Below are 48,609 nucleotides of genomic sequence, written 5' to 3' on the forward strand. Positions count from 1 at the left end.
CAAGCTTCTACGAGAACTGCCCGATCCTCGCTGCCGAGACGCCAGAGCAGCAGCAGAGCCGCCTGCGCCTGGCCGCCCTGACCGGCCGCACCCTCAAGCAAGGTCTGGAACTGCTCGGCCTGGAAACCCTGGAGCGCATGTAAGTTGGCTGCCAAGAAGAAACCCGCTCCCAAGCGCGGCGCCAGCCGCCAGACGGCGCCGGCCAAGCAGCCGATTCCCGGCTGGGTATGGCTGGCGGTCGGCCTGACGGTCGGTGCCTTCATCGTCTTCCTGATGAAGCTCGAACCCGGTGGCGGTGATATCAAGCGCACCAAGCCCGAGCAGCAGAAGCCGGAAAAGGTGGCCGAGGCCAGCAAGTCGACCACCACGGCGGCAACCCCGCAGCAGCCGGTGAAGCCGAAGTACGACTTCTACACCCTGCTGCCGGAGTCGGAAGTGATCGTGCCGCCCGAGGCCGTGCCAGAGAAGACCCCGCCGGTGCCGGCGCAACCGGTGACGCCGGTAACGCCCGCCGAAGCCGCGAAAATCGACACCGCCCGCGCCCAGGCTGCACTGCTGGGGCAAACGCCACCACCGGCGCCGCCTGTGATCAAGCCAGCGGCGACCACGCAGTTCTTCCTGCAGGCCGGTTCGTTCCGCAAGGAAGCCGATGCCGACAAGGTGCGCGCACAGATCATCCTGCTGGGGCAAGCGGTGAAGGTGGAGTCGGGCACGGTCAAGGAAGAGACTTGGTACCGTGTGCTGGTTGGGCCGTTCAGCAACCGTGAACAGCTCACCGTGGCGCAGAAGCAGCTCGCCGGGGCCGGCTTCAGCAACCTGTTGCTGCAACAGCGACAGACTCGCCAGTGATCCAGCGATACGCCGCTTGCGCGGCGTATCGCAAGCACCTACCCGTCAGGCCACCCCCGCCCCCCGTAGGAGCGAGCAAAGCTCGCGAAGCGCCGCACCGCGGCGCACCTTTGCGCCCCCTACCGCCTAAGGCTGTTCCCCTCAGACACCTGGCTATTCAACGTCCAGAAGTCATACAACACCCCCACCACGAACAGCCCCCCGGTAAAGAAGTAGATAATCGCCGTGCCCCACTTGCCCTGGTACAACCGGTGCAGGCCAAGAAGCCCAAAAAAGGTCAGCAAAATCCAGGCGATGTTGTAGTCGATGCGCCCGGACTGAAAACGCAAGTCCGCCTCACGGTCCATCGACGGAATCAGGAACAGGTCGATCAGCCAGCCAATGCCGAGCAGGCCAAAGGTGAAGAACCAGATGGTCCCGGTAACCGGCTTGCCGTAATAGAACCGGTGCGATCCGGTGAAGCCGAAAATCCACAGCAGGTAGCCAATCACCTTGCTGTGGGTGTCATGGTACGGCTCACCCTGTTGATAACTGTTCATTCATAGCCCTCGTGGGTTATCCGAAAATTTTCTAAAAAAAAATGTGACTTTTCAGCCCCAGGCCGACGTACGGCTGCATGACAATCGACCAACGGCCCTGAAAAGGAGCAAAAAGCTGTTATAAAGTTGCGCGCCCAACACACATAAACATTCATAAGAGCTTCATCTATGCCGCCTTTATTCAAGACATGGCTGACCCTCTGCCTATTATTGCCCCTGGCCGCCCACGCCACCAATCGTGAGCAACGTCTTCCCAATGGCTTTACCGGCTACACCAGCAACGCCTCGGTCAAGCACGCCCCCGTCAAGCAAACCGCCCTGCACGCCCGCCATGGCAGCTCGGCCAAGGCCCACAACCTGCCAGCCGTGGCCGCCATGTCGCCCAAGCAGAGCAGCGATGTGCTCAGCCGTGCGGTGAATGTGCTCGGTACCCCTTATGTTTGGGGCGGCAGCAACCCGAAGAAAGGCTTCGACTGCAGCGGGCTGGTGAAGTATGCGTTCAACGACGTGGCAGACGTCGACTTGCCGCGTACCTCCAATGCCATGGCCCAGGGCCACGGGGTGAAAGTCGCCAAGGGCGACCTCAAGCCGGGTGACCTGATCTTCTTCAACATCAAGAGCCGCCGGGTCAACCATGTGGCCATCTACCTGGGGAACGACCGCTTCATCCATGCGCCACGTACTGGCAAGCGGGTGAGCATCGACAACCTGAGCAAGCCTTATTGGCAGCAGCATTATGTAGTGGCCAAGCGGGTATTGCCCAAAGGCCAGCAGCAGCTGAGCCTGGCCAAGCGCTAGATCGGCGTTGGCTTCTTCGCGGGGCAAGCCCGCTCCTACACGGCCTGTAGGAGCGGGCTTGCCCCGCGAAAGGGCCGGAACAGGCGCTACAAATCGCCGATCACCCCCCTCTCCCTCAACCTGCGCATCGCCCCCTCCATCGTCCGCATCCCCTCCGCCGCCCCGGCCTGCATGACCGAACAGAGCTGCGCCATCCGCCCCTCACGCACCAGGTTGCGCACCGCCGGTGTCGCTACCAGCACCTCCCGTGCCGCCACCCGCCCACCGCCAACGCGCTTCACCAACACCTGCGCCACCACCAGCCGCAACGACTCTGCCAGCATGGCCCGCACCAAGGGTTTTTCTTCTGCCGCGAACACTTCAACCAGCCGGTCGATGCTGCTGGCCGCCGAGCGCGTATGCACCGTGGCCAGCACCAGGTGCCCGGTTTCCGCCGCACGCAGCGCCAGACGGATGGTTTCCAGGTCGCGCAGCTCGCCAATCAGGATCACGTCCGGGTCCTGGCGCAGGGCGCTGCGCAACCCCTGGGGAAAATCGCGGCAATGCCGGCCCACTTCCCGCTGGTTGACCAGGCTGCTCTGGCTTCTGTGGATAACTTCGACGGGATCTTCCAGGGTGATGATATGCAGCGCCCGCTCACGGTTTAGGCGGTCGACCAGAGCCGCAAGGGTACTGGTTTTACCACTACCGGTCGGGCCGCCCACCAGCACCAGGCCATCGGCATACTGCGCAACAGCTCGAAACACTTCTTCAAGGTCGAGGTCATCGATGCTGGGCACACGATGAGGGATCAGGCGGAAGGTTGCGCCCAGGCCACGCAACTGGCGAAACAGGTTCAGACGAAAGCGCCCAAGCGCAGGCAGGTCCAGCGCCAGGTCCAGTTCGTCGCCCTGCAGCCATTGGCGGCATTGGCCTTCGTCGAGTAACGGCGCCAGGCTGTCGTTCAATGCAGCCGAGGTGATACTCGGCTGCGCCATGCGCCGCAATTCGCCGTCCACACGCAGCATCGGTACTTCGCCCGCAGCCAGGTGCAGGTCGCTCGCCCCTGCCTCCCCAGCCCGGGCCAACAGGTCGGTCACGTCCATGAGACTCCCCAATAGCCATCAAGCAGGTAGAATGCCGAAGACCTCCAGAGCCTACGGCATCGATCCATGTCCACCATAGCAGACAACCTTTCCGCCCTCGCCGCCCGCATTGGCGCGGCCGCCCAGGCTGCCGGCCGCGCCCCGGCCAGCGTTCAGTTGCTGGCGGTGAGCAAGACCAAACCGGCCAGCGCCATCCGCGAAATCCATGCTGCCGGCGTGCGCGACGTGGGCGAGAACTACCTGCAGGAAGCCCTGGCCAAGCAAGATGAACTTCGCGACCTGCCCTTGATCTGGCACTTCATCGGCCCCATTCAGTCGAACAAGACCAAAGCCATTGCCGAACATTTCGACTGGGTACACTCCGTGGACCGCCTGAAAATCGCCCAACGCCTGTCCGAGCAGCGCCCTGCCGGCCTGGCACCGCTGAACATCTGCCTGCAGGTGAATGTCAGTGGCGAGGACAGCAAATCCGGCTGTGCGCCGGCCGACCTGCCAGCACTGGCCAAGGCCGTGGCCGCGCTGCCCAACCTGCGCCTGCGCGGGCTGATGGCGATTCCCGAACCCACCGACGAGCGCGCCGAGCAGGAAGCCGCCTTCGCCACCCTGCGCCAGCTTCAGGAAAGCCTGGGCCTTGGCCTGGACACCTTGTCCATGGGCATGAGCCACGACCTGGAAGCTGCCATTGCACAGGGTGCGACCTGGGTACGCATTGGCACCGCCCTGTTCGGTGCGCGCAACTACGGCCCCGTCTGATTCCATGCTTTACTCACTCTTTCCCTCAAGGACCTGACATGAGCAAGACACGTATTGCCTTTATCGGCGCCGGCAACATGGCCGCCAGCCTGATCGGCGGCCTGCGTGCCCAGGGCCTGGATGCGGCGCAGATCCGCGCCAGCGATCCCGGCGCCGAGACCCGCACCCGCGTCCAGGCCGAGCACGGCATCGAGGCGTTCGCAGACAACGCCCAGGCCATCGCCGGTGCCGACGTGATCGTGCTGGCGGTCAAGCCGCAAGTGATGAAAGCGGTGTGCGAAGCCCTCAAGCCCAACCTTGAACCGGGCCAGCTGATCGTCTCCATCGCCGCCGGCATCACCTGCGCCAGCCTGCAGGCCTGGCTCGGCGCCCGCCCAGTGGTGCGCTGCATGCCCAACACCCCGGCACTGCTGCGCCAGGGCGTCAGCGGCCTGTACGCCACGGCAGAGGTGTCCGGCGAACAACGCCAGCAGGCCGAGCAACTGCTGTCGGCCGTGGGCACCGCCCTGTGGCTGGAGCAGGAACAGCAACTGGACGCCGTTACCGCCGTTTCCGGCAGCGGCCCGGCCTACTTCTTCCTGTTGATCGAAGCCATGACCGCTGCCGGCGAAAAACTCGGCCTGCCACGCGAAACGGCAACCCAGCTGACCCTGCAAACCGCACTGGGCGCCGCGCACATGGCCGTGGCCAGCGACGTCGACGCCGCCGAGCTGCGCCGCCGCGTCACCTCGCCGGCCGGCACCACGGAAGCTGCGATCAAGTCGTTCCAGGGCAACGGCTTCGAGGCCATCGTCGCGCAGGCCCTGGAAGCTGCAGCGAAGCGTTCTGCAGAGCTTGCCGAACAATTGGGCAAATAAGGAGCTGTTGATGAATGCATTGTCCGGCGCCGCGATCTTCGTGGTGCAAACCCTGGTCAGCCTGTACCTGGTGATCGTCCTGCTGCGTTTCGTGCTGCAGCTGGTGAAGGCCAACTTCTACAACCCGCTGAGCCAGTTCGCGGTGCGCGCCACCCAGCCGCTGCTCAAGCCGATTCGCCGTGTCATTCCCAGCATCGGCGGCCTGGACACCTCGTCGCTGCTGCTGTCGATCGTCATCCAGGCACTGCTGATGGGCTTCGTGCTGATGGTCACCTATGGCACTTTCGGCGACGTCCTGCACCTGCTGATGTGGGCGATCATCGGCGTCACCTCGCTGTTCCTGAAGATTTTCTGGGTCGCGATGATCGTCATGGTGATCGTCTCGTGGGTTGCGCCGAACAGCCACAACCCAGCGGCTGAGCTGGCCTGGCAAATCAGCGAACCGGTGCTGGCGCCGTTTCGCCGCATCGTGCCCAACCTGGGCGGCATGGACATCTCGCCGATTTTCGCCTTCCTCGCGATCCAGGTGATCCAGTCGTTCGTCATGCCACCGCTGGCCGCCTACGCTGGCATGCCACAGGAACTGTGGCGGATGATCTGACCCCCGCACCCCCAGCGGCAAGCCTTTGCTTGCCGCTGGGGGGTAGTGCTCTTTAGACTTACGCCTCCGTCAAGCGTGAGCAGGGTCGATGTCCACTGTCCTTCCCGAAGATTCCGTCGGTCTGGTTACACCGCAAACCGCCCGGTTCGATGAACCGCTGGCCCTGGCCTGCGGCCGCTCGCTGAACAGCTATGAGCTGGTCTACGAGACCTATGGCACCCTCAATGCCAGCGCGAGCAATGCCGTGCTGATCTGCCATGCCCTGTCCGGCCACCACCATGCCGCTGGCTACCATGCCGCCACCGACCGCAAGCCGGGCTGGTGGGACAGCTGCATCGGCCCTGGCAAGCCGATCGACACCAACCGCTTCTTCGTGGTCAGCCTGAACAACCTCGGCGGCTGCAATGGCAGCACCGGCCCCAGCAGCATCAACCCGGCCACCGGCAAGCCCTATGGCGCCGATTTCCCAGTACTGACCGTGGAAGACTGGGTGCACAGCCAGGCGCGCCTGGCCGACCGCCTGGGCATCGCGCAATGGGCCGCCATCGTCGGCGGCAGCCTGGGTGGCATGCAGGCGCTGCAATGGACCATGACCTACCCCGAGCGCGTGCGCCACTGCGTGGACATCGCCTCGGCGCCGAAGCTGTCGGCGCAGAACATCGCCTTCAACGAAGTGGCGCGCCAGGCCATCCTCACCGACCCCGAATTCCACGGCGGCTCGTTCCAGGACCAGGGCGTGATCCCCAAGCGCGGCTTGATGCTGGCGCGCATGGTCGGCCACATCACCTACCTGTCCGACGACTCGATGGGTGAGAAATTCGGCCGCGAACTCAAGAGCGACAAGCTCAACTACGACTTCCACAGCGTCGAATTCCAGGTCGAGAGCTACCTGCGTTACCAAGGCGAGGAATTCTCTGGCCGTTTCGACGCCAACACCTACCTGCTGATGACCAAGGCCCTGGACTACTTCGACCCGGCCGCGGCCAATGGCGGCGACCTGGCCGCCACCCTGGCGCACGTCAAGGCGGATTACTGCATCATGTCGTTCACCACCGACTGGCGCTTCTCGCCGGCCCGCTCGCGGGAGATCGTCGATGCCCTGATGGCCGCGCGCAAGAACGTCTGCTACCTGGAAATCGACTCGCCCTATGGGCACGATGCCTTCCTGATCCCCACGCCTCGCTACATGCAGGGTTTCGCGAACTACATGAACCGCATCGCCATCTGAGGACAGCATGAGAGCCGATCTGGAAATAATCCACGAGTGGATTCCCGCCGGTAGCCGGGTCCTGGACCTTGGCTGCGGCAATGGCGAGCTGCTGGCTTCGCTGCGCGACCGCAAGCAAGTCACCGGCTATGGCCTGGAAATCGACGCCGACAACATCGCCGCCTGCGTGGCCAAGGGCGTCAACGTGATCGAGCAGGACCTGGACAAAGGCCTGGGCAACTTCGCCAGCAACAGTTTCGATGTGGTGATCATGACCCAGGCCTTGCAGGCCGTGGAGTACCCTGACCGCATCCTCGACGAGATGCTGCGCGTGGGCCGCCAGTGCATCATCACCTTCCCCAATTTCGGCCACTGGCGCTGCCGCTGGTACCTGGCCACCAAGGGCCGCATGCCGGTGTCGGACTTCATGCCCTACACCTGGTACAACACGCCGAACATTCACTTCTGCACCTTCGCCGACTTCGAAGAGCTGTGCCATGAGCGCCGCGCCAAGGTGCTCGACCGCCTGGCCGTGGACCACTTGCACCGCAACGGGTGGGGTGGGCGGCTTTGGCCTAATCTTCTAGGGGAAATCGGCATTTATCGTGTCAGCAGCCCCGGCCTGCAGGAGCACCAGCTGGCGGCCTGACGCCCACCGGAGGATCCGCCACATGCGTCGCCTAGCCCTGTTCCTGTTCAGCCTATGCCTGGCCCTGCCGGTGCTGGCGGCCGATGCCGCCCGCCCCGAGCGCAAGGAAGTGTTCGGCGACGTGACGGTGCACTACAGCGCCTTCACCTCCAGCCTGTTGCAGCCAGACATCGCCGCCGCCACCGGGCTCACCCGCAGCAAGAACCAGGGCGTGCTCAACATCGCCGTGATCAAGGCCAACAAGCCGGCCATGGCGGTGGTCAGCGGCACCGTGAAGGACCTGACCGGGCGCGCCAGCCCGCTGTCGTTCAAGCAGATAACCGACCAGGGCGCGGTGTACTACATCACCCAGTTCAAGATCGAGCAGGCCGATACCCTGACCTTCGACCTCAACATCGAAACCGGTGGCATCAGCCACTCACTCAGTTTCAACCAGGACGTTTTCCCAGGCGAATGATGAATTTCCAGCAACTCGTATTGGCCAGCCACAACGCTGGCAAACTCAAGGAACTGCAGGCCATGCTCGGCCAGTCGGTGCAACTGCGCTCGATCGGTGAGTTCAGCCAGGTGGAGCCTGAAGAAACCGGCCTGTCGTTCGTCGAAAACGCCATTCTCAAGGCGCGCAATGCCGCACGCATCTCCGGCCTGCCGGCACTGGCCGACGACTCGGGCCTTGCCGTGGACTTCCTCGGCGGTGCGCCGGGCATCTATTCGGCGCGCTACGCCGACGGCAAGGGCGATGCAGCGAACAACGCCAAGCTGCTCGACGCCCTGAAGGACGTGCCTGAAGACCAGCGCGGCGCCCAGTTCGTCTGCGTGCTGGCCCTGGTACGCCACGCCGACGACCCGCTGCCGATCCTGTGCGAAGGCCTGTGGCACGGGCGCATCCTGCGCGAGGCCAGCGGCGAACATGGCTTTGGCTACGACCCGCTGTTCTGGGTGCCGGAGCGCAACTGCTCCAGCGCCGACCTCGCCCCTGTGGATAAAAATCAGCTCAGCCACCGCGCCCGCGCCATGGCCCTGCTGCGTCAACGTCTGGGCCTGGCATGATCGCAACGCTGTCCCAAGCGGGTGCGGCGGCCTTGTCCAGCCTGCCGCCACTGGCGCTGTATATCCACATACCGTGGTGCGTGCGCAAATGCCCGTACTGCGACTTCAATTCCCATGCCGCCGGGCCTGAGCTGCCGGAAGAGGCCTATGTCGACGCCCTGTTGACCGACCTCGACCTGGAACAGGCCGCCGTGCAGGGCCGCCCGCTGTCGTCGATTTTCTTCGGTGGCGGCACACCAAGCCTGTTCAGTGCCAACGCCCTGGGCCGCCTGCTGCGCGGCGTGGAGCAACGCATTCCCTTCGCCCCGGACATCGAGATCACCCTTGAGGCCAACCCGGGCACGTTCGAGCAGGACAAGTTCAAGGCCTACCGGCAAACCGGCATCAACCGCCTGTCGATCGGCGTGCAAAGCTTCCAGCCAGCCAAGCTGGAGGCGCTGGGGCGCATCCACAACGGCGATGAAGCCATTCGTGCCGCTGGCATGGCGCGTGCGGCAGGCTTCGACAACTTCAACATGGACCTGATGCACGGCCTGCCCGAGCAATCGCTGGACGATGCCCTGGGCGACCTGCGCCAGGCCATCGACCTGGGGCCGACGCACCTGTCGTGGTACCAGCTGACGGTAGAGCCGAACACGGTGTTCTGGAACCAGCCGCCGGAGCTGCCGGAGGACGACATCCTCTGGGACATCCAGGAAGCCGGCCAGGCGCTGATGGCCGCCCACGGCTTCAGGCAATACGAAGTGTCGGCCTACGCCCAACCCGAGCGCGCGGCCCGGCACAACCTCAACTACTGGCGCTTTGGTGATTTCATCGGCATTGGCGCGGGTGCCCACGGCAAGCTGACCTTCGCCGATGGCCGCATCCTGCGTACCTGGAAAACCCGCCTGCCCAAGGACTACCTGAACCTGGCCAAGCCGTTCAAGGCCGGCGAGAAGCTGCTGCCGGCCGACGAGCTGCCTTTCGAGTTCTTGATGAATGCCCTGCGCCTGACCGATGGCGTCGAGGCCGAGCTGTTCGCCCAACGCACCGGGCTGCCCCTGGCGCAGCTGGCCGAGGCCCGCCGCGCCGCCGAACAAAAGGGCCTTTTGCAGGTCGAACCGGATCGACTGGTGGCCACGCCACGCGGCCAACTGTTCCTCAATGACCTGCTGCAGTATTTCTTGACCTAAGGATGACCCATGGATCTGGTACTTGATCTGCTCGCCACGGTTTCCCGCTGGAGCCGCAGCAACCTGTCGGAGATTTCCCTGGCCCTGGTAGGCTGCCTGCTGGTGTTGTTCGGCACCGATATCAAGGGCTGGGTCGACCAGCGCCTGGGCGCCCTGGCGGGCGCGCTGCGGGTGCCGGTGATGGCTGCGCTGGTGATGATCGGCAGTGGTGCGGCGCTGATCTATGCCACGCCCTGGGTGGTGAAAGGGTTGGGGCAGTTCAACAACTACGCGCTGGCGCCGGTGTTGTTGGTGGTGCTAGTGCTGATCGGCGTGGTGGCTGATCGCCGGGGGTGAAGCGGCTAAAAGCTGCCCCAGCGAACCGGGGCAGCCCTACCACCTAACTAGCCCTTATTGGGCATCGTCGAAGTGATCGCGCATGAAATCTCGCGCGGCCTTGAGCACAGTCAAGATCCGAATGAGCTTCCAGACACGGCTCAGCGCATCAAGCAAACGCTTCATATGCCTTGGCCTCCGTGTTGGCGGGCCAATCTTCCAGCATCTAACCGGCGCTTCGATGCCTTCGAAAACGGTATGGAGTTTTCCGTGAAGTGGCCAGGTCAATGGCCCTTCGAACGAAGTCACCGGCACGGTTCTCAGGCCGTGTCGAAGGGGCCGGAAAGCAGAAATCTTCTCCCACCCGGCCCATCACCGATCAATCCATACAGGAGCTGCACAATGATACTTGGGATGATCGGTCAAAGCTGTTAACGACTCAGACATACGTAATGCTGGATATTTCTGGTCGTTGACGCATTTTCTCGAGCTGCCTATGATCAACGCACGGTATGGGGTTTTCCCGTGAAGCTCTGGAGCGAAGGATACTCAGTCCTAGCGCTCACAAAAAAAACCGCTCTTTTCAGAGCGGTTTTTTTTCGCCTGCATTTCTACAGGCTCAGCACATCGAAAGGCTCAAATTGCCAATCAATCCACCTTCTCGAACTTCAGATCCCACACCCCATGACCCAGCCGTTCGCCGCGGCGTTCGAACTTGGTGATCGGGCGCTCTTCCGGGCGCGGTACATAGGTGCCGTCTTCAGCGCGGTTGCGATAGCCCGGGGCGGCGCTCATCACTTCCAGCATGTACTCGGCATAGGGCTCCCAGTCGGTGGCCATGTGGAACACGCCACCGGGCTTGAGCTTGCGGCGCACCAGCTCGGCGAACTCCAGCTGGACGATGCGGCGCTTGTGGTGGCGCGCCTTGTGCCATGGGTCGGGGAAGAACAGCATCAGGCGGTCGAGGCTGTTGTCGGCCACGCAGCGGTTGAGCACTTCAATCGCATCGCAGTCATACACCCGCAGGTTCTTCAGGCCTTGGGTCAGCACGCCGTTGAGCAGCGCACCAACACCTGGACGGTGCACTTCGACACCGATGAAGTCCTGCTCCGGTGCGGCCGCGGCCATTTCCAGCAAGGAATGGCCCATGCCGAAGCCGATCTCCAGGGTGCGTGGCGCCGAGCGGCCGAACACCTGGTCGTAGTCCACCGGGCTGTCGGCCAGCGGCAGGATGAACAGCGGGCCGCCCTGGTCGAGGCCGCGTTGCTGGCCTTCGGTCATGCGCCCGGCGCGCATCACGAAACTCTTGATGCGGCGGTGGGGGCGCTGGTCGCCGTCGGCGGAGATCGGCGTATCTTGCGAGTCAGTCATCAGGGGCTCTTACTTGATCAGACCATCCAGCGGCGAAGAGGCGCTGGCGTAGAGTTTTTTCGGCATGCGGCCGGCGAGGTAGGCCATGCGACCTGCCAGAATGGCGTGCTTCATGGCCTCGGCCATGACCACCGGCTGCTGGGCGTGGGCAATGGCCGAGTTCATCAGCACGGCCTCGCAGCCCATTTCCATGGCAATGGTGGCGTCAGAGGCGGTGCCCACACCGGCATCGACCAGCACCGGCACCTTCGATTCTTCCAGGATGATCTGCAGGTTGTACGGGTTGCAGATGCCCAGGCCAGTGCCAATCAGGCCAGCCAGTGGCATCACCGCGATGCAGCCGGCCTCGGCCAGCTGGCGGGCGATGATCGGGTCGTCGCTGGTGTACACCATCACGTCGAAACCGTCCTTGACCAGCACTTCGGCGGCCTTGAGGGTTTCGATCACGTTGGGGAACAGGGTTTTCTGGTCGGCCAGCACTTCCAGCTTCACCAGGGTCCGCGACTCGTGGGACTTGTGGCCATCGAGCAGTTCACGGGCCAGGCGGCAGGTGCGCACCGCCTCGACAGCGTCATAGCAGCCTGCGGTGTTTGGCAGGATGGTGTACTTGTCGGGCGACAGCACATCGAGCAGGTTCGGCTCGCCTGCATTCTGGCCAAGGTTGGTCCGGCGCACGGCCACGGTGACGATCTCGGCACCCGAGGCTTCGGTCGCCAGGCGGGTTTCTTCCATGTCACGGTATTTGCCGGTGCCAACCAGCAGGCGCGACTGGAAAGTGCGCCCCGCCAGGATGAAAGGCTTGTCGCTGCGAACGTTGCTCATCGATGTTCCTCTGGAAAGGTTACGGGGCTATCGGGTGAAGCGCGGGCAGGTGAGGCGCCGAAAAGGGCTCAACCACCGCCGATGGCGTGGACCACTTCAACCTGGTCGCCGTCGTTCAGCAGCGTGCTGGCGTGCTGGCTACGCGGCACGATATCCAGGTTGAGTTCCACCGCCACCCGGCGCCCGGTCAGTTCCAGGCGGGCCAGTAGCGCCGCGACGCTCTCGCCGGCGGGCAATTCGTAAGGTTCACCGTTCAGTTGAATGCGCATGCGCACGGCCACCGTTGTGCTTTGGGGGCCCGCATTCTAGCGCCGATCAACGGCTTAACCCAAGGGCGGCGCGCACCATTAGTCGCGATTGTGGACCGCTTGGTCAGCCCAGGCGCCAGGCTGCCAGGCCCAGGCACAGCCATCCGGCGAGGAAACACAGGCCGCCAATCGGGGTGATGATGCCCAATTTCCCCAGGCCGCTGAGGGTCAGCAGGTACAGGCTACCGGAGAACAGCACGATGCCCAGGGCGAACAGACCACCGGCCCAACCGACCAGCCGGCCCGGCAGATGCGCCGAAAGCAAGGCCACGCCGAAGATCGCCAGGGTATGCACCAGCTGGTAGGTGACGCCGGTGTGGAAGATGGCCAGGTAGTCGGCGGTGAGGCGGTTTTTCAGCCCGTGTGCGGCGAAGGCACCCAGGGCGACACCGGTAAAGCCGAAAAAGGCGGCGAGCATCAGGAAGCTGCGAAGCATGGGACGACTCCTCGTATCGGGTCTGTATAATGGCCCGTTCCAACGGTCCGGCCAAGCCATCGCCATGCTGTCATCCCTTATCCGCCGCCTTGCCCGCGCCCTGTTCTGGTTCGCTGCCGGCAGCTTCGTGCTGGTGCTGGTGCTGCGCTGGGTGCCGCCGCCCGGCACCGCCCTGATGGCCGAGCGCAAGGTGCAGTCGTGGCTCAGCGGCGAGCCGATCGACCTGCAGCGCGACTGGGAGCCCTGGGACAACATTTCCGATGAGCTCAAGGTGGCGGTGATCGCCGGCGAGGACCAGAAGTTCGCCAGCCACTGGGGCTTCGACATCCCCGCGATTCAGGCGGCGCTGGCCTACAACGAGCGTGGCGGCAGCATTCGCGGCGCCAGCACCCTGACCCAGCAAGTGGCCAAGAACCTGTTCCTGTGGTCGGGCCGCAGTTGGTTGCGCAAGGGGCTGGAGGCCTGGTTCACGGCGCTGATGGAGCTGCTGTGGCCGAAGGAGCGTATTCTCGAGGTCTACCTGAACAGTGCGGAATGGGGCAAGGGCGTGTTCGGCGCCCAGGCAGCGGCGCGTTATCACTTCGGCATCGACGCCAGCAAACTGAGCCGCCAGCAGGCTGCGCAACTGGCTGCGGTACTGCCTAGCCCGATCAAGTGGAGCGCGAGCCGGCCAAGTGCCTACGTGGCAAGCCGGGCCGGGTGGATTCGCCGGCAGATGAGCCAGCTGGGCGGGCCGAGCTACCTGATGCAGCTGGACAGTTCGCGCAGGCTGTGAGGTGTTGGGGCTGCTGTGCAGCCCATCGCGAGCGTTGCTCGCTCCTACCAGTTCAGCGTACGCCCCCCTCTAATGAAATGGCATAAAAAAGCCGCAGGCCCTCATCGGACCTGCGGCTTTTCATTGCAGCCAGGCTTGATCACACCGTGATCAGCGCCTTGACCTTGTTCATCGCATTTTTCTCCAGCTGGCGAATGCGCTCAGCCGAAACGCTGTACTTGTCCGCCAACTCATGCAGCGTGGCCTTCTCTTCAGCCAACCAGCGCTGGTAGAGAATGTCACGGCTGCGCTCGTCCAACCCCTGCAAGGCCACGTGCAGGTTGTTGGTGGAGTTGTCGCTCCAATCGGCATCTTCCAGCTGCACCGCAGGGTCATAGCGGTGGTCTTCCAGGTAATGCGCTGGCGACTGGAAGGCGCTGTCGTCATCGGCCTCGGCGGCCGGGTCGAAGGCCATGTCCTGGCCGCTGAGGCGGCTTTCCATCTCGCGTACTTCACGCGGCTCCACGCCAAGGCTTTCCGCCACGCGGTGCACTTCGTCGTTGTTCAACCAGGCCAGGCGCTTCTTCTGGCTGCGCAGGTTGAAGAACAGCTTGCGCTGGGCCTTGGTGGTCGCGACCTTGACGATACGCCAGTTGCGCAGGATGAATTCGTGGATTTCAGCCTTGATCCAGTGCACGGCGAAGGACACCAGGCGCACACCCATTTCCGGGTTGAAGCGCTTCACGGCCTTCATCAGGCCGACGTTGCCTTCCTGGATCAGGTCGGCCTGGGCCAACCCATAGCCTGCGTAGCTACGGGCGATGTGTACGACGAAACGCAGGTGGGCCATCACCATTTGCCGAGCGGCCTCGAGATCCTGCTCGTAGTAGAGACGCTCGGCCAGATCACGCTCCTGCTCGACAGACAACAGCGGGATGCTGTTGACCGTGTGCACGTAGGCTTCCAGGTTCGCACCGGGTACCAGGGCATAGGCAGGTTGCAACGATGTGGTCATTCAAGAACCTCCGACTTACTAAACTCGCGCCTTGTGGGCGCTGCTAACATTGACCCGGAACGACGGTACAAGTTCCAAAGTGAAGAAAATGTCAATGCTGGCACGAAAAAACTATCGCGGCGCCAGCTCGTTGAGGTGGCGGGCGACGGCGATCCATGCACCGATATACCCCAACAACACCGCTCCGATCAAGAGCGACAGACCATCGGAGCCCGGCACCCCACCCAAGGCGAAGTCACTGCCATACAGCCCCGAGAGCCCTACCACGGCCTCGTTCAGCCAACTCAGGCCAAATGCCAGGATGGCCCAGGCCAGCACACCCGCGCCCAAGCCATACAAGGCCCCCATGTACAGGAAAGGCCGGCGCACGTAGCTGTCGGTACCGCCCACCAGCTTGATCACTTCGATCTCGATGCGGCGGTTCTCGATATGTAGACGAATTGTGTTACCAATTACTAACAGCAATGCAGAAATAAGCATCACGGCCAGGCCGAAGACGAATCGGTCACCCAGCTTGAGGATCGCCGCCAGGCGCTCGACCCACACCAGGTCCAGTTGCGCGTTTTCCACTTGTGGCAGTTCCGCCAGGCGCTGGCGCAAGGCCTCCAGGGCCGGTTTGTCCACTTCGGTCGGCGTCACCACCACCACACCCGGCAGCGGGTTGTCGGGCAGTTCGCGCAAGGCCTCGCCCAGCCCGGATTGCTGCTGGAACTCTTCCAGGGCCTGTGCCGAGCTTACGTACTGGGCATCGGCCACACCCGGCATATGCCGGATATCGTCGCGCAGCGCTTCGCCCTGGCGGCTACCGGCATCGAGCTTGAGGTACAGCGAAATCTGCGCTGCGCGCTGCCACGAACCGCCCAGCTTCTCAACGTTCTTCAGCAGCAGCGACAGGCCCATCGGCATGCTCAGGGCCACCGCCATCACCAGGCAGGTGAAGAAGCTGCCAATCGGCTGCTTACCCAGGCGCCGCAGGCTGTCGGCCAGGCTTGCGCGGTGGCTTTCCAGCCAGGCATTGAACAGGGTACGGAAATCCGGGCCATCATCGTCGTGATCGCCCCGCTTGCGTTTCTCCGGCTTTGGCTCGGCAGCCTTCGGCGCCACGCGCTCGGAAACCTTTGGTGTACGTGTGGTGCTCATTGCCCGGCCTCCCCATCGCCGATCAGACGGCCGCGCTGCAAGGTCAGCATGCGGTGGCGCATGCGCGCAATCAGTGCCAGGTCGTGGCTGGCGATCAAAACCGTGGTGCCCAGGCGGTTGATGTCCTCGAACACGCCCATGATCTCCGCGGCCAGGCGCGGGTCGAGGTTACCGGTGGGCTCGTCGGCCAGCAGCAGGGCTGGCTGGTGGACGATGGCGCGGGCAATGCCCACCCGCTGCTGCTGGCCGGTGGACAGGTCGGCGGGGAACAAGTCGCCCTTGTCGACCAGCGACACCCGTTCCAGCGCCGAATCCACACGCTTGGCGATCTCGGCCTTGGACAACCCGAGAATCTGCAGCGGCAAGGCGATGTTGTTGAACACGGTGCGGTCGAACAGCAACTGGTGGTTCTGGAACACCACGCCGATCTGCCGGCGCAGGAACGGAATTTGTGCATTGCTGATCTGGCCCAGGTCTTGCCCGGCCAGCATCAGCTTGCCGCTGGTCGGGCGCTCCATGGCCAGCAGCAGGCGCAGCAAGGTGCTTTTGCCAGCGCCCGAGTGCCCGGTGACGAACAGGAATTCGCCCCGGCGCGCCCGGAAACTCAGCTCATGCAAGCCGACATGGCCATTGGGGTAGCGCTTGGCAACCTGTTCGAATCGGATCATGGTCAGTCTCGCTCGGCGAACAGAGCCTTGACGAACGGCTCGGCTTCGAAGGTACGCAGGTCGTCGATGCCCTCACCCACCCCGATGAAGCGGATCGGCAGCTTGAATTGCTTGGCCAGGGCGAAGATCACCCCGCCCTTGGCAGTGCCGTCGAGCTTGGTCAGGGCCAGGCCAGTCAGTTCGACGCTCTGGTTAAAGTACTTGGCCTGGCTGATGGCGTTCTGCCCAGTACCGGCGTCGAGCACCAACAGCACCTCATGCGGCGCTTCGGCGTCGAGCTTGCCGATGACCCGGCGAACCTTCTTCAGCTCCTCCATCAGGTTGTCCTTGGTGTGCAGGCGGCCGGCGGTGTCGGCGATCAGCACATCCACGCCACGGGCCTTGGCGGCCTGCACGGCGTCGAAGATGACCGATGCGGAGTCGGCGCCGGTGTGCTGGGCGATCACCGGAATCTGGTTACGCTCGCCCCACACCTGCAACTGCTCGACGGCGGCGGCACGGAAGGTGTCGCCGGCAGCCAGCATGACTTTCTTGCCTTCGAGCTGCAGCTTCTTGGCCAACTTGCCGATGGTGGTGGTCTTGCCTGCGCCGTTAACGCCGACCACGAGAATGACGTAAGGCTTGTTCTGTGCCTCGACCTTCAGCGGCTGCTCGACCGGGCGCAGCAACGCGGCCAGTTCTTCCTGCAGCGACTTGTAGAGTGCGTCGGCATCGGCCAGTTGCTTGCGGGCGACCTTCTGGGTGAGGTTCTGAACGATGGCCGAGGTGGCCTCGACGCCGACGTCGGCGGTCAGCAGGCGGGTTTCGATTTCATCGAGCAGGTCGTCGTCGATGACCTTCTTGCCCAGGAACAGGCTGGCCATGCCTTCGCCGATGCTGGCGCTGGTCTTCGACAAGCCTTGCTTGAGGCGGGCGAAGAAGCCGGGCTTGGACGGCTCGGCGGCCACGGCGGCAGCTACCACAGGGGCTTGTTCAGGGGCGGCTTCTGGCACTGGCTCGGCAGGTGCTGCAACCACGGCCGGGGCTACGGCCACAGTCTCGGGGGCCGGGCGTTCAGGGATGGCCGGCGGTGCCTTGGGTTCCAGGTCAGGCACCAGGGCCACGGGCTCTTCGGCTACCGGCAACACCAGGTTGCTGACCGGCGCTGCGTGCTCGACGACCGGGGCAGCCTGCACAGGCGCGGCCGGCAACGGCGCGGCAACGACAGGCGCCGAAGCCTGCGAAACCACGGGCTGCGGGGCGACCGGCTGCGGCGCTACCGGTTCAGGCGCAGGGGCCTGCGGCGGTTGCGGCGCGACCGGTACGGGGGTAGGCGCCTCGGCGACCGGAGCCTGGGTGGGTTCGGCGGCCTGCGGCGGCTCAACCTGCGCGGGGGCCACGGGCGCCTGTACCGGTACAGGTTCGCCAGCCGAGGTCACCTGGGCGGGAGATTCCTCGACCGCAGCGGCTGCAGGTTGCTCGACGGCGTGGGTTTCCGGCGCGGGCGAGTCCGCTCCCACAGGTTGCTGCGGCTTCTTGCGAAACCAGCTGAACAGGCCTTTTTTCTCACCAGCCTCGGCCGGCGCTTTCTTGTCGTCGTTGGAACCAAACATGGAAGACGGCTATCTCAGGGTAGCGACGGGCCAGCACTGGCCCATCGGAAATTCTCTAAACGCAGAACAGACTATTTTGAATCCGGCTGGTTCATGCGCAATGTTTTGACTTATTGGCCTGCAGGCCAGAACGGCGACAGGCATGGTCGCCAGGCAACCGGATCAGTATCCTAGCACCTCCTGGCCCGCCGACGCTAAACCGAGCAGGCCGCCAAACAGGTTAACCACTGTATGAATGCTCTAGCCCGCCGCGCCGCTGGCCTGTTGCTCAGCACGCTCTGCCTGCCGCTGGCAGCCCAGGCCGCCGATGTGCAACCTACCCACGAATTCATCCTCGACAACGGCCTGAAGGTGGTCGTGCGCGAGGACCACCGCGCGCCGGTGGTGGTGTCGCAGATCTGGTACAAGGTCGGCTCCAGCTACGAGACCCCGGGCCAGACCGGCCTGTCCCACGCCCTGGAACACATGATGTTCAAGGGCAGTGCCAAGGTCGGCCCCGGCGAGGCCTCGCGCATCCTGCGCGACCTCGGCGCCGAGGAAAACGCCTTTACCAGTGACGACTACACCGCCTATTACCAGGTGCTGGCCCGCGACCGCCTGCCGGTGGCCCTGGAGCTCGAAGCCGACCGCCTGGCCAGCCTGCGCCTGCCGGCCGACGAGTTCACCCGCGAAATCGAAGTCATCAAGGAAGAGCGCCGCCTGCGCACCGACGACCAACCCAGCGCCAAGGCCTTCGAGCTGTTCCGTGCCATGGCCTACCCGGCCAGCGGCTACCACACCCCGACCATCGGCTGGATGGCCGACCTCGAACGCATGAAGGTCGAGGAACTGCGCCACTGGTACGAGTCCTGGTATGCGCCGAACAACGCCACCCTGGTGGTGGTTGGCGATGTCACCGTCGACGAAGTGAAGGGCCTGGCACAGAAGTATTTCGCCAGCATTCCCAAGCGCGCCGTGCCACCGGCCAAGCTGCCGCTGGAACTGGCCGAGCCCGGCGAGCGCCTGCTGACCGTGCATGTGCGCACCCAGCTGCCCAGCCTGATCTACGGCTTCAACGTGCCGAGCCTGGCCACCGCCAAGTCCCCCCGCACCGTGCACGCCCTGCGCCTGATCTCGGCCCTGCTCGACGGTGGCTACAGCGCACGCATGCCGGCCCGCCTGGAGCGCGGCCAGGAGCTGGTGGCCGGCGCTTCGTCCAGCTACAACGCCTTCACCCGCGGCGACAGCCTGTTCCTGGTTTCGGCCACGCCGAATGTGCAGAAGCAGAAAACCCTGGCCGATGTCGAGAAAGGCGTGTGGCAGCTGCTCGATGAACTCAAGACCACCCCGCCCAGCGCCGAAGAGCTGGAGCGCGTGCGCGCCCAGGTCATCGCCGGGCTGGTGTATGACCGCGACTCCATCAGCAGCCAGGCCACCACCATTGGCCAGCTGGAAACCGTTGGGCTGTCGTGGAAGCTGATCGACAGCGAGCTGGACGAACTCAAGCAAGTCACCCCCGAGGACATCCAGAACGCCGCGCGCACCTATTTCACCCGCGAACGCCTGAGCGTTGCCCACGTACTGCCCGAGGAGTCCGCTCATGAGTGATCGCGCCCCCCGCTACACCCTGATCGGCACCGGTATCATCGCCCTGGTGGTGGCCGTGGCCGCCGTGCTGGCGCGCCCGGCCCACTCCGAGGCCCAGGCCACCGCCGCACGCCCGGCCAACACCCTGCAGTCGCTGGCCGAACTGGACAGCAAGGCACCGAGCCGGCGCCAGCTGAACATCCAGCACTGGACCACCACCGAAGGCGCCCGGGTACTGTTCGTCGAAGCCCGCGAACTGCCGATGTTCGACCTGCGCGTCACCTTCGCTGCCGGCAGCAGCCAGGACGGCAATACCCCTGGCCTGGCCGCGCTGACCAACGCCATGCTCAACGAGGGCGTGGCCGGCAAGGACGTGACTGCCATCGCCCAAGGCTTCGAAGGCCTGGGCGCCGACTTCGGCAACGGCTCCTACCGCGACATGGCCGTCGCCTCGCTGCGCAGCCTCAGCACCCAGGACAAGCGCGAGCCAGCGCTCAAGCTGTTCGCCGAGGTGGCCGGCAAGCCAACGTTCCCGGAAGACGCCCTCAAGCGCATCAAGAACCAGCTGTTGGCCGGTTTCGAATACGAGAAGCAGAACCCCGGTAAAATCGCCGGCAAGGCCCTGTTCGGCAAGCTGTATGGCGACCACCCCTATGCCCACCCTGCCGACGGCAGCGCCCAGAGCATCCCGGGCATCACCCTGGAGCAACTGCGCGCCTTCCACGCCAAGGCCTACGCCGCGGGCAACGCGGTAATCGCGCTGGTCGGTGACCTCAGCCGCGAAGAGGCCGAAGCGGTGGCCAGCCAGGTTTCCGCTGCCCTGCCCAAGGGCCCGGCGCTGGCCAAACCGGCCGAGCCAGCCGAACCCAAGGCAGGCGCCACCCACATCGACTTCCCGAGCAAGCAAACCCACCTGATGCTCGCCGAGCTTGGCATCGACCGCCAGGACCCGGACTGGCCGGCCCTGTCGCTGGGCAACCAGATTCTCGGCGGCGGCGCCTTTGGCACCCGGCTGATGAGCGAAGTCCGTGAAAAACGCGGCCTGACCTACGGCGTGTACTCGGTGTTCAGCCCGATGCAGGTGCGCGGCCCGTTCATGATCAACCTGCAGACCCGCGCCGAGCTCAGCGAAGGCACGCTCAAGCTGGTGCAGGACATCCTCGCCGACTACCTCAAGAACGGCCCAACCCAGCAAGAGCTGGACGACGCCAAGCGCGAACTGGCGGGCAGCTTCCCGCTGTCCAACGCCAGCAACAGCAGCATCGTCGGCCAACTGGGCGCCATTGGCTTCTATAATCTGCCGCTGACCTGGCTTGAGGACTTCATGCAGCAGTCCCAGGCGCTGACCGTCGAGCAGGTCAAGGCAGCGATGAACAAGCACCTGTCCGCCGACAAACTGGTGATCGTCACCGTCGGCCCCAAGGTTGCGCAAAAGCCGCTGCCGGCCCCCACTGACAAACCCGCCGAGCAACCGCTCGGCGTACCGGAGCACTAATGCCTAGATCCACCCCTCCCGCCCGCCCGCAACAGGGCCAAAGCAAGGGCCAGGGTCACCTGCGCATCATCGCCGGCGAGTGGCGCAGCCGCCGCCTGGCGGTGCCCGAAGGCGATGGCCTGCGGCCAACGCCTGACCGCGTGCGCGAAACCGTGTTCAACTGGCTGGCGCCCTACATCGAAGGCGCCCGGGTGCTGGACGCCTTCACCGGCAGCGGCGCCCTGGTGCTCGAAGCGCTGTCCCGCGGCGCCGAGGATGCCGTGGCGCTGGACAGCAACCCGGCCGCCATCGCCAACCTGAAGAACAACCTCGAAATCCTGCGCTGCCCGCGCGGGCAGATCCTGCAGACCGACGCCCTGCGCTACCTGCAGAACCCGGCCAAGCAGCAGTTCGACGTGGTGTTCCTCGACCCGCCGTTTCACCAGAACCTGCTGGGCGAAACCTGCAACCTGCTGGAACAGAACCAGTGGCTGGGTGAGCAGGCCTGGGTCTACACCGAAAGCGAAGCGGCCCCTTCGACCCTGGCAATGCCTGGCAACTGGCGCCTGCACCGGGAGAAAAAGACGGGCCAGGTGCACTATGCGCTTTGGCAGCGCGGCTGATGCCCTGGGCCCAGCCGGCTACCGACCAATAGCGCAGGTACAGCGGCGCTGTTTCATGGCACTCTAGGCAGGCACATCACGAGTCGCCCAGCATGCCCAGCACTACCACCAGCTTTCGCCCGGCCATTGGCCTGTCCAACCCCCACCTGCAGACCTTGTGGGGGCCGCTGTGGCGCAAGCTGCCTGCCATCGAGCGCACGCGCGAACGCCTGTGGCTGGCCGACGGCGACTTCCTCGACCTGGACTGGCACGGCCCGCACCAGCCCGATGCACCGCTGGTGCTGGTGCTGCACGGGCTGACCGGCTCTTCCCACTCGCCCTATGTCAAAGGCTTGCAGCAATCGCTGCAGGCCCGCGGCTGGGCCAGTGTGGCGGTGAACTGGCGGGGCTGTTCGGGGGAACCGAACCTGCTGCCGCGCAGCTACCATTCCGGCGCCAGCGAAGACCTGGCCGAGGTGGTTACCCACTTGCGTGCCCAGCGGCCCCTGGCGCCGCTGTACGCGGTTGGCTATTCGCTGGGCGGCAACGTCTTGCTCAAGTACCTGGGGGAGAGCGGTTCAGCCAGCCAGCTGGAGGCTGCCGTGGCGGTTTCCGTGCCGTTTCGCCTGGACCAATGCGCCGACCGCATCGGCCAAGGTTTTTCCAAGGTGTACCAGGCGCACTTCATGCGCGAGATGCTGGCCTACCTGCAGCTCAAGCAACGGCACTTTCGCGACCGCGGGCACCACGAGGGCCTGGCCGCCCTCGACCGGTTGGGCCCACTGGGCCGGATGAAAACCTTCTGGGATTTCGACGGCAGGGTCACCGCACCGCTCAACGGTTTCAGCGATGCGCACGATTATTATCGGCGCGCCTCAAGCCGGTACTACCTGGGTGAAAACCGCACGCCGACGTTGATTATCCAAGCCAGCGATGACCCGTTCGTGTTCGGCCACAGCCTGCCCTTGGCCAATGAACTGGCGGCCAATACGCAGTTCGAGTTGCATGAGCGTGGCGGGCATGTGGGGTTTGTCGAGGGTAGCTTGCGCAACCCGGGCTATTACCTGGAGCGGCGGATTCCCCAGTGGCTGGCGGCCCAGCACCGCCGCGATGACACTGGGGGTACGCCGACCTGGTAGGAGCGAGCGTAGCTCGCGATGGGGCGCGCAGCGGCCCCAGGCCCGCAGCTTCACCGCACATGATGCCAGGGCTGCTTTGCAGCCCATCGCGAGCTGCGCTCGCTCCTACAGGGGGGTTCCCTGGGCGACAGCGCAGCCCGCAAAATGGCTGCTTTGCTTATTCGCCAGTGGCCACGCCGTGCTTGGGATCATTGATCCACTCGCTCCACGACCCCGCGTACAACCGGCCCAGCGGATAACCCGCCAGCGCCAGGGCGAACAGGTTGTGGCAGGCCGTTACGCCCGACCCGCAATAGGCCACCAAATGCTCTGCTGAGCGGCCAGCGAGCTTTTCCGCAAAGCGCTGTTTGAGCTGCTGCGCTGGCAGAAACCGCCCGTCGGCACCGATGTTCTCGTTGAACGCCGCGCACTGGGCGCCTGGAATATGCCCGGCCACCGGGTCGATGGGTTCCACTTCACCGCGAAACCGTGGCAGTGCGCGGGCGTCGATCAAGGTCAGGTCAGGGCTACCCAGGCGCTTGGCCAGGTGCTCGGCGTCAATCAGCAGCTTGACATCCGCCTCGCCCTTGAACGTGCCTTCGCGCCTGGCCGGTGCATCCAGGCTCAGCGGCAGGTGCGCCGCATGCCAGGCCTTCAGGCCACCATCGAGAATGGCCACACCGCTGCGCTTGCCCAGCCAGACGAGCAACCACCAGGCCCGCGCGGCAAAGGCCCCCGGGCCATCGTCGTACAGCACCACCTCGCTGTCATCGTCCAGCCCCCACTCGCGCAGGCGCTCGACCAGCCGCGCCGGCTCCGGCAATGGGTGGCGGCCAGTGCGGCCCTTGTGCACCGGCCCGCTCAGGTCCCGCTCAAGGTCAGCGAAGTGCGCGCCGGCGATATGCCCCTCGGCATAGCTGCGTTGGCCGTAATCCACATCCTCCAGGGCAAAACGACAATCCAGGATCACCAGCTTCGGCGAGTCCAGGCGCTCGGCCAGCTGTTGCGGGGTGATCAATTGCGCAAGGGGCATGACAATCTCCTGATCGATGGCACGAAAGCCCTGGGCTAGTGTTCCAGGGCCTGATTGAACGGTACGTGGAATTCCTGGCACAGGGTGTCCACAGCCGTGCGGGCATGGTCGGTGACGAAGCCAAGCTCCAGCACCAGCACCTGATAGACGCCGCGCTTGAAGGCTTCTTCACCCAGGTGCGCAGAATGCTCACGCGTGGTGCTGAGAAAACGCACCCAAGAGGTCAGCACAATCCAGGCGTTGATGGTCAGCGATTCGATCTGCGCCGCTTCCATGGCAAGGATTCCCGCTTCGACGAAGCCCCGGTAAATCGCTTGGCCCTGGCGCAGGCAACGCTCGGAAAAACGCCGGTAGCGCGCCGCCAGTTCGGCATCGCTGTCCAGCAGGTGCTCAAGGTCCCGGTGCAGGAAGCGGTAGTTCCACATCGCCGCCAGCAGCGCCTTGAGGTAGAAGCGCTTGTCTTCGACCGTGGCTGCACGGCCCTGTGGCGGGCGCAGGAAGCTGTCCACCAATTCTTCGTACTGGCTGAACAGCACGGCGATGATCGCCTGCTTGTTGGGGAAGTGGTAATACAGGTTGCCAGGCGAGATTTCCATGTGCGCGGCAATGTGGTTGGTACTGACGCTGCGTTCGCCCTGCTGGTTGAACAGCTCCAGGCTGCTCTGCACGATGCGCTCTCGGGTTTTCATGCGCGGGGCCATGCTCAGCTCCCAGTCTGCAGGCTTTCGGTTAACCGCCATCTTACGGTGTAACCCGCCCGCAATGCACCGCTTGGCCGGGTGAAAAAAGTCGCACGATGGTGCCGGTTAGAGTATAGGCTCTATAAATTCTCAGCCCATCCGGGACGCCGCCGTGACTTCGCCTCTCGCCTTGCCTGCCGTGCACGTCCATACCGACCTGGCGGCCACCTTCGCCGCCCAGCGCCAAGCCTTTTCCAGCCACCCGATGCCCCCGGCCGCGCAGCGCCTGCAGTGGCTGAAAAGCCTGCGCCAGGCACTGTTGGCAGGCCAGCAGGCGTTGATCGAGGCGATCGATGCCGACTTCGGTGGCCGCAGCGCCGATGAAACCCTGCTGGCCGAGTTGCTGCCTTCGATACAGGGCATCCGCCATGCCGAGCGCCACCTGCAGCGCTGGATGCGCCCATCCAGGCGCCGCGTGGGCCTGGCGTTCCAGCCGGCCAGCGCGCGGGTGATCTACCAACCGCTGGGCGTGGTGGGCATCATCGTGCCGTGGAACTACCCGCTGTTTCTCGCCATCGGCCCACTGACCGGGGCCCTGGCCGCCGGTAACCGGGTGATGCTCAAACTCAGCGAGTCCACCCCAGCCAGCGCGCTGGCACTCAAAGCCCTGCTGCAGCGGGTGTTCCCCGAAGACCTGGTCAGCGTGGTGCTGGGCGAAGTCGAAGTGGGCCAGGCATTCGCCCACCTGCCCTTCGACCACCTGCTGTTCACCGGTGCCACCCACATCGGCCGCCAAGTGATGCAGGCTGCCGCCGGCAACCTGACCCCGGTAACCCTGGAGCTGGGCGGCAAGTCACCGGCGATCGTTTCCGCCAGCGTGCCGCTGGACACCGCCGCCGAGCGCATCGCCTTCGGCAAAACCCTCAATGCCGGCCAGACCTGCGTCGCGCCCGACTACGTGCTGGTGCCACGCGAACGCCTGCAGGCTTTCGCCGACGCCTACCGCAACGCCGTGCACAAGCTGTACCCGCAGGTCGCCAACAACCCCGACTACAGCGCCATCATCAACCCCCGGCAGTTGCAGCGCCTGCAACAGCTGCTGGACGATGCCCGCGCCAAGGGCGCCGAAGTCGTCGACCTGTACCCCGACGAAAACCGTCAGGGCCGGCGCTTGCCACCGCACCTGCTGACCCAGGTGAATGACGGCATGCGGGTGATGCAAGACGAAATCTTCGGCCCGTTGCTGCCGCTGGTGCCCTACGACTGCCTCGATGAGGCCTTGGCCTACATCAACCAGCGCCCACGCCCCCTGGCGCTTTACTACTTCGGCTACGACCGGGACGAGCAGGCCCACGTGCTGCAATACAGCCATTCGGGCGGGGTGTGCCTGAACGACACCCTGCTGCATGTGGCCCAGGACGACCTGCCGTTCGGTGGCATCGGCCCCTCCGGCATGGGGCATTACCATGGCCACGAGGGCTTCCTGACGTTCAGCAAGGCCAAGGCCGTGCTGACCAAGCAGCGCCTGAACGTCGCCCGGCTGATCTACCCACCCTATGGCAAGGCCTTGCAGCGCCTGGTCTACCGGTTGTTCATCCGCTGATGCAGCGCCGCGACCTGTTGCGTCTGAGCCTGGGCGCCAGCGTGTTCCTTGGCACCGTGAGCCTGGTTGGCTGCTCGGCGCAGTCGCCCGCTGACGGCTACCGGGTGCTGCGCGATGACGACCTGCCCGTACTGGGGGCCTTGATCCCGGTGGTGCTGGCCGGCACCTCGGCCACGGCAGCCGTGGTACTGCGAAGCGTCGACCACACCCTGGCGGCACTTTCACCGGAAATGCTCAAGCTCACCCGGCAACTGTTCGACGTGCTGAGCCTGCCGCTCACCCGCGGCCCGCTGACGGGCGTCTGGGGCGCCTGGGAACAGGCCAGCGCCGATCAGGTCACGGCTTTTCTCCAGCGCTGGCAGGACAGTTCGCTGAACCTGCTGCGCATGGGCCACGCCTCGCTCCTGCAGCTGTTGTTGATGGCCTGGTACGAATGCCCGCAAGCCTGGGCTGCCTGCGGCTACCCCGGCCCGCCGAACATCTGAAAACAACAAGAGCATCGCCCATGCCTGTTTCCGACCCGTTTCGCCAAGGCCTCGAACGCGGCTGGCTCACCCAGGATGGCTCACGCCTGGAACACGACCTGGCCCTGCAGGCCGACATCGCCGTGATTGGCAGCGGCGCTGGCGGTGCCACCAGCGCGCAGATGCTCAGTGCTGCCGGTTTCAAGGTGCTGTTGATCGAGGAGGGGCCGCTGAAAACCAGCAGCGACTTCCACCTGCTGGAGCACGAGGCCTACGCCAGCCTGTACCAGGAAGGCCTGGGCCGGATGAGCAAGGACGGCGCCATCACCATCCTTCAGGGCCGCGCCGTAGGGGGCACCACGCTGGTCAACTGGACGTCGAGCTTCCGCACGCCGCCGCCAACCCTGGAACACTGGGCCTCGGCCCACGCCGTGCATGGCCTGGGCGAAGCCGACCTGCGCCCCTGGTTCGAGCGGGTGGAGCAGGAACTGGGCATCAGCCCCTGGGCGCTGCCGCCGAACGCCAACAACGAGGTGCTGCGCCGCGGCTGCGAACAGCTGGGTTACCGCTGGGCGGTGATCCCGCGCAACGTGCGAGGCTGCTGGAACCTGGGCTATTGCGGCATGGGTTGCCCGGTCAATGCCAAGCAATCGATGCTGGTAACGCGCATTCCCGCCACCCTGGACCACGGTGGCGAGCTGCTGTACCTGGCCCGTGCCGAGCGCTTGGAACATGACGGCGAGCGCGTGCGCCAGCTGCACTGCCAGGCCCTCGACGCCCAAGGCATCCACCCCACGGGCCGGCGCATCACGGTGCAGGCACGCCACTACATCGTTGCCGCTGGCGGCATCAACAGCCCGGCCCTGCTGCTGCGCTCCAAAGCCCCCGACCCGCACGGCCGCCTGGGCAAGCGCACGTTCCTGCACCTGGTGAACTTCAGCGCGGCGCGCTTCAGTGAACGCATCGACCCGTACTACGGCGCCCCGCAATCGATCTACAGCGACCATTTCCAGTGGCAGGGCGGCAGCGACGGGCCTGTGGGCTACAAACTGGAAGTACCGCCCCTGCACCCGGCCCTGGCCAGCACCCTGCTCGGCAGCCACGGCGCAGAAAACGCCAGGCGCATGGCCGAGCTTCCCCACACCCACGTGATGTTGGCGCTGCTGCGCGACGGCTTTCACCCGCAAAGCCAGGGCGGCAATGTGGAGTTGCGCGGCGATGGCTCGCCGGTGCTGGATTACCCGGTCACCGACTACCTGCGCGATGGCCTGCGCCGGGCCTACCACAGCATGGCGCAGATCCAGTTCGCCGCCGGCGCCACCCAGGTCACGCCCGTGCACGCCGATGCGCGCCCGGCCAGCAACCTGGCCCAAGCGCAGCAAATGATCGATGCCCTGCAGCTGGAGCCGTTTCGCACCCGCCTGGGCAGTGCCCATGTGATGGGCGGCTGCGCCATGGGCGAACGCCCGCAGCAGGCGGTGTGCGACAGCTTGGGCCGGCACCACCAGCTGGCCAACCTGTCGGTGCATGATGGCTCGCTGTTCCCCACCAGTATCGGCGCCAACCCGCAATTGTCGGTGTACGCCATCAGCGCCCGGCTGACCGAGGCGCTGATCGGCCGCCTGGCACGCAGTGCATGACAACGAACTGGCCGCCTGTCTATAGTGCCATCAGCTGGCCGCATGACTTGGCCGGGGCGCCGCCGCTGCGCTACCATCGGACTCCCCAACGCACTCCAGCCAGGATGACGCGATGAACCGAGTGTTGTACCCGGGTACTTTCGACCCCATTACCAAAGGCCATGGCGACCTGGTCGAGCGCGCTTCGCGCCTGTTCGACCATGTGATCATCGCGGTGGCGGCCAGCCCGAAGAAAAACCCCCTGTTCCCGCTGGAACAACGGGTGGAGCTGGCGCGGGAGGTTACCAAGCACCTGCCCAACGTCGAAGTCCTCGGCTTCTCCTCGTTGCTGGCGCACTTTGCCAAGGAACAGGGCGCCAACGTGTTCCTGCGCGGCCTGCGCGCGGTGTCGGACTTCGAGTACGAGTTCCAGCTGGCGAACATGAACCGCCAGCTTGCACCCGACGTGGAGAGCCTGTTCCTCACGCCTTCTGAGCGTTACTCGTTCATTTCTTCCACGTTGGTGCGGGAAATTGCCGCGTTGGGCGGAGATATCAGCAAGTTCGTTCACCCAGCGGTGGCCGAGGCGCTGACCGAACGCTTCAAGAAGTAAGTAAAAGCGCTGGATGATCGCGCCCGCGTGCACTGCGGGCGCGAATGCGGCACAATTGTGCCCATTGCGAACATGCCCGGGCGAAGCGCCCCGGCCGGAGTCCCCATGTCCCTGATCATCACCGACGATTGCATCAACTGCGACGTCTGCGAACCCGAGTGCCCGAACGAGGCCATCTCCCAAGGCGAAGAGATCTACGTGATCGACCCGAGCCTGTGCACCCAGTGCGTGGGTCATTACGACGAGCCGCAGTGCCAGCAGGTCTGCCCGGTCGACTGCATCCCGCTGGATGAGGCGCACCCGGAAACCGAAGACGAGCTGATGGCCAAGTACCGCCGGATTACCGGCAAGGCCTGAGCACCGCCTGGCAAGGGCTTCGCCCTTGTTCGCGGGCAAGCCCGCTCCCACAGGATCGATGCAATCCCCGGGTAACACTCGACACCTGTAGGAGCGGGCTTGCCCCGCGAATGGGCCGCACAGCGGCCCCAGGCCTCAGCGCTGGCAGCGCGGGCAGAACACGCTCGCCCGCTGCCCCAGCTTCACCTCGCGCAACGTCGTGCCGCACAGCTTGCACGGCTGCCCGCCGCGCCCGTACACGAACAATTCCTGCTGGAAGTACCCCGGCTGCCCGTCGCCACCGATGAAGTCGCGCAGGGTGGTGCCGCCCTGCTCGATGGCCGCCGCCAGCACCCGCTTGATCTCGACTGCCAGCTTCAGGTAGCGCGCCCGGGAAATACCGCCGGCCTCGCGCCGCGGGTCGATTCCGGCGGCGAACAGCGCCTCGGTGGCGTAGATGTTGCCCACCCCCACCACTACCGCGTTGTCCATGATGAACGGCTTGACCGCCATCGAGCGCCCGCGCGACAGCTGGAACAGCCGCTCGCCATCGAACAGCTCGGTCAGCGGCTCCGGCCCCAGGCGCAGCAGCAACTCATGCTGCAGCGGCTCAAGGCTCCAGAGCATGGCGCCAAAGCGGCGTGGGTCGGTGTAGCGCAGCATCAGCCCCGACTCCAGCTCGATATCCACATGCTCATGCTTGGCTGCCGGCAACCCCCGTTCCACCAGGCGCAGGTTGCCCGACATGCCCAGGTGGCTGATCAAGGTGCCAACCTCGGCATTGATCAGCAGGTACTTGGCCCGGCGCTCGACGCTGACGATAGTTTGCCCGGACAGGCGCACGTCGAGGTCTTCGGGAATCGGCCAGCGCAGGCGCCGGTCACGCACCACCACGCGGCTGACCCGCTGGCCTTCCAGGTGCGGCGCAATCCCGCGCCGGGTGGTTTCCACTTCAGGTAGTTCTGGCATGTATCAGTGCCCGCCCAGCTCGCGAATATTCTGTTTGAGGGTTTCGAAGTCGTACTCGCTCAGGCCGATGTAGTCCAGCACCAGCGGGCCGACAGCTTCCCATTCGTGGTCGGCGCCCTGGTTTCCCAGCACGCGGTAGGAGGCGCAGATGTGCTCGGCCATCTTCAGCACGGCCAGCAGGTTCTTCAATTGGCTCTGAGTGTTGCGCGGCGACTCCTCGCGGAAAATCGCCAGGGCATTGTGGTGGTTGGCGATGGCCGCGCTGATGTGCTCGGGCAGGCGCCAGGACTTGGCGGTGAAGTAGCCGACCACCGAATGGTTGGTGTTGAACACGCGGTTCTCGGTGTCGACCACTCGGCACGCTTCGCTGGCCTTGGCGTAGGCGTCTTCCAGCACGTCCATGTAGTTGGGGAAGCGCTTGAGCATCAGCGGCACGCCACAATCGTGGAACAGGCCCAGGGTATAGGCCTCGTCGGCAGCCTGGATGCCCGTGCGCTTGGCCAGGGTCAGGCAGGTCATCGCCACATCCTGGGCGGTGTCCCAGAAACGGTTGAGGGTGACGATGGTTTCGTCGCTCATCTCGCCCTTGATCGATTGGGCGTTGATCAGGTTGATGATCGAGCGGCTGCCCAACAGGTTCACCGCGCGCTGGATCGAGCCGATCTTGTTGGACAGGCCGAAATGCGGTGAATTGACGAGCTTGAGCAAGGCCCCGGCCAGGCCTGGGTCCTGGGAAATCAGCTTGGCGATGGTTTCCAGGTCCGGGTCGGGCATGTACTGCTCGAACTGCAGGTCGACCATGATCTGCGGTTGCGGCGGAATGGTGATGCCTTGCAAGGCTTGCTGGATCTGTTCGGCGCTGAGTTCTTGGGACATGCGTACATACTCGTGAAGGACCAGCGATTTTAACCCTCTATTCAGATGCATCGCGAGCTGTGCTCGCTCCTACGGGATGTGTGCCGGCCCGGTCGGCGCTCGATTTGTCGGCCCTCGCTCCGATACCCGGCCATACACGTTATAATCCCGCTCTTTTTCCCGGAGCGACGTCATGTCCCTGCCCAGCCTTCGCCTCAAAGCCAATGCCGACCGCCGCCTGCGCGCCGGCCACCTGTGGGTCTACAGCAACGAAGTCGACGTTAGCGCGACCCCGCTGCAAGGCTTCCAGGCCGGCCAACAGGCCGTTCTAGAGGCGGCCAATGGCAAGCCCCTGGGCATCGTTGCACTGAGCCCGAACAACCTGATCTGCGCCCGCCTGCTGTCGCGCGACATCAAGCTGGCGCTGGACAAGTCGCTGCTGGTGCACCGCCTGAACGTCGCCCTGTCGCTGCGCGAGCGCCTGTTCGACAAGCCCTGCTACCGCCTGGTGTACGGCGATTCCGACCTGCTCCCGGGCCTGGTGGTCGACCGCTTCTTCGACATCCTCGTGGTTCAGCTGGCCTCGGCCACCATGGAAGCGCACAAGGATGAGGTGATCGCCGCCCTGGTGCAGGTGCTCAAGCCCAGCGGCATCCTGTTCAAGAACGATTCCGCCGCCCGTGATGCCGAAGGCCTGGCGCGCTATGTCGAAACCGTTTACGGCGAAGTGCCGGACTGGGTCGCCCTGGAAGAGAACGGCGTCAAGTTCGAAGCGCCGGTACGCGAGGGCCAGAAGACCGGCTGGTTCTACGACCACCGCATGAACCGCGCCCGCCTGGCGCCCTACGTCAAGGGCAAGCGCGTGCTCGACCTGTTCAGCTACATCGGTGGCTGGGGCGTGCAGGCCGGTGCGTTCGGTGCCAGCGAAGTGTTCTGCGTGGACGCCTCGGGCTTCGCCCTGGACGGCGTCGAGCGCAACGCCGCGCTGAACGGCATCAGCGAGAACGTCACCTGCATCGAAGGCGATGTGTTCGAGGCCCTGCGTGAACTGAAGGCTGCCGAAGAGCGCTTCGACGTGATCATTGCCGACCCACCCGCCTTCATCAAGCGCAAGAAAGACCTGAAAAACGGCGAAGCGGCCTACCGCCGCCTCAACGAACAGGCCATGCGCATGCTGAGCAAGGACGGCATCCTGGTCAGCGCCTCGTGCTCGATGCACCTGCCCGAGGACGACCTGCACAACATCCTGCTGACCAGCGCCCGCCACCTGGACCGCAACCTGCAGCTGCTCGAACGCGGCGGCCAGGGCCCGGACCACCCGGTGCACCCGGCAATCGCCGAGACGCGCTACATCAAGAGCATCACCTGCCGCTTGCTGCCAAACAGCTGATCCCTGCCAAAAAGGGCCGCCCAGCGGCCCTTTCCTGCCGCAATCTCCCCGCCAGCCATCCACATGCGCATTCCTTCGCCGCGCCAGCGGTGTAGAATCGGCCTATTCATCGCCAGTCATCCCCGGCGGGTTTATGAGCTCTGGCCAAGCACGCGGCGATCCCGCGGCGTCTTCGGCCCCATCCGTGCCAGTGGCAACCGGCCTGCGGCGCAAAGGACAAGAGAAGCTCACTCCCCATTCTGTGACCTGATTAAGCCGCCAGGAGTGTTTCATGCCTGATTATCGTTCCAAGACGTCCACCCAAGGCCGCAACATGGCCGGCGCCCGTGCCCTGTGGCGCGCCACCGGGATGAAGGACGAAGACTTCAAGAAACCGATCATCGCCATCGCCAACTCGTTCACCCAGTTCGTCCCAGGCCACGTGCACCTGAAGGACCTGGGCCAGCTGGTCGCCCGCGAGATCGAACGCGCCGGTGGCGTGGCCAAGGAATTCAACACCATCGCGGTCGATGACGGCATCGCCATGGGCCACGACGGCATGCTGTACTCGCTGCCAAGCCGCGAGATCATCGCCGACGCCGTGGAGTACATGGTCAACGCCCACTGCGCCGACGCCATCGTGTGCATTTCCAACTGCGACAAGATCACCCCCGGCATGCTGATGGCCGCCCTGCGCCTGAACATCCCGGTGATCTTCGTGTCCGGCGGCCCGATGGAAGCCGGCAAGACCAAGCTGGCCAGCCATGGCCTGGACCTGGTCGACGCCATGGTGATCGCCGCCGACTCCACCGCCAGCGACGAGAAAGTCGCCGAGTACGAGCGCAGCGCCTGCCCGACCTGTGGTTCGTGCTCCGGCATGTTCACCGCCAACTCGATGAACTGCCTGACCGAAGCCCTGGGCCTGGCCCTGCCGGGCAACGGTTCGACCCTGGCCACCCACGCCGACCGCGAGCAGCTGTTCCTCACTGCCGGGCGCACCATCGTCGAGCTGTGCAAGCGCTACTACCAGGACAACGACGAGTCCGTTCTGCCGCGCAGCATCGCCAACTTCAAGGCGTTCGAAAACGCCATGATGCTGGACATCGCCATGGGCGGTTCGACCAACACCATCCTGCACCTGCTGGCCGCGGCCCAGGAAGGCGAGGTGGCTTTCGACCTGCGTGACATCGACCGCCTGTCGCGCAAGGTGCCGCAGCTGTGCAAGGTGGCGCCGAACATCCAGAAGTACCACATGGAAGACGTGCACCGCGCCGGCGGCATCTTCAGCATTCTCGGCTCGCTGGCCCGCGGCGGCCTGCTGCACACCGACCTGCCCACCGTGCACAGCCGCAGCATGGAAGAAGCCATCGCCAAGTGGGACATTACCCAGACCGATGACGAAGCCGTGCACACCTTCTTCAAGGCAGGCCCGGCCGGCATCCCGACGCAAACCGCGTTCAGCCAGTCGACCCGCTGGGAAACCCTCGACGACGACCGTGAGAACGGCTGCATCCGCAGCTTCGAACACGCCTACTCGCAAGAGGGCGGCCTGGCCGTGCTGTACGGCAACATCGCCCTGGACGGCTGCGTGGTGAAGACCGCCGGCGTCGACGAGTCGATCCATGTGTTCGAAGGCACCGCGAAGATCTTCGAAAGCCAGGACAGCGCCGTGCGCGGCATCCTCGCCGACGAAGTGAAGGCCGGCGACATCGTGATCATCCGTTACGAAGGCCCGAAAGGCGGCCCTGGCATGCAGGAAATGCTGTACCCGACCTCCTACCTGAAGTCCAAGGGCCTGGGCAAGGCCTGCGCCCTGCTCACCGACGGCCGCTTCTCCGGTGGCACCTCGGGCCTGTCGATCGGCCACGCCTCGCCGGAAGCCGCTGCTGGCGGCGCCATCGGCCTGGTGCGCGACGGCGACAAGGTACTGATCGACATCCCGAACCGGTCGATCAACCTGCTGGTCAGCGATGAAGAGCTGGCCGAGCGCCGCGTGGAGCAGGACAAGAAAGGCTGGAAGCCGGCCGAAGTCCGCCCACGCAAGGTGACCACCGCGCTGAAGGCCTATGCCCTGCTGGCAACCAGTGCCGACAAGGGTGCTGTGCGTAACAAGGCGATGCTTGAAGGGCTGTAAGGCTCTGACCGCGTAAAAAAGAACCGGCGCCATGGCGCCGGTTTTTTTATGCCCGCCCTCCCTAAATCTGGTAGGAGCGAGCGCAGCTCGCGATGCGCCGCAACGCGGCGCTTATCCAACCGCGGTGAGATTTACCGCCGCATCGCGAGCTGCGCTCGCTCCTACCGGGCCTTTTTGGGTCGTATATTCCATTTAAAACTAAGCAAATTACTTTTAGGTATAAATTCGTTTCTTTTCGGGCTGTTAGCATTTCTGTTCGCAATCGCTCACCAGAGGCGATGCCTCTTCTGCTTTTTCCTGGAGCTTCAATGAACCTGCCGCTGTCCCTCAACCTGCTGGCGTTCCTGGCCCTGCTGCTAGGCCTGGCACAAACTGGCCGCACCGACTGGAGCCTGGCCAAGAAGGTGTTGCTTGGCCTGGCCATCGGCGTGCTGTTCGGCCTGGCGCTGCACACCCTCTACGGCGCCGGCCACCCGGTGCTCAAGGCCACCATCGGCTGGCTCGACCTGGTCGGCAACGGCTACGTCGGCCTGTTGCAGATGATCGTGATGCCGCTGATCTTCGCCTCGATCCTCAGCGCCGTGGCACGCCTGCACAATGCCTCGTCGCTAGGCCGCATCAGCGTGCTGAGCATCGGCACCCTGCTGCTGACCACCGCCATCGCGGCGCTGATCGGCATCGTGCTCACCAACCTGTTTGGCCTGAGCGCCGAGGGCCTGGTGGCCGGTGCCCAGGAAAACGCGCGCATGCAGGTTATCCACAGCGACTACGCGGGCAAGGTCGCCGACCTCAATATCCCGCAGTTGCTGCTGTCGTTCATCCCCAGCAACCCAGTAGGTGACCTGGCACGGGCCAAGCCCACCTCGATCATCAGCGTGGTGATCTTCGCCGTGTTCGTTGGCCTGGCCGCCCTGCAACTGATGAAGGACGATGCCGAGAAGGGCCAGCGCGCCCTGTCGGCCATCGACACCCTGCAGGCCTGGGTGATGCGCCTGGTGCGCGTGGTGATGAAGCTCACCCCGTATGGCGTGCTGGCGCTGATGACCAAGGTGGTGGCCAGCTCGAACCTGGAAGACATCCTCAAGCTGGGCAGCTTCGTGGTGGTGTCGTACCTGGGCCTGGCGTTGATGTTCGTGGTTCACGGCATCATCCTCGCCGCGACCGGCGTCAGCCCGCTGCGCTTCCTGCGCAAGGTGTGGCCGGTGCTGACCTTTGCCTTCACCAGCCGCTCCAGCGCGGCCAGCATTCCGCTGAACATCGAAGCGCAAACCCGCCGCCTGGGCGTGCCGCAGTCGATTGCCAGCTTCAGTGCCTCGTTCGGCACCACCATCGGCCAGAACGGCTGCGCCGGGCTCTACCCAGCCATGCTGGCGGTGATGGTGGCGCCAGCGGTGGGCATCGATACCTTCGACCCACTGTGGATCGCGACCCTGGTGGCCATCGTCACCTTGAGTTCGGCAGGGGTTGCCGGGGTGGGCGGTGGTGCGACGTTCGCTGCACTGATCGTGCTGCCGGCCATGGGCTTGCCGGTCGAACTGGTGGCGTTGCTGATTTCGGTGGAGCCGTTGATCGACATGGGCCGCACGGCGCTGAACGTGAATGGGTCGATGACCGCCGGTGTGGTGACCAGCCAGTTGTTGAAAGAGACTGACAAGGATGTGCTAGCCGGCGATGAGCATGCCGAGTTGAGCCATACCTGATAGAAATGGGGCCGCTTTGCGGCCCATCGCGACCTCTGGTCGCTCCTACCTGGGAATGAACCGCTTAGCCGTCGTAGGAGCGACCAAAGGTCGCGATGGGCTGCAAAGCAGCCCCTTCGATCTCAAACCCTATCCCAGACCTCGAAGTGATAAGCCGGCTTGCCTTCCTCAGCCTGCGCCTCACTCGACACCCGCTGCCACTGGCCCTCATCGAACTCGGGGAACCACGCATCCCCCTCTGGCGCCAGCTCCACCCGGGTCAGGTACATCCGGCTCACCAGCCCCTTTTCCAGCGCCTGCCCATAAAGCTGCGCCCCGCCAATCAGCATCAGCTCACCAACGCCCTGCTCCCGCGCCCATTGCTCGGCCCGGGCAAGCGCCGCTTCGAGCGAGGCGAACACCTCGGCCCCGGCCAGTTCCAGCCCGGCCTGCCGGCTGACCACGATGTTCAACCGCCCAGGCAATGGCCGGCCCAGCGAGTCCCAGGTCTTGCGCCCCATGATGATCGGCTTGCCCAGGGTGGTGGCCTTGAAATACTTGAAGTCCCCCGGCAGGTGCCAGGGCATGGTGTTGTCGATGCCGATTACGCGGTTCTCGGCGTGAGCCGCGATCAGGCTGAGGGGAAGTGATGTATTCATGCCAGCGAGGATAGCACCGGGCGTGTGGGTTATGCTTGGCCCTGAACCGTGCAATGGAAGACCTTGTGACTGCTCCCACCCCCCTGGACAAGCGCTGGCTCACCGAAGCGGTACGCCTGCGCGAGGAACATGCAGGCCTGCTGGACGACCAGGAGGCCAACCGCCACGCCCGCCAGCAGGGCGGCGACCTGGCTACACGCATTGAAACCCGCGCGCTGTTCCTGGCCGAGCGCGATGGCATCGCCGGCGCCCTGCGCCACTGGAAGCAAGGCGCCCGCCTGGCCCTGCTGGCCTTGATGCTGGTCGCCGTGTTCAGCGGCGCCGGCCTTGGGTTGGCGGCCCTCGGCGACGGCCAGCGCCCGGTCAATGTGTTCTGGGCCCTGGGCAGCCTGCTGGGGCTGAACCTGCTGATGCTGCTGGGCTGGGCCGTGGGCTTCACCCTGAGCGGCGAACACGGCGCCAGCCTGGGCCGGCTGTGGCTGTGGCTCAGCGAACGCTTCGCCCGTGATGCCAAGGCCGCGCACCTGGCCCCGGCGCTGCTGGTGCTGCTGCAGCGCCAGCGCCTCACCCGCTGGCTGCTCGGCGCGCTGGTGCATGGCCTGTGGCTGCTGGCGATGCTGGCGGCCCTGGCGATGCTGCTCACGCTGCTCGCCACCCGGCGCTACGGGTTCGTCTGGGAAACCACCCTGCTGGCCGCCGACCCGTTCATCCACCTGACCCAAGCGCTTGGCGCGCTGCCTTCGCTGCTCGGTTTCGCCGTGCCGGACGAGGCCATGATCCGCGCCAGCGGCGACACCCTTCCCGGCCTCGACATTGCCCGCCAGGCCTGGGCCAGTTGGCTGCTCGGTGTGGTGCTGATATACGGCCTGCTGCCGCGCCTGCTGCTGGCCGGGCTATGCCTGTGGCGCTGGCGCCGGGGGCGCGCCCACCTGGCGCTGGACCTCAGCCTGCCCGGGTTTGCCCCGTTGCGTGATGCGCTGATGCCCCGCAGCGAGCGCATCGGCGTACAGGATGCGGCCCCCGACGCCCTGCCGCAGTACCAGGCAGGCCAGCTGGAAAGCGGCAGCAGCGGCGCCTTGCTGGTAGGCCTGGAACTGGACGACCAACGCCCATGGCCGCCAGCCCTGCCAGCAACGGTGACAGACGCCGGCGTGCTCGACAGCCGCGAGTCACGCAACCGGCTGCTTGAACAGCTCAGCCGCTTCCCCCCGGCACGCCTGGCAATTGCCTGCGACCCACGGCGCTCGCCCGACCGCGGTAGCCTGGCGTTGCTGGCCGAGCTTGCACGCAATGCCGGGGCCACCCGTGTCTGGTTGCTACAGGCGGCCCCGGGCGAGGCCCTGGACAGCCATCGCCTGGGCGACTGGCACGACGCCCTCGACCGCCTCGGCCTGCCCCATGCCAGCACCTCACCCCTGACCTGGCTGGAGCATGGCCATGACTGAGCCACTGAAACTGGCCGTGGTCGGCCACACCAACGTTGGCAAAACCTCGCTGCTGCGCACGCTCACCCGGGACGTCGGCTTCGGTGAGGTGTCCCACCGCCCCAGCACCACCCGCCATGTCGAAGGTGCGCGCTTATCGGTGGACGGCGAGCCGCTGCTGGAGCTGTATGACACCCCCGGCCTGGAAGATGCCATCGCCCTGCTCGACTACCTCGAACGCCTGGAGCGCCCCGGCGAACGGCTGGACGGCCCCGCCCGGCTCGAACGCTTTCTACAGGGCAGCGAAGCGCGCCAGCGCTTCGAGCAGGAAGCCAAGGTGTTGCGCCAGCTGCTGGCCAGCAACGCCGGCTTGTACGTGATCGATGCCCGCGAACCGGTGCTGGCCAAATACCGTGACGAACTGCAAGTGCTGGCCAGTTGCGGCAAACCACTGCTGCCGGTGCTCAATTTCGTCGCCAGCAGCCAGCACCGCGAGCCGCAATGGCGTGAAGCCCTTGCCCGGCTTGGGCTTCACGCGCTGGTGCGGTTCGACAGCGTGGCGCCGCCGGAAGATGGCGAACGCCGGCTGTACGAGACGTTGGCCTTGTTGCTGGAGGACGCCCGCCCGGCCTTGCAGCGGCTGATCGACGACCAGCAGGCCCAACGCCTGGCCCGCCGGCACAGCGGCAAGCGGCTGATCGCCGAACTGCTGCTGGACTGCGCCGCCTGCCGGCGCAGTGTCGAAGCCGAGCCGGCCGCCGAAGCCAAGGCCATCGAGGCCTTGCGCCAGGACGTGCGCCAGCGTGAGCAACGCTGTGTGGAAGCGCTGCTCAAGCTGTACGGTTTTCGCCGCGAGGATGCCAATGCCGGGGACCTGCCGCTGCTGGACGGGCGCTGGGGGGATGACCTGTTCAACCCTGAGACGCTGAAATTACTCGGCGTGCGGCTGGGGAGCGGCGTGGCTGCGGGTGCGGCTGCCGGTGCCGGGGTCGATTTGCTGGTGGGCGGGCTCACGCTGGGCGCGGCCGCGTTGGCAGGCGCGATTGCCGGTGGTGCGCTGCAAACCGCGCGCAACTATGGGGCGCGCTTGATGGGCAAGCTCAAAGGCCAGCGCGAGCTGACCGTGGATGACACGGTGCTGCGGCTACTGGCGTTGCGTCAGCAGCAGTTGATGGTGGCGCTGGAGGCGCGCGGGCATGCGGCGCAGGACAGCATTCGGCTGGCGGCGGTGGATGAAAAAGCGTGGCGCGAGGGCAAGCTGCCCGAGGCCTTGGGCAAGGCCCGGGCGCACCCGCAGTGGTCCACGCTCAACCCTGGGGCGAAGGTGAACCAGGCCGAGCGGCAGGAGCAGCTTGAGGCGTTGGTTTTGCAGATTTGATTCAGCAGGTTCGGCCCTTTCGCGGGGCAAGCCCGCTCCTACAGATCCCTTGCCCCGCAAAAGGGCCGGCACAGGCAACCTCAAAGCAGGCCCAAGGCCTTCTTCCTCAGCACCCCCAAATCCACCAACGGCACCCCTACCTCCTTGGCCATCTCATCCCACTCACGCATCCGCAGGCTCACCGCAAACAGCGGATCCCCTTCGAATGCATCCGCTTCCGCCTCGCTCATCACCCCGCCCTGGTACCCCAGGGTCCGCCGGCTGGCCTCGCTCAGCCGGTCGTAGTACCCCGGCTGGCGCAAGGTCAGGTAGCGCTTGGCTTCCACGTGGTACTGCACCAGCCGCGCCATGCGCTCGCCGAAGCCACAACGGCGCAGGTACTCGGCACCGATGCGCTCGTGGCTGGCCACACCATAACCGCCCATGCTGGCGTCACCACCGCACAGGTGGCCGATGTCGTGGAAGAAAGCCGCCAGCACCACTTCGTCGTCGAAGCCCTCGGCCATGGCCAACTGCGCAGCCTGGGACATGTGTTCGAGCTGGGTGATGGCTTCGCCGATGTAGTCGTCAGTGCCGTGGCGCTCATACAGGGCGAAGGTGGTGTCGATGATTTGCGTTGGGGTGGGCATCGGAATCTTGTCCTGGCTTTAGAGCGTGGCGGCCCCTTCGCGGGGCAAGCCCGCTCCTACAGACTGCGCACGGTTGTAGGAGCGGGCTTGCCCCGCGAAGGGGCCAAACCTGCCCAATGCAATTCTACTGCTGGGCAACTTTCTCCGACTTGCCGTCATAGCGCTTGCGCCATTCCGTCAGGATCTGGTCGCGGTTCTTCGAGGCCCAGGCAAAGTCGTTCTTGATCAGGCGCTGCTCATAGTCCGCCGGCAGCTCGGTCTGTGGCTTGGCAATGCCCGGCGCGGCCAGCACGGCGAAGTTGTCCTTGTACAACTCCATGGCCGCCGGGCTTGCCGAGAAGTCAGCCAGGCGCTTGGCCGCATCGGCCTTGGGCGAGCCCTTGATCACTGCAGTAGCCTCGATCTCCCAGCCCAGGCCTTCCTTCGGCAGCACGATATCCAGCGGCGCACCCTGGCGCTTGAGCTGCACAGCCGGGTACTCGAAGGAAATACCGATCGGGAACTCACCCGCCGCCGCCAGCTTGCACGGTTTGGAACCGGAGTGAACGTACTGGCCGATGTTCTGGTGCAGCGCATCCATGTAGGCCCAGCCCTGCGGCTCGCCATAGGTCTGCAACCAGGCGCTCACGTCAAGGAAGCCGGTGCCCGAGGACGCCGGGTTGGGCATGACGATCTTGCCCTTGTACTCCGGCTTGGTCAGGTCCTGCCAGCTTACAGGCTTGCTCAGGCCCTGCTTCTCGGCTTCGACGGTGTTGAAGCAGATGGTCGCGGCCCACACGTCCATGCCCACCCAGGCAGGTGGGTTGGCGGCGTCACGGTAGTTGGCGGAGATCTTGCCCAGGTCTTTCGGCGCGTAGGCTTCAAGCATGCCGTTCTGGTCGAGGATGGCCAGGCTGGAAGCGGCCAGGCCCCACACCGCGTCGGCCTGTGGGCGGTCTTTCTCGGCCAGCAGCTTGGCGGTGATGATGCCGGTGGAATCACGCACCCACTTGATCTCGATGTCCGGGTTGGCCTTCTCGAAGGCCTGCTTGTAGCTCTTGAGCTGTTCGGCTTCCAGGGCGGTGTAGACGGTCAGCTGGGTAGCGGCGGCCGACGCCTGCAGGCTGAAGACGGCGGATACGGCAGCGGCAAGTGCAAGGGGCTTGAACATGATGCGGTTCCTATCAGTGTGGGCAGTCGGTCAATGGCTGGGCGCACGCTGGCGCCAGGCCTGGGAGCGGCGCAGCAGGCCGCGGGAAGCGCCAGCCAGCAGCAGGGAAGCCGCCGCGCTGGTCAACAGGATCAGGGTCGACATGGCGGCAGCGCCGCCGACGTTGCCGGCATCGTCCATGTTCAGCACGGCGACGGCGGCAAGGATGGTGTCGGGGCTGTAGAGGAAGATCGCCGCCGACACGGTGGTCATCGCGGACACGAACAGGTAGCGGATGATGTCCAGCAGCGCCGGCAGGCAGATCGGCACGGTCACCCGCACGAAATGCTTGTACAGCGGCGCCTTGAGCGACAGCGCGGCGGCCTCGAACTCGCCGTCGAGCTGGCGCAGGGCGGTGGCGGCGGTCATCTGCGCGGTGGTCAGGTAGTGGGCGATGGTGCACAGCACCAGCAGCGCCATGCTGCCGTAGAACACGTGCAGCGGGTTGTCGCTCAGGTTGAAGAAGAACACGTAGCCCAGGCCCAGCACCAAGCCTGGCACCGCCATGGGGATGAAGCTGAGCAGGCGCAAGGCTTGGTTGAGCAGGCGCTGACCCTGGGTTTTCTCCATCAGGTAGGCACCGGTGAAAATCACGAGGCTGCCGATCAAGGCGGTACACAGGGCCATGGTGACGCTGTTGCGGTAGGCCAGCCAGCCGCCACCGGCGGTGTCGTCGAACAGGTAGTGCTTGAACGACAGGGTCAGGTTGTAGGGCCAGAAGGTCACCAAGGATGAGTACACCGCCATGCCGATCACCGCCAGCAAGGCCGCGCACACCAGCAGCACGATGGCCAGGAAGCAGGCATCGCGGGCCCGCGACGGTTTGGGCTCGAACACTTGCGCACGGCCACTCATGGCCTCGCCCTGGCGCCGGCGCAGCCAGGCATCGACGCCGAAGCTGAGCAATGCCGGCACCAGCAACACCATGCCGATCAGTGCGCCACGGCCGAACTGCTGCTGGCCGACCACCGCCTTGTAGGCTTCCAGCGCCAGCACCTGGTAGTCGCCGCCCACCACCACGGGCACGCCGAAGTCGGTGATGGTCAGGGTGAACACCAGGCAGAACGCAGCGAACACCGCCTGGCGCGTGGCCGGCCAGGTGATGCTGCAGAACGCGCGCCAAGGGCCTGCGCCCATGCTCGATGCGGCATCGAACAGCCGTGCATCGGCCAGCGACAGGGCCGACAGCAGGATCATCAGCGCATGGGGGAAGGTGTAGATGGCTTCACCCAGCACAATGCCCCAGAAGCCGTAGATGTTGTCGTGGATCAGGCTGCGCAGCAGGCCTTGGTTGCCGAACAGGTACACCAGGGCGATGGCCGGCAGCATCGACGGCGCCAGCAGCGGTAGCAGCGAGATGCCCCGCCACAGGCCTTTGGCCGGAATCAGGGTGCGTTGCAAGGCGTAGGCAAACAGGTAGGCCAGCGGCACCACGATCGCCGCCACGCTGAAGGCCACCGCCAGGCTGTTGCCCAGCAACCAGCGGAAGTTGTCGCTGGCGAACAGTTCCCGGGCGGCCAGCACACCGCCCCCCTGGCCGGCTTCACCACTGAAGCCTTTCCAGAAAATCGCCAGCAGCGGCATCACCACCGCCAGCATCAGAAGGGCCAGCAGCAGGCTCTTGCCACCGACGACGAACAGGCGATCACCCAAGGCGACGTCGCTGCGTCGCGCGTGCCTGGCTTGGGGCAGCGGCAGGGACATTGGCGCGGCCATCTCAGGCAAACACCTGCAGGCTCTGCGGCGGCAGGGCCACCCAGATATCCTGCGAGCCCAGGCGCGGCATGGCTTCGGGCGCAAGCTCGGCGAGCAGTGCGTGGCCCGGCAGGGCCTTGAGCTCGAAGCTCATGCGGCAGCGGTTGCCGAGAAAGGTGATTTCGCGGACCTTGGCCGGAAACAGGTTTTCCTCATGCACCACCGGGTTGACGGTGATCGCCTCCGGGCGGCAGAACAGCCGGCCACTGTTGGCCGGGCCTGCATTGGCGGCCAGGCGCATGTTCATGCCCCCCACTTGGGCGTGGCTGTCGCCATTGCGCTGGAACGGCAGCCAGTTGCCCTGGCCGACGAATTCGGCAACGAAGGGCGTGGCCGGCTGGTCGTAGATTTCCTGCGGGGTCGCGTACTGCTCGACCTGGCCGTTGTTCATTACCGCGATGCGGTCGGCCATGAGCATGGCCTCGTCCTGGTTGTGGGTGACCATCAAGGTGGTGATGCCAAGCTGGCGCTGCAGCTGGCGCAACTCGGTGCACAGGTGCTCGCGCACGCGGGCGTCGAGCGCCGACATCGGTTCGTCCAGCAGCAGCAGCGAAGGCGCCGGGGCCAGCGCACGGGCCAGGGCCACCCGTTGCTGCTGGCCGCCGGAGAGCTGGCCGGGGTATTTCTTCTCGCTGCCGGCCAGGCCCACCAGTTCGAGCATGTCGGCCACGCGCTGGCGGCTTTCGTCGCGGCTGCTACCGGTCAGGCCGTAGGCGATGTTGGCCTCGACGGTGAGGTTGGGGAACAGCGCGTAGGATTGGAACAGGATGCCGTAGTCACGGGCCTGGGGCGGCAACTCGGAGATGTCGCGTTCGCCGATGTACAGCGCCCCGCGGTCCTGGCGTTCGAGGCCGGCGATGCAGCGCAGCAGGGTGGTCTTACCGCAGCCGGACGGGCCGAGCAGGCAGACCAGCTCGCCGGCGGCGATGTCCAGGGACACGTCGTTGAGCGCCGTGAAGGCACCGAAACGCTTGTGGATACCGCGCACTTTCATCTGTGCGCCCGGGGTGGCGTGGTTCATGGCAAGGCCTCATCGAACAAGTGAGGCCATGCTAGGAAGGCTGTGCGAAGGTTCTGTGGCGTTTGGGCAAAAGCCGGCGATAGTGGTATAGGCAGATTTTGTAGTGGCCCGCCGGGTGCATGCATTCCCCGGTAGGTCGCGCCTACCAGGGAAGTGTCATACCCCTATGACTTCCTGGGCCACACCCAGGAAGGCCGCTGGCAAGCGGGCCTGGCGCCGCTCTTTCAGGCAGTACAGGTACTCATGCATCACTGGCGCCTGCTCCAGCGCCAGCACCCGCAGCTCGGGATTGTGCGGCACCTCGTGGCGGGCAATCACGCTGATGCCGATATTGCGCAGCACCGCCTCGCGGATCGACTCACGGCTACCGATCTCCAGCAATGCGCCGGCCTTCACCCCGGCATCCTGCATCATCTGCTCGGTGAGCTTGCGGGTGGTCGACCCTTTCTCGCGCATCAGCAGGCAATGCCCCGCCACCACGTCGATGGCCACCTGCTGGCGATGGGCCAAGGGGTGATTACGGTGCACCGCCACCACCAGCGGGTCGCTGCCAAGCACCCGCCGCACCAGCCGTGCATCCTCCACCAACTGCGACGACGCAGCGATGTCCACCCGGTAATCTTCGAGCATTTCCAGCACCTGCTGCGAGTTGCCGATCTCCACCGCCACCTCTACCTGGGGCAGGCGTTCGCGGAAGATTTTCACCAGGTCGAGGATGTAGTACGGCGCGGTGGCAGCAATGCGCAGGCTGCCCTGGGCCTGGCCGCTGTTGCGCAGTTCGAACTCGATGTCGGCCTCTTGCTGCAGCAGCGCCTTGACCATCGGCAGCAGGCGCACGCCCTCCTCGCTCAGCACCAGGCGCCGGCCGCCGCGGTAGAACAGCTCCACCGCGTACTGGCTTTCCAGGTTGCGAATCTGCGTGGTGACGGTGGGCTGGCTGAGCCCGAGCTTCTTCGCCGCCAGGGTGATGCTGCCCAGGCGGGCCACCATGTAGAAGGCTTTGAGCTCGGCACTGAGCATGGAAATACCTCATTTGCGCAGCAGGCGCAGGCCATTGAACACCACCAGCAGGCTAACGCCCATGTCGGCGAACACCGCCATCCACAGGGTGGCCATGCCGGCAAAGGTGATCGCCAGGAACACGGCCTTGATACCCAGCGCCAGAACGATGTTCTGCACAAGGATGGCCGCACTTTGGCGCGACAGCCTGACGAACGCCGGGATTTTGCGCAAGTCGTCATCCATCAAGGCCACGTCGGCAGTCTCGATGGCGGTGTCGGTGCCGGCTGCGGCCATGGCAAAGCCGATCTCGGCGCGGGCCAGGGCCGGCGCATCGTTGATACCGTCACCCACCATCCCCACCCGATGCCCTTGGGCGTACAGCTGCTCGATGCTGCGCAGCTTGTCGGCCGGCAGCAGGTTGCCCTCGGCGCGGTCGATGCCCACCTGGGCGGCGATAGCCTGTGCGGTGTGCGGGTTGTCGCCGGTGAGCATGACGGTCTTGATACCCAGCGCGTGCAGTTCGGCGATGGCCTGGCGGCTGCTGTCCTTCAGCGTGTCGGCCACGGCGAACAGCGCCAGCGGGCCGGAGCGGTCGAGCAGCAGCACCACGGTCTTGCCCTGGCGCTCCAGGGTATCGAGCTGTGCTTCCAGCGCCGGCGAGCACAGGCCCAGCTCTTCGACCAGGCGGTGATTGCCCAGGTGGTAGGTTTCACCGTCGATATCGCCCCGCACACCACGGCCAGCCAGCGCGGCGAAATCGCTGACTTCGCTGAGCGGCAGGCCGCTCGCCTTGGCGAACTGGGCAATGGCGCCCGACACCGGGTGGTCGGAACGGTTGGCCAGGCTTGCCGCCAAGGCCTGGGCGCGCTGCTCGAACAGCGGGTCGAGCACTTTCGCGTCGGTTTGCACGGGTTTGCCGTGGGTAATGGTGCCGGTCTTGTCCAAGGCTAAGAAGTCCAGCTTGCGGCCGCCTTCCAGGTACACGCCACCCTTGATCAGGATACCCTTGCGCGCCGCCGCGGCCAGGCCGCTGACGATGGTCACCGGGGTGGAGATCACCAGGGCGCAGGGGCAGGCGACCACCAGCAGCACCAGCGCGCGGTACACCCAGTCGAACCAGGCACCGGCCATGAACAGCGGCGGGATGATCGCCACCACCAGGGCCAGGGCGAACACGGCCGGGGTGTAGATGCGCGAGAACTGGTCGACGAAACGCTGGGTCGGCGCCCGTGCGCCCTGGGCCTCTTCCACGGCCTTGATGATGCGCGCCAGGGTCGACTGCCCTGCCGCCGCGCTCACGCGGTACTCCAGGGCACCGGCCTGGTTGATGGTGCCGGCGAACACCTTGTCGCCAGTGGCTTTCTCCACGGGCAGGCTTTCGCCGGTGATCGCTGCCTGATCGACGCTGGATTGCCCACTGACCACCTCGCCGTCCAGGCCGATGCGCTCGCCTGGGCGCACCCGCACCCGGGCACCGATGGCCACTTCACGCACGCCGACTTCACGCCACTGGCCATCGGCCTGCTGCACCGTGGCCATGTCCGGCGCCAGCTGCATCAGCCCGCCAATGGCATTGCGCGCGCGGTCCAGCGAATGGGCCTCGATCAGTTCGGCCAGGGTGAACAGCACCATCACCATGGCCGCTTCCGGCCATTGGCCGATCAACACGGCGCCGGTCACGGCGATGCTCATCAGCGCGTTGATGTTGAGGTTGCGGTTTTTCAGGGCGATCCAGCCCTTCTTGTAGGTGCCCAGGCCACAGCCGAGGATCGCCGCCAGGGCCAACACCGCCACCAGCCACTCGGGCGCCCGCCCGCTGAAGTGCGCCACTTCGGCGCCAATCGCGGCAACACCGGCCAAGGCCAGCGGCCACCAGCGGGCCTTGTGCGGCTGCGCTGCGCGGGCAGCACCGTCCTCTTCGGCGGCCAGCGGCTCGGCCTTCATGCCCAGGCTGTCGATGGCCCGCTCGATCTCGGCGGTGCCGGCCAGGGTATGGCGCACGCCAAGGATGCGGTTGATCAGGTTGAACTCCAGCTGCTCGATACCTGCCAGCTTGCCCAGCTTGTCCTGGATCAGGGTTTGTTCGGTGGGGCAGTCCATGGCGTCGATGCGAAACCGGCTGAGCTGGGCGTGGCTGCTGGCCTTCTCGCTCAGTTGCACCTTGGCAGGCGCAGCGGCGGCGCCACAGCAACTGTGGGCGTGGTGGTCGTGCTTGTGGGGGTGGCTGACAGGCTGGTTCATGGGGTCATCCTTAAATTGAGCCTGTTGCCAAGTGAACACCCTGTAGCCACTATAGGGTCAAGCCACTTGCTGGAGATTTCGCCCATGAAGATCGGAGAACTGGCAAAAGCCACCGATTGCGCCGTGGAAACCATTCGCTACTACGAGCGTGAACAACTGCTGCCTGAACCGGCGCGCACCGAGGGTAACTATCGCCAATACACCCAGGCCCATGTGGAGCGCCTGACCTTCATCCGCAACTGCCGCACCCTGGACATGACCTTGGACGAGATCCGCAGCCTGCTGCGCCTGCGCGACAGCCCCGATGGCTCATGCGGCAGCGTCAATGCGCTGATCGATGAGCATATCGAGCATGTGCAGGCGAGGATCGATGGCTTGATGGCGTTGCAGGCGCAGCTGGTGGAGCTACGTCAGCGCTGCAATGCCCAGGGGAGTGAGTGCGCGATTTTGCAGCAATTGGAGGTGAATGGGGCGGTATCGGTGCCAGATACCGAGCATTCACATGTGGGGCGCAGTCATGGACATTGAACCGCCCCTGTAGGAGCGGGCTTGCCCCGCGAACACCGGCGAAGCCGGTGCCATCCACCGCGGTGCTTGCTTCGCGGGTCAAGCCCGCTCTCATCAAACAAAATGCAACCCACTGATTTTTAAGGCACTCAGGCAGCGACAAGTTGATACCCCAGTTTCCGGGCTTTGCGCAGCAAAGCCCGGAGCTGGCGGTCTTGGCTTTTGGCTTCAAACTCTTCCAAGCCTTGCTCAACATAGCTTTGCTTCTTCGTAAGCAGCGTGTAGACCAGTCGAGCGAGTTGATGCGCTGTGGCCTTGATCGCACAACTGGTATCCATGCGGGTCATCCTGGCGCGATGCGATGCCCCAATGAACCCTTTGTCATTGCGAGCATTCGAAGCTGCCTGCTTGAGCGCCTGAGCCGCTCTGTTGATTATCTTGGGGCCACCTCCTGATAGCTGTCGGCCCCCCGAAATTCGGGTTGGGGGCGCTAGACCCAGCCAGGAGCAAAAATGCTGTGAGGACGGAAATCGCGAAAGATCAGCACCTATCTCACCGGCCAGAACCAACGCGGTATCCACCCCAATCGTGGGTATGGCCGTTAAATCCACACCCAGGACCCGCCACAGCGCCTGATGCAAGGTTGCTTGATCAGCTGTGTTTCGATGGGGGCTTCGCAGTACTTTGCGAGGCTCTTTTGGCTTTTCTT

At 65.1% G+C, this 48,609-nt stretch carries 50 protein-coding genes (1 of these 50 cut by a window edge); 28 read left to right on the forward strand and 22 right to left on the reverse strand.

All coding sequences use genetic code 11. The features are described from left to right. A protein-coding gene (gene argS, locus F3J45_RS16540) for an arginine--tRNA ligase (protein WP_167064682.1) crosses the window boundary here: on the forward strand, window positions 1-143 show its final stretch. 1,594 nt of this gene lie to the left of the window's left edge; only the last 143 of its 1,737 coding nucleotides appear in the window; the start codon falls outside the window, past its left edge; it ends in the stop codon at window positions 141-143. 1 nt (window position 144) lies between these two features. Next, window positions 145-849: an SPOR domain-containing protein gene (locus F3J45_RS16545; RefSeq protein WP_167064685.1), complete on the forward strand. Its 705-nt coding sequence runs from the start codon at window positions 145-147 to the stop codon at window positions 847-849. Window positions 850-968: 119 nt separating this feature from the next. Here the strand turns inward: F3J45_RS16545 and F3J45_RS16550 are convergent, their stop codons facing one another. Further along, window positions 969-1,388 carry a TM2 domain-containing protein gene (locus F3J45_RS16550; protein WP_167064688.1) on the reverse strand — a complete coding sequence of 140 codons (420 nt, stop codon included), beginning with the start codon at window positions 1,386-1,388 and terminating at the stop codon, window positions 969-971. A 168-nt stretch (window positions 1,389-1,556) separates the two neighbouring features. Here F3J45_RS16550 and F3J45_RS16555 point away from each other — a divergent pair, with 168 nt between their 5' ends. Then, window positions 1,557-2,186: a C40 family peptidase gene (locus F3J45_RS16555; protein ID WP_167064691.1), complete on the forward strand. Its 630-nt coding sequence runs from the start codon at window positions 1,557-1,559 to the stop codon at window positions 2,184-2,186. An 86-nt stretch (window positions 2,187-2,272) separates the two neighbouring features. Here F3J45_RS16555 and F3J45_RS16560 read toward each other — a convergent pair whose 3' ends face one another. Continuing rightward, window positions 2,273-3,271: a type IV pilus twitching motility protein PilT gene (locus F3J45_RS16560; protein ID WP_167064694.1), complete on the reverse strand. Its 999-nt coding sequence runs from the start codon at window positions 3,269-3,271 to the stop codon at window positions 2,273-2,275. A 66-nt stretch (window positions 3,272-3,337) separates the two neighbouring features. Here F3J45_RS16560 and F3J45_RS16565 point away from each other — a divergent pair, with 66 nt between their 5' ends. From F3J45_RS16565 to F3J45_RS16605, 9 genes are all read left to right on the forward strand, one after another. After that, window positions 3,338-4,024: a YggS family pyridoxal phosphate-dependent enzyme gene (locus F3J45_RS16565; protein WP_167064697.1), complete on the forward strand. Its 687-nt coding sequence runs from the start codon at window positions 3,338-3,340 to the stop codon at window positions 4,022-4,024. Window positions 4,025-4,062: 38 nt separating this feature from the next. Then, on the forward strand, window positions 4,063-4,881 hold the full coding sequence (gene proC, locus F3J45_RS16570) for a pyrroline-5-carboxylate reductase (RefSeq protein WP_167064701.1): 819 nt from the start codon (window positions 4,063-4,065) through the stop codon (window positions 4,879-4,881). 10 nt (window positions 4,882-4,891) lie between these two features. Beyond that, the gene (locus tag F3J45_RS16575) at window positions 4,892-5,482 is read left to right on the forward strand and encodes a YggT family protein (RefSeq protein ID WP_167064704.1); all 591 of its coding nucleotides are present in this window, start codon (window positions 4,892-4,894) and stop codon (window positions 5,480-5,482) included. A gap of 88 nt (window positions 5,483-5,570) precedes the next feature. Continuing rightward, window positions 5,571-6,710 (forward strand): homoserine O-acetyltransferase, encoded by a 1,140-nt coding sequence (locus F3J45_RS16580; RefSeq protein WP_167064707.1) that lies wholly within the window; start codon window positions 5,571-5,573, stop codon window positions 6,708-6,710. 7 nt (window positions 6,711-6,717) lie between these two features. Further along, on the forward strand, window positions 6,718-7,338 hold the full coding sequence (metW, locus tag F3J45_RS16585) for a methionine biosynthesis protein MetW (RefSeq protein WP_167064712.1): 621 nt from the start codon (window positions 6,718-6,720) through the stop codon (window positions 7,336-7,338). Window positions 7,339-7,360: 22 nt separating this feature from the next. Next, window positions 7,361-7,795 (forward strand): DUF4426 domain-containing protein, encoded by a 435-nt coding sequence (locus F3J45_RS16590; protein WP_167064717.1) that lies wholly within the window; start codon window positions 7,361-7,363, stop codon window positions 7,793-7,795. Then, entirely contained in the window at window positions 7,795-8,388 is a 594-nt protein-coding gene (gene rdgB / locus F3J45_RS16595; protein WP_205299667.1) for an RdgB/HAM1 family non-canonical purine NTP pyrophosphatase, read from the forward strand. The genes F3J45_RS16590 and rdgB overlap by 1 nt, the downstream gene beginning before the upstream one ends. Before the next feature lie 32 nt (window positions 8,389-8,420). Then, window positions 8,421-9,560: a radical SAM family heme chaperone HemW gene (hemW, locus tag F3J45_RS16600; protein ID WP_240158248.1), complete on the forward strand. Its 1,140-nt coding sequence runs from the start codon at window positions 8,421-8,423 to the stop codon at window positions 9,558-9,560. A gap of 9 nt (window positions 9,561-9,569) precedes the next feature. Continuing rightward, on the forward strand, window positions 9,570-9,896 hold the full coding sequence (locus tag F3J45_RS16605) for a DUF3392 family protein (RefSeq protein WP_027920975.1): 327 nt from the start codon (window positions 9,570-9,572) through the stop codon (window positions 9,894-9,896). 627 nt (window positions 9,897-10,523) lie between these two features. On the opposite strand, the gene trmB is transcribed toward F3J45_RS16605, so the two are convergent. The 4 genes from trmB to F3J45_RS16625 all read right to left on the reverse strand — a co-directional run bounded on the left by trmB (window position 10,524) and on the right by F3J45_RS16625 (window position 12,812). Continuing rightward, window positions 10,524-11,246, reverse strand: coding sequence for a tRNA (guanosine(46)-N7)-methyltransferase TrmB (gene trmB, locus F3J45_RS16610; RefSeq protein ID WP_167064731.1), 723 nt, complete (start codon window positions 11,244-11,246; stop codon window positions 10,524-10,526). Between the two features lie 9 nt (window positions 11,247-11,255). After that, window positions 11,256-12,068, reverse strand: coding sequence for a thiazole synthase (locus tag F3J45_RS16615; RefSeq protein ID WP_167064736.1), 813 nt, complete (start codon window positions 12,066-12,068; stop codon window positions 11,256-11,258). A gap of 68 nt (window positions 12,069-12,136) precedes the next feature. After that, window positions 12,137-12,337 carry a sulfur carrier protein ThiS gene (thiS, locus tag F3J45_RS16620; RefSeq protein WP_167064739.1) on the reverse strand — a complete coding sequence of 67 codons (201 nt, stop codon included), beginning with the start codon at window positions 12,335-12,337 and terminating at the stop codon, window positions 12,137-12,139. Window positions 12,338-12,440: 103 nt separating this feature from the next. Then, window positions 12,441-12,812, reverse strand: coding sequence for a DUF423 domain-containing protein (locus F3J45_RS16625; protein WP_167064743.1), 372 nt, complete (start codon window positions 12,810-12,812; stop codon window positions 12,441-12,443). A 64-nt stretch (window positions 12,813-12,876) separates the two neighbouring features. On the opposite strand from F3J45_RS16625, the gene mtgA reads away from it, so the two are divergent. After that, a complete protein-coding gene (mtgA, locus tag F3J45_RS16630) occupies window positions 12,877-13,587 on the forward strand; it encodes a monofunctional biosynthetic peptidoglycan transglycosylase (protein WP_167064746.1) in 711 nt (236 codons plus the stop codon). 139 nt (window positions 13,588-13,726) lie between these two features. On the opposite strand, the gene rpoH is transcribed toward mtgA, so the two are convergent. The 4 genes from rpoH to ftsY all read right to left on the reverse strand — a co-directional run bounded on the left by rpoH (window position 13,727) and on the right by ftsY (window position 17,981). Further along, window positions 13,727-14,581, reverse strand: a complete 855-nt coding sequence (gene rpoH, locus F3J45_RS16635) for an RNA polymerase sigma factor RpoH (RefSeq protein ID WP_167064748.1) — start codon at window positions 14,579-14,581, stop codon at window positions 13,727-13,729. Between the two features lie 111 nt (window positions 14,582-14,692). After that, on the reverse strand, window positions 14,693-15,721 hold the full coding sequence (ftsX, locus tag F3J45_RS16640; RefSeq protein WP_167064751.1) for a permease-like cell division protein FtsX: 1,029 nt from the start codon (window positions 15,719-15,721) through the stop codon (window positions 14,693-14,695). Beyond that, complete coding sequence (gene ftsE, locus F3J45_RS16645; protein ID WP_167064754.1) at window positions 15,718-16,389, reverse strand: cell division ATP-binding protein FtsE; 672 nt, start codon at window positions 16,387-16,389, stop codon at window positions 15,718-15,720. Before ftsE ends, ftsX begins: the two co-directional genes overlap by 4 nt. 2 nt (window positions 16,390-16,391) lie before the next feature. After that, window positions 16,392-17,981, reverse strand: coding sequence for a signal recognition particle-docking protein FtsY (ftsY, locus tag F3J45_RS16650; protein ID WP_167064758.1), 1,590 nt, complete (start codon window positions 17,979-17,981; stop codon window positions 16,392-16,394). Window positions 17,982-18,212: 231 nt separating this feature from the next. Here ftsY and F3J45_RS16655 point away from each other — a divergent pair, with 231 nt between their 5' ends. From F3J45_RS16655 to F3J45_RS16670, 4 genes are all read left to right on the forward strand, one after another. Beyond that, window positions 18,213-19,568, forward strand: coding sequence for a pitrilysin family protein (locus tag F3J45_RS16655; RefSeq protein ID WP_167064761.1), 1,356 nt, complete (start codon window positions 18,213-18,215; stop codon window positions 19,566-19,568). Continuing rightward, on the forward strand, window positions 19,561-21,042 hold the full coding sequence (locus F3J45_RS16660; RefSeq protein WP_167064764.1) for a pitrilysin family protein: 1,482 nt from the start codon (window positions 19,561-19,563) through the stop codon (window positions 21,040-21,042). The genes F3J45_RS16655 and F3J45_RS16660 overlap by 8 nt, the downstream gene beginning before the upstream one ends. Beyond that, window positions 21,042-21,644 (forward strand): 16S rRNA (guanine(966)-N(2))-methyltransferase RsmD, encoded by a 603-nt coding sequence (gene rsmD / locus F3J45_RS16665; protein WP_167064767.1) that lies wholly within the window; start codon window positions 21,042-21,044, stop codon window positions 21,642-21,644. Before F3J45_RS16660 ends, rsmD begins: the two co-directional genes overlap by 1 nt. Before the next feature lie 92 nt (window positions 21,645-21,736). Continuing rightward, window positions 21,737-22,762, forward strand: coding sequence for a hydrolase (locus F3J45_RS16670; protein ID WP_167064771.1), 1,026 nt, complete (start codon window positions 21,737-21,739; stop codon window positions 22,760-22,762). A 157-nt stretch (window positions 22,763-22,919) separates the two neighbouring features. Here F3J45_RS16670 and F3J45_RS16675 read toward each other — a convergent pair whose 3' ends face one another. Both F3J45_RS16675 and F3J45_RS16680 read right to left on the reverse strand, forming a co-directional pair. Next, entirely contained in the window at window positions 22,920-23,774 is an 855-nt protein-coding gene (locus tag F3J45_RS16675) for a sulfurtransferase (RefSeq protein ID WP_167064774.1), read from the reverse strand. A 35-nt stretch (window positions 23,775-23,809) separates the two neighbouring features. Continuing rightward, window positions 23,810-24,463, reverse strand: coding sequence for a TetR/AcrR family transcriptional regulator (locus F3J45_RS16680; protein ID WP_205300552.1), 654 nt, complete (start codon window positions 24,461-24,463; stop codon window positions 23,810-23,812). A gap of 163 nt (window positions 24,464-24,626) precedes the next feature. Here F3J45_RS16680 and F3J45_RS16685 point away from each other — a divergent pair, with 163 nt between their 5' ends. From F3J45_RS16685 to F3J45_RS16705, 5 genes are all read left to right on the forward strand, one after another. Next, window positions 24,627-26,057: a coniferyl aldehyde dehydrogenase gene (locus tag F3J45_RS16685; protein WP_167064780.1), complete on the forward strand. Its 1,431-nt coding sequence runs from the start codon at window positions 24,627-24,629 to the stop codon at window positions 26,055-26,057. Then, window positions 26,057-26,542 carry a twin-arginine translocation pathway signal protein gene (locus F3J45_RS16690; protein ID WP_167064783.1) on the forward strand — a complete coding sequence of 162 codons (486 nt, stop codon included), beginning with the start codon at window positions 26,057-26,059 and terminating at the stop codon, window positions 26,540-26,542. The genes F3J45_RS16685 and F3J45_RS16690 overlap by 1 nt, the downstream gene beginning before the upstream one ends. A gap of 20 nt (window positions 26,543-26,562) precedes the next feature. Continuing rightward, entirely contained in the window at window positions 26,563-28,161 is a 1,599-nt protein-coding gene (locus F3J45_RS16695; RefSeq protein ID WP_167064786.1) for a GMC family oxidoreductase, read from the forward strand. Window positions 28,162-28,273: 112 nt separating this feature from the next. Next, window positions 28,274-28,753 carry a pantetheine-phosphate adenylyltransferase gene (gene coaD / locus F3J45_RS16700; RefSeq protein WP_167064789.1) on the forward strand — a complete coding sequence of 160 codons (480 nt, stop codon included), beginning with the start codon at window positions 28,274-28,276 and terminating at the stop codon, window positions 28,751-28,753. Between the two features lie 105 nt (window positions 28,754-28,858). After that, window positions 28,859-29,110 carry a YfhL family 4Fe-4S dicluster ferredoxin gene (locus tag F3J45_RS16705; RefSeq protein WP_167064792.1) on the forward strand — a complete coding sequence of 84 codons (252 nt, stop codon included), beginning with the start codon at window positions 28,859-28,861 and terminating at the stop codon, window positions 29,108-29,110. 135 nt (window positions 29,111-29,245) lie between these two features. On the opposite strand, the gene mutM is transcribed toward F3J45_RS16705, so the two are convergent. Both mutM and F3J45_RS16715 read right to left on the reverse strand, forming a co-directional pair. Next, window positions 29,246-30,058 (reverse strand): bifunctional DNA-formamidopyrimidine glycosylase/DNA-(apurinic or apyrimidinic site) lyase, encoded by an 813-nt coding sequence (mutM, locus tag F3J45_RS16710; protein WP_167064795.1) that lies wholly within the window; start codon window positions 30,056-30,058, stop codon window positions 29,246-29,248. Between the two features lie 3 nt (window positions 30,059-30,061). Further along, window positions 30,062-30,934 carry an HDOD domain-containing protein gene (locus F3J45_RS16715; RefSeq protein ID WP_167064798.1) on the reverse strand — a complete coding sequence of 291 codons (873 nt, stop codon included), beginning with the start codon at window positions 30,932-30,934 and terminating at the stop codon, window positions 30,062-30,064. Window positions 30,935-31,106: 172 nt separating this feature from the next. Between F3J45_RS16715 and F3J45_RS16720 the strand changes: the two genes are divergently transcribed. The 3 genes from F3J45_RS16720 to F3J45_RS16730 all read left to right on the forward strand — a co-directional run bounded on the left by F3J45_RS16720 (window position 31,107) and on the right by F3J45_RS16730 (window position 36,116). Next, window positions 31,107-32,303, forward strand: a complete 1,197-nt coding sequence (locus F3J45_RS16720; RefSeq protein WP_167064800.1) for a class I SAM-dependent rRNA methyltransferase — start codon at window positions 31,107-31,109, stop codon at window positions 32,301-32,303. Between the two features lie 271 nt (window positions 32,304-32,574). Then, entirely contained in the window at window positions 32,575-34,416 is a 1,842-nt protein-coding gene (ilvD, locus tag F3J45_RS16725; protein WP_167064803.1) for a dihydroxy-acid dehydratase, read from the forward strand. 308 nt (window positions 34,417-34,724) lie between these two features. After that, on the forward strand, window positions 34,725-36,116 hold the full coding sequence (locus F3J45_RS16730) for an L-cystine transporter (protein ID WP_167064808.1): 1,392 nt from the start codon (window positions 34,725-34,727) through the stop codon (window positions 36,114-36,116). Window positions 36,117-36,238: 122 nt separating this feature from the next. On the opposite strand, the gene F3J45_RS16735 is transcribed toward F3J45_RS16730, so the two are convergent. Further along, complete coding sequence (locus F3J45_RS16735) at window positions 36,239-36,754, reverse strand: dihydrofolate reductase (protein WP_167064811.1); 516 nt, start codon at window positions 36,752-36,754, stop codon at window positions 36,239-36,241. Window positions 36,755-36,819: 65 nt separating this feature from the next. Between F3J45_RS16735 and F3J45_RS16740 the strand changes: the two genes are divergently transcribed. Together F3J45_RS16740 and F3J45_RS16745 are read left to right on the forward strand one after the other, a co-directional pair. After that, complete coding sequence (locus F3J45_RS16740; protein ID WP_205300553.1) at window positions 36,820-38,199, forward strand: DUF2868 domain-containing protein; 1,380 nt, start codon at window positions 36,820-36,822, stop codon at window positions 38,197-38,199. Then, complete coding sequence (locus F3J45_RS16745; protein ID WP_167064817.1) at window positions 38,192-39,556, forward strand: GTPase/DUF3482 domain-containing protein; 1,365 nt, start codon at window positions 38,192-38,194, stop codon at window positions 39,554-39,556. Before F3J45_RS16740 ends, F3J45_RS16745 begins: the two co-directional genes overlap by 8 nt. Window positions 39,557-39,636: 80 nt before the next feature. On the opposite strand, the gene F3J45_RS16750 is transcribed toward F3J45_RS16745, so the two are convergent. The 6 genes from F3J45_RS16750 to F3J45_RS16775 all read right to left on the reverse strand — a co-directional run bounded on the left by F3J45_RS16750 (window position 39,637) and on the right by F3J45_RS16775 (window position 47,393). Next, the gene (locus F3J45_RS16750; protein WP_167064820.1) at window positions 39,637-40,185 is read right to left on the reverse strand and encodes a phosphonate degradation HD-domain oxygenase; all 549 of its coding nucleotides are present in this window, start codon (window positions 40,183-40,185) and stop codon (window positions 39,637-39,639) included. Between the two features lie 124 nt (window positions 40,186-40,309). Further along, window positions 40,310-41,335 (reverse strand): putative 2-aminoethylphosphonate ABC transporter substrate-binding protein, encoded by a 1,026-nt coding sequence (locus tag F3J45_RS16755; protein ID WP_167064824.1) that lies wholly within the window; start codon window positions 41,333-41,335, stop codon window positions 40,310-40,312. 30 nt (window positions 41,336-41,365) lie between these two features. Next, complete coding sequence (locus tag F3J45_RS16760; RefSeq protein WP_205300554.1) at window positions 41,366-43,078, reverse strand: putative 2-aminoethylphosphonate ABC transporter permease subunit; 1,713 nt, start codon at window positions 43,076-43,078, stop codon at window positions 41,366-41,368. Window positions 43,079-43,091: 13 nt separating this feature from the next. After that, on the reverse strand, window positions 43,092-44,150 hold the full coding sequence (locus tag F3J45_RS16765; RefSeq protein WP_167064830.1) for a putative 2-aminoethylphosphonate ABC transporter ATP-binding protein: 1,059 nt from the start codon (window positions 44,148-44,150) through the stop codon (window positions 43,092-43,094). Window positions 44,151-44,306: 156 nt separating this feature from the next. Beyond that, a complete protein-coding gene (locus F3J45_RS16770; protein WP_167064833.1) occupies window positions 44,307-45,170 on the reverse strand; it encodes a LysR family transcriptional regulator in 864 nt (287 codons plus the stop codon). A gap of 9 nt (window positions 45,171-45,179) precedes the next feature. Further along, the gene (locus F3J45_RS16775; RefSeq protein WP_167064836.1) at window positions 45,180-47,393 is read right to left on the reverse strand and encodes a heavy metal translocating P-type ATPase; all 2,214 of its coding nucleotides are present in this window, start codon (window positions 47,391-47,393) and stop codon (window positions 45,180-45,182) included. Window positions 47,394-47,477: 84 nt separating this feature from the next. Here F3J45_RS16775 and cadR point away from each other — a divergent pair, with 84 nt between their 5' ends. Beyond that, entirely contained in the window at window positions 47,478-47,921 is a 444-nt protein-coding gene (gene cadR, locus F3J45_RS16780) for a cadmium resistance transcriptional regulator CadR (protein ID WP_167064839.1), read from the forward strand. Window positions 47,922-48,049: 128 nt separating this feature from the next. Here the strand turns inward: cadR and F3J45_RS16785 are convergent. Next, window positions 48,050-48,609: transposase (locus F3J45_RS16785; protein ID WP_167064841.1), on the reverse strand; the 560-nt coding region annotated here is incomplete at its 5' end.

This window comes from Pantoea sp. Ap-967, assembly GCF_011752565.1.
Taxonomy (GTDB): domain Bacteria; phylum Pseudomonadota; class Gammaproteobacteria; order Pseudomonadales; family Pseudomonadaceae; genus Aquipseudomonas.

Excerpts from the sequence above, each read along its gene's own strand:
- F3J45_RS16760 (WP_205300554.1), bottom strand. The coding sequence starts at position 43,078 with ATGTCCCTGCCGCTGCCCCAAGCCAGGCACGCGCGACGCAGCGACGTC.
- F3J45_RS16735 (WP_167064811.1), bottom strand. The coding sequence starts at position 36,754 with ATGAATACATCACTTCCCCTCAGCCTGATCGCGGCTCACGCCGAGAAC.
- trmB (WP_167064731.1), bottom strand. The coding sequence starts at position 11,246 with ATGACTGACTCGCAAGATACGCCGATCTCCGCCGACGGCGACCAGCGC.
- F3J45_RS16695 (WP_167064786.1), top strand. The coding sequence starts at position 26,563 with ATGCCTGTTTCCGACCCGTTTCGCCAAGGCCTCGAACGCGGCTGGCTC.
- F3J45_RS16755 (WP_167064824.1), bottom strand. The coding sequence starts at position 41,335 with ATGTTCAAGCCCCTTGCACTTGCCGCTGCCGTATCCGCCGTCTTCAGC.
- rdgB (WP_205299667.1), top strand. The coding sequence starts at position 7,795 with ATGAATTTCCAGCAACTCGTATTGGCCAGCCACAACGCTGGCAAACTC.
- F3J45_RS16705 (WP_167064792.1), top strand. The coding sequence starts at position 28,859 with ATGTCCCTGATCATCACCGACGATTGCATCAACTGCGACGTCTGCGAA.
- F3J45_RS16615 (WP_167064736.1), bottom strand. The coding sequence starts at position 12,068 with ATGAGCAACGTTCGCAGCGACAAGCCTTTCATCCTGGCGGGGCGCACT.
- proC (WP_167064701.1), top strand. The coding sequence starts at position 4,063 with ATGAGCAAGACACGTATTGCCTTTATCGGCGCCGGCAACATGGCCGCC.
- ftsY (WP_167064758.1), bottom strand. The coding sequence starts at position 17,981 with ATGTTTGGTTCCAACGACGACAAGAAAGCGCCGGCCGAGGCTGGTGAG.
- F3J45_RS16590 (WP_167064717.1), top strand. The coding sequence starts at position 7,361 with ATGCGTCGCCTAGCCCTGTTCCTGTTCAGCCTATGCCTGGCCCTGCCG.
- F3J45_RS16775 (WP_167064836.1), bottom strand. The coding sequence starts at position 47,393 with ATGAACCAGCCTGTCAGCCACCCCCACAAGCACGACCACCACGCCCAC.
- F3J45_RS16670 (WP_167064771.1), top strand. The coding sequence starts at position 21,737 with ATGCCCAGCACTACCACCAGCTTTCGCCCGGCCATTGGCCTGTCCAAC.
- F3J45_RS16730 (WP_167064808.1), top strand. The coding sequence starts at position 34,725 with ATGAACCTGCCGCTGTCCCTCAACCTGCTGGCGTTCCTGGCCCTGCTG.
- F3J45_RS16745 (WP_167064817.1), top strand. The coding sequence starts at position 38,192 with ATGACTGAGCCACTGAAACTGGCCGTGGTCGGCCACACCAACGTTGGC.
- mtgA (WP_167064746.1), top strand. The coding sequence starts at position 12,877 with ATGCTGTCATCCCTTATCCGCCGCCTTGCCCGCGCCCTGTTCTGGTTC.
- F3J45_RS16715 (WP_167064798.1), bottom strand. The coding sequence starts at position 30,934 with ATGTCCCAAGAACTCAGCGCCGAACAGATCCAGCAAGCCTTGCAAGGC.
- ftsX (WP_167064751.1), bottom strand. The coding sequence starts at position 15,721 with ATGAGCACCACACGTACACCAAAGGTTTCCGAGCGCGTGGCGCCGAAG.
- rpoH (WP_167064748.1), bottom strand. The coding sequence starts at position 14,581 with ATGACCACATCGTTGCAACCTGCCTATGCCCTGGTACCCGGTGCGAAC.
- F3J45_RS16660 (WP_167064764.1), top strand. The coding sequence starts at position 19,561 with ATGAGTGATCGCGCCCCCCGCTACACCCTGATCGGCACCGGTATCATC.
- mutM (WP_167064795.1), bottom strand. The coding sequence starts at position 30,058 with ATGCCAGAACTACCTGAAGTGGAAACCACCCGGCGCGGGATTGCGCCG.
- F3J45_RS16560 (WP_167064694.1), bottom strand. The coding sequence starts at position 3,271 with ATGGACGTGACCGACCTGTTGGCCCGGGCTGGGGAGGCAGGGGCGAGC.
- F3J45_RS16605 (WP_027920975.1), top strand. The coding sequence starts at position 9,570 with ATGGATCTGGTACTTGATCTGCTCGCCACGGTTTCCCGCTGGAGCCGC.
- F3J45_RS16625 (WP_167064743.1), bottom strand. The coding sequence starts at position 12,812 with ATGCTTCGCAGCTTCCTGATGCTCGCCGCCTTTTTCGGCTTTACCGGT.
- F3J45_RS16770 (WP_167064833.1), bottom strand. The coding sequence starts at position 45,170 with ATGCTCAGTGCCGAGCTCAAAGCCTTCTACATGGTGGCCCGCCTGGGC.
- F3J45_RS16655 (WP_167064761.1), top strand. The coding sequence starts at position 18,213 with ATGAATGCTCTAGCCCGCCGCGCCGCTGGCCTGTTGCTCAGCACGCTC.
- F3J45_RS16550 (WP_167064688.1), bottom strand. The coding sequence starts at position 1,388 with ATGAACAGTTATCAACAGGGTGAGCCGTACCATGACACCCACAGCAAG.
- F3J45_RS16565 (WP_167064697.1), top strand. The coding sequence starts at position 3,338 with ATGTCCACCATAGCAGACAACCTTTCCGCCCTCGCCGCCCGCATTGGC.
- F3J45_RS16690 (WP_167064783.1), top strand. The coding sequence starts at position 26,057 with ATGCAGCGCCGCGACCTGTTGCGTCTGAGCCTGGGCGCCAGCGTGTTC.
- F3J45_RS16555 (WP_167064691.1), top strand. The coding sequence starts at position 1,557 with ATGCCGCCTTTATTCAAGACATGGCTGACCCTCTGCCTATTATTGCCC.
- ilvD (WP_167064803.1), top strand. The coding sequence starts at position 32,575 with ATGCCTGATTATCGTTCCAAGACGTCCACCCAAGGCCGCAACATGGCC.
- F3J45_RS16575 (WP_167064704.1), top strand. The coding sequence starts at position 4,892 with ATGAATGCATTGTCCGGCGCCGCGATCTTCGTGGTGCAAACCCTGGTC.
- F3J45_RS16680 (WP_205300552.1), bottom strand. The coding sequence starts at position 24,463 with ATGAAAACCCGAGAGCGCATCGTGCAGAGCAGCCTGGAGCTGTTCAAC.
- F3J45_RS16720 (WP_167064800.1), top strand. The coding sequence starts at position 31,107 with ATGTCCCTGCCCAGCCTTCGCCTCAAAGCCAATGCCGACCGCCGCCTG.
- rsmD (WP_167064767.1), top strand. The coding sequence starts at position 21,042 with ATGCCTAGATCCACCCCTCCCGCCCGCCCGCAACAGGGCCAAAGCAAG.
- ftsE (WP_167064754.1), bottom strand. The coding sequence starts at position 16,389 with ATGATCCGATTCGAACAGGTTGCCAAGCGCTACCCCAATGGCCATGTC.
- F3J45_RS16750 (WP_167064820.1), bottom strand. The coding sequence starts at position 40,185 with ATGCCCACCCCAACGCAAATCATCGACACCACCTTCGCCCTGTATGAG.
- metW (WP_167064712.1), top strand. The coding sequence starts at position 6,718 with ATGAGAGCCGATCTGGAAATAATCCACGAGTGGATTCCCGCCGGTAGC.
- F3J45_RS16675 (WP_167064774.1), bottom strand. The coding sequence starts at position 23,774 with ATGCCCCTTGCGCAATTGATCACCCCGCAACAGCTGGCCGAGCGCCTG.
- F3J45_RS16765 (WP_167064830.1), bottom strand. The coding sequence starts at position 44,150 with ATGAACCACGCCACCCCGGGCGCACAGATGAAAGTGCGCGGTATCCAC.
- cadR (WP_167064839.1), top strand. The coding sequence starts at position 47,478 with ATGAAGATCGGAGAACTGGCAAAAGCCACCGATTGCGCCGTGGAAACC.
- F3J45_RS16580 (WP_167064707.1), top strand. The coding sequence starts at position 5,571 with ATGTCCACTGTCCTTCCCGAAGATTCCGTCGGTCTGGTTACACCGCAA.
- thiS (WP_167064739.1), bottom strand. The coding sequence starts at position 12,337 with ATGCGCATTCAACTGAACGGTGAACCTTACGAATTGCCCGCCGGCGAG.
- coaD (WP_167064789.1), top strand. The coding sequence starts at position 28,274 with ATGAACCGAGTGTTGTACCCGGGTACTTTCGACCCCATTACCAAAGGC.